A 57671-nucleotide genomic window follows, 5' to 3' on the forward strand; every position below is an offset into this window, starting at 1 on the left:
CACCGTGCCGAAAATCGCCGGGAAGATCCCGCCTTCGGTGTTCGCTTCACGCGGATCGTCGGAAAGGAATTCCCAGACCTTGCTGAAGTAGAAACCGATCTTGGTCATCGTGCCCATGGCATTCGGCTGATAGGCGTGAACCACTTTGCCCAGGCTGATTTCGATCTCTTTGCCGTTGGCATCGCGGGCAGTCAGCGCGTCGCGGTTGAACTGCGCATGCAGATCGCTCAGACGCGCTTCGATGTCCTGATAACGCGCGTTCAGCTCGGCACGCTCGGCGTCCATGTCCGCTTGCGCGGTGGCGTCGAGCTTGCCGTCCAGTTCCAGTTTGCGCCCGTGCAGACGGATGCGTTCCAGCCCTGCGTTGATCGCACCGATGTCGGTCTTTTCCAGCGATTTGAGTTGTGCAGCAAGGCCGTTCACACGGTTGATCCGCGCTTGCAGCTCAGGCCAGGCCGCTTCGCCTTCGGCGATCACCTTGCCGTCCTGTTTGACGTTGACCAGGTAGCCGTAGAAGTTGCCCCACTCGCGACGCTCGATCGCCATCAGTTCCGGCGGCGTGGTCTGCTTGGTCAGCCACTCGCCGACCACCCAGGTGAAGTCGTTGCCGTTCAGGTCACGGTTGCCGACCTTGATCAGCTCGCGGGTCATGAATTCCGGGCCCTGATCAGGCACCGGCAGGCCGGCGCTTTTCAGGCGTGCGCGCGGTACTTCTTCTTTCTGTACCACTTCGCCGATGACCAGATGATTGGCCTGGCCAGGTACGTCGTAGCTGGCGTGGATCAGGTCCGCCGGCCAGAAGTGACCCAGACCGCGCACGGCAATCACCGCCAGCAGGCCAATGGTCATGATGACCGCGATGGACACCGCGCCACCGCTGATCCAGACGCCCGGGGCGCCGCTCTTGAACCATCCATTCAGGGAGTTCTGTTTCACAGACTTCTACCTTTCTTAAAGCGACGAGTATTTCTTGCGCAGACGCTGACGAATCAGTTCTGCCAGGGTGTTCATGACGAAGGTGAACAACAGCAGCACCAGCGCCGAGAGGAACAGCACGCGGTAGTGGCTGCCGCCGACTTCCGACTCGGGCATTTCCACCGCGACGTTGGCGGCCAGGGTGCGCAGGCCTTCGAACAGGTTCATTTCCATGACCGGGGTGTTACCCGTGGCCATCAGCACGATCATGGTTTCGCCGACCGCACGGCCCATGCCGATCATCAGTGCGGAGAAGATGCCCGGGCTGGCGGTGAGGATCACCACGCGGGTCATGGTCTGCCACGGCGTGGCACCGAGCGCCAGGGAACCGAGGGTCAGGCCACGCGGCACACTGAACACGGCATCTTCGGCAATCGAGTAGATGTTCGGGATCACCGCAAAACCCATCGCCAGACCGACTACCAGAGCGTTGCGCTGGTCGTAGGTGATGCCCAGGTCGTGGGAGATCCACATGCGCATGTCACCGCCGAAGAACCAGTTCTCCATGTACGGACTCATGTACAGCGACAGCCAACCGACAAACAGGATCACCGGAATCAACAGCGCACTTTCCCAGCCATCCGGGACTTTCAGGCGGATCGACTCAGGCAGACGACTGAAGGTGAAGCCGGCGACCAGAATGCCGATCGGCAACAGCATCAGCAGGCTGAAGATGCCCGGCAGATGCCCTTCCACATACGGGGCGAGGAACAGACCGGCGAAGAAACCGAGGATTACCGTCGGCATCGCTTCCATCAGCTCGATCACCGGTTTGACCTTGCGGCGCATGCCCGGGGCCATGAAGTACGCGGTGTAGATCGCTGCGGCAACCGCCAGCGGCGCAGCCAGCAGCATGGCGTAGAACGCCGCCTTCAGGGTGCCGAAGGTCAGTGGCGACAGGCTCAGTTTCGGTTCGAAATCGGTGTTGGCGGCGGTCGATTGCCAGACGTATTTAGGTTCGTCGTAGTTCTCGTACCAGACCTTGCTCCACAACGCGCTCCACGACACTTCCGGGTGCGGGTTGTCGAGCAGCAGCGGTTGCAGCTTGCCGCCGGCCTCGACGATCACCCGGTTGGCGCGTGGCGACAGGCCGAACAGGCCCTGGCCTTCGGCAACCGGCTCGACCAGCAGGGTGCGGTGCGCGGTGCTGTGGAACACGCCGAGCTTGCCGCTGGCATCGAGGGCCACGAAGCCCTTGCGACGCTCTTCGGCGGTAATTTCAACAATCGGCGTGGTGCCCATCTGGAAGGTACGGATCTGCTTCAGGCGCAGCTCGCCATCGGTATCGCGAGCCATGAACCACTGGGCCAGGCCACCCTTGGAATCACCGATGATCAGCGAGATGCCGCCCACCAGTTGCGTGCTCGCGGTGACTTCGGCGTCAGCGTTTTCCAGCAGCTTGTAGCGACCGTTGAGGCTCTTGTCGCGCAAGCTGAACACGTCGGCCTGGGCACGCCCGTTGACCACGTACAGCCATTGCTGGCGCGGGTCGACGAAGATGTTTTTCACCGGTTCAGTCATCTGCGGCAGCTCGATACGCTTCTGCTCGTTGGTGACTTCGCCGGTCATCATGTTTTCTTCGCTGGTCAGCGCCAGCACATTGAGTTGCGAACCGGTAGAACCGACCAGCATCAGCGTCGAATCGGTGGCGTTGAGGCTGACGTGCTCCAGCGCACCGCCGCCCTCGTTCACCGCGATCGGCGCTTCGCCATACGGGTATTCGATGGCCGGGGTGATGGTTTTCTTGCCATCGGGGTAGCTGACTTTATAGGTGTGACGGAACACCAGCGCCTGGCCGTTGGACAGGCCCACGGCTACCAGCGGATGACCTGGCTGGTCTTCGCCAATGGAAGTTACGGTAGCGCCGGCAGGCACCGGCAGATCGACGCGCTTCAATTCAGCGCCACTGTCGATGTCGAAGAACAGCGCCTGGCCCTTGTCGGAAACGCGCATCGCCACCTGATTCTGCTCTTCGAGCGAAATCATCAGCGGCTTGCCGGCGTCCTGCATCCAGGCTGGGGTAATGGCATCTTTCGCGGTCAGACTGGCACCCTGGAACAACGGTGCAACGACGTAGGCGAGGAAGAAGAAGATCAGGGTGATGGCTGCCAGCACCGCCAGACCGCCAACGAGGACGTACCAACGGGTGAAGCGATCCTTGAGCGCGCGAATGCGGCGCTTGCGTTGCAGCTCAGGCGTATTGAAATCAATGCGCTTGGGAGGGGAAGTCGTAGTCATTGGGGAATTGGCCAGATCATTCATGCGCTCACCCTAGCGATCCTGTATGACAGAAAGATGACAGTGCAGTGACGCAGCAAATCCACCACCAGCGGGTACTGGAGGAGGATCAGAGAATTCGAAGAATCTGTGGGAGCGGGCTTGCTCGCGAAAGCGCTTATTCAGTCAACGAAGATGCCGAATCTGAAGGCCTCTTCGCGAGCAAGCCCGCTCCCACAGTGGAGTCCGAAGGGTATTTACTACGGACTCAGTTTGTTACTTTTTTGCGACTTCAGCGCCGCCTTCCTGCAGACCCAGGTCAGCCAGTGCTTTTGCAGCAACCTTGGCCGGCAGTGGGATGTAGCCGTCTTTCACCACAACTTCCTGGCCCTGTTTGGACAGAACCAGTTTCACGAACTCGGCTTCCAGCGGGGCCAGAGGCTTGTTCGGGGCCTTGTTCACGTAAACGTAGAGGAAGCGCGACAGCGGGTACTTGCCGTTCAGGGCGTTTTCTTCGGTGTCTTCGATGAAGTCAGTGCTGCCTTTCTTCGACAGAGCAACGGTCTTCACGCTGGCAGTCTTGTAGCCGATGCCCGAGTAACCGATGCCGTTCAGCGAGGAGCTGATCGACTGCACAACCGACGCCGAGCCTGGTTGTTCGTTGACGTTAGGTTTGTAGTCGCCTTTGCACAAGGCTTCTTCTTTGAAGTAGCCGTAGGTGCCGGATACCGAGTTACGACCGAACAGTTGCACTGGCTTGTTGGCCAGGTCGCCGGTCACACCCAGGTCGCCCCAGGTTTTCACGTCGGCTTTGGCGCCGCACAGACGGGTGGACGAGAAGATCGCGTCAACCTGTTCCATGGTCAGGTGCTGGATCGGGTTGTCCTTGTGCACGAACACCGCCAGGGCGTCCACGGCCACCGGGATAGCGGTTGGCTTGTAGCCGTATTTCTGTTCGAAGGCCGCCAGTTCGGTGTCCTTCATCTTGCGGCTCATCGGGCCGAGGTTGGAGGTGCCTTCAGTCAGCGCAGGTGGCGCGGTGGCGGAGCCAGCGGCCTGAATCTGGATGTTTACGTTCGGGTATTCTTTCTTGTAGTTCTCAGCCCACAGGGTCATGAGGTTGGCCAGAGTGTCGGAACCAACGCTGGACAAGTTGCCCGATACACCGGTGACCTTGGTGTAAGCCGGAATTGCCGGGTCAACGCCAGCGGCTACCGCGTGGGCAGTCGCAACGCCAGCAGCGACAAAAGTCATTGCCGCCATCAAACGCTTCAGTTTCATGCCTTACTCCTAGCAGATAGGGTGTGTTAAGTCGGGGCCAAGTATCAGCAGGCCGTGTGAACACTCTATGGCTGAAATATGACAATTGGATGAAAGGCCAGTATCGGGGTTTTGCAGGATGATTCGAAGATCTCAGAGAACAACACAGAACTAATGTGGGAGCGGGCTTGCTCGCGAAGAGGCCGTGTCAGCCTATTCATATGCAGACTGACACAACGCATTCGCGAGCAAGCCCGCTCCCACAGGTGAAAATTTTCAGCGCCCCTTTTTCCAGAGCCACGCCCCCACCAGAATCCCCATCGTGCACAGCACCGCCACATAGTAAGCCGGGCCCATCGCACTCTCTTTAAGCAGCAGGCTGACCACCATCGGCGTCAGGCCACCGAAGATCGCGTACGCCACGTTGTACGAGAACGACAATCCGCTGAAGCGCACCACCGGCGGGAATGCCTTGACCATCACGTACGGCACCGCACCGATGGTGCCGACCAGCAGACCGGTCAGCGCATACAGCGGGAACAGCCAGTTCGGGTGATCGGCGAGGCTGTGATAGAAGGTCCAGGAACTGATCAGCAAGCCCAGCGAACCAAAGACAAACACCCGGCCGGCGCCGAGACGGTCGGCCAGAGCACCGGAGATGATGCAACCGACGCTGAGGAACACGATCGCCAGGCTGTTGGATTGCAGCGCCACTGTCGCTGAGAAGTGATAGACCGTCTGCAGCACGGTCGGGGTCATCAGGATCACCACGACAATCCCGGCGGACAGCAGCCAGGTCAGCAGCATCGAGACCGCAATCGCCCCGCGATGGTCACGCAGTACCGCACGCAGCGGTACTTCTTCGGCGAGCGCCTTGCGCAGTTGCAGCTCGGCGAACACCGGGGTTTCATGCAGCCAGCGGCGCAGGTACACCGAGAACAGACCGAACACGCCTCCGAGCAGGAACGGGATCCGCCAGGCGTAATCGGCGACTTCCCCCGGGGTATAAATGCTGTTGATCGCCGTGGCGACCAATGAGCCGAGCAGGATGCCGGCGGTCAGGCCGCTGGTCAGGGTGCCGCAGGCGTAGCCGATGTGCTTTTGCGGCACGTGTTCGGAAACGAAGACCCACGCCCCCGGCACTTCCCCGCCAATCGCCGCGCCCTGGATAACTCGCATCAACAACAGCAGGATCGGCGCCCACATACCGATCTGCGCGTAGGTCGGCAGCAGGCCCATGATCAGGGTCGGCACGGCCATCATGAAAATGCTCAGGGTGAACATCTTCTTGCGCCCCAGCAGGTCGCCGAAGTGCGCCATGACGATGCCGCCCAGCGGCCGCGCAAGGTAACCGGCGGCGAAAATGCCGAAGGTCTGCATCAGGCGCAGCCACTCGGGCATGTCGGCCGGGAAGAACAGCTTGCCGACCACGGTGGCGAAGAACACGAAGATGATGAAATCGTAAAACTCCAGCGCACCGCCCAGGGCCGATAGCGACAGAGTCTTGTAGTCATTGCGGGTCAGGGGGCGTGCAGGTTGCTCGGGCTGCGCGAGGCTCGAAGGCGCTGTGGTCATGGCAAGGGCTTCTCTTATAGGCGGATCTACCGCCACAACAACGCTGGCTGTGGCTTGGGCAGGTTCGGCACCATAGCAAATTGTTCGAAAAAGCACATAGAGGCGCGTATTTGCCGGTCAAAATCAGAACCCGATGGTCGTCGCGGAGTCTACCGACCGATATACTCGCAACCTTGCTCCGGTTTGTAGGGGGTTGCTGTGCGAAAACGTCGTTGGCCCGACCTTTGAACGGGATCAGCCGGTTTCGCAGAGTTTCCCCTTTAGGCGCCTATGGAAAACGTGACGAACGCAGTATGTTCGGTGCTGAATCGTTTTTCCTGAAGACGGCTACCACCAGCAATACCAACGAAGAGTCACGGGTCAGAGGCACCCCCGGCATGATAGAGCTCGAACAAGAAGATCCGATCCCGCAAGGCGACCTGGCCTTGCAAATTACCGCACTCCCGCGCGAAACCAACGGCTTTGGCGATATTTTCGGCGGCTGGCTGGTGGCGCAGATGGATCTGGCGGGTACCGCAATGGCCAGCCGCGTGGCCGGTGGTCGCGTAGCCACTGTCGCCATCGACCGCATGGCCTTCCTGGTGCCGGTCGCGGTGGGCGCGCAATTGTCCTTTTATACCCAGACCCTGGAAATCGGCCGCAGCTCGATCCAGATGATGGTCGAAGTGTGGAGCGACGATCCGCTGTCCAGCGAGTGGCGTAAAGTGACCGAGGCGGTATTCGTCTTCGTCGCCATCGACGGCAGCGGTCGCACCCGCTCAGTGCCACCGCGCGCGCGTTAAACATCGCCGCGGTTTTGCGGTCGATAGTCGTCCCAAGTGTCTGATCGAGAGTTGCCCCATGAACACGCCCAACGTTGAAGCGGTGAAACTGGATGAACTGAACTGCTGGCGCATCCGCCACGGTCAGGCCGAAGTGCTGGTGGCCCAGCAAGGCGCGCACATCCTCAGTTATCAAATCGACGGCCAGCCGCCGATCATCTGGCTCAACGACAAGGCTGTGTTCAAGACCGGCAAGAGCATCCGTGCCGGTGTGCCGGTGTGCTGGCCGTGGTTCGGCAAGTTCGAACGCAACCCGCAGAGCGTGCAGGCCATGTATACCGGTGAGCAACCGGCACCCGCGCACGGTCTGGTGCGGGCGATGGATTGGGAGCTGGGCGGCATCGAATCAGAGGCTGACGGCGTCAAGGTTGAATTCAGGCTGCCCTACCCCGAAGGTGGCCTGCCGGGCTGGCCGCATCAGGTCGATCTGACCCTGACCCTGCATCTGAGTGATCAGTTGCACATCAGCCTGACCAGCCACAATCGGGGTGTCGAAACCGTCAGCATCAGCCAGGCGCTGCACACTTATTTCGCGGTCAGTGATGTGCGTAACGTGCACGTCGAGGGTGTTGAAGGGCTGAATTACATCGAGACTCTGGACAACTGGAACACCCACCGCCAGCAAGGCGAACTGCGCTTTACCGGGGAAACCGACCGCATCTACCTCGACGCGCCAGCGCAACTGAGCATCGTCGATCCGACCTGGGAACGACGCATCGTACTGAGCGCCAGCGGCTCACGCACGGCAGTGATCTGGAACCCGTGGATCGACCGCGCGGCAGCACTGGCCGACATGGACAACGATGGCTGGCAGCGCATGCTGTGCATCGAGACGGCGAATGTGATGGATGATGTGGTCACGCTGGGCTCGGGTGCGAGCCATACCATGGGCGTCAGCATCGGCAGCAAACCGCTCTGACCAACACCGCAATATCGATGTGGGTGAAAGCCTTTGTGGTGAGGGGATTTATCCCCGATGGCCTGCGGAGCAGGCCCCTGCCCCTGATTCAAAGCGGGGGTCGCTTCGCAACCCATCGGGGATAAATCCCCTCGCTACAATTGTTCAGATGTTAGAGATCAGACTCCTGCACCACCCGCACTTTGTCAGCTTCCAGCGCATACGCCGCATCGGCCAGGTCATTGCTGACCTTCTCGATCTTCAGCGTGCCGGTTACCCACAGCGGCGTGTAGATGTCATCCAGCTTCAAACCCTTGGGATAACGCACCAGCACCAGTTGATTCGGTGGTGGCGGTGGCACGTGGATGCAGGCGCCAGGGTACGGCACGAGGAAGAACAGCGTGCTGCGGCCCTTGGCGTCGGATTCCAGCGGCACCGGGTAGCCACCGATGCGGATGTGCTTGTCGTTCATCGACGCCACGGTCTTGGTCGAATACATCACCGCCGGCAGGCCTTTAGCCTGTTTCATCCCGCCCTTCTCGGTGAAGGTGCCGGTGGCTTCCGGGGAGTTGTGGTCGATTTCGGGCATGGCCTCGAGGGCTTTCTGGTCCGACTTGGGCATCAGTTCCAGCCAGTCGGTTTCCGGCAGTTCGCCGGCGTGGGCCAGACCGCTGCCCAGCAAAAGAAGAGTCAACAGAAGACGGCGCATGGAGGTGCTCGGTAAAAGATGCTCGGATAAAGGAAGGACGTTAAATCGCCGAGCATTCTAGCCCTCCCTGCCACGTTGGCAGAGAGGACTTGGTCGCTTGGATCAGTTCTTTTTGATCAGGCCGTAGATCACCAGCAGCACGATCGCGCCGACCAGTGCACCGATGAAGCCTGCGCCCTGACCTGCCTGATAGATACCCAGGGCCTGGCCGCCGTAAGTGGCCGCCAGCGAACCGCCGATACCGAGCAGGATGGTCATGATCCAGCCCATGCTGTCATCGCCCGGTTTGAGGAAGCGTGCCAGCAGGCCGACGATCAAGCCGATAAAGATGGTTCCGATAATTCCCATGGCATTTCCCTCTGATTTGGTAGATATGCCAAAGCCTAGTCAGACTTTGGCATCCTGCCATGAGAGAACGGCGGCTCCCGAAGGTTCCGCCGTTGCCACATGAAACTGTTTACTCGGCGATAAGCGCTTCGACCTTGACGATCTGTGCTTGCAGCGTGGCCATGTCGGCGCAGCGCAGGTTGGCGTGACCGACCTTGCGCCCGGCCTTGAAGGCTTTGCCGTAGTGGTGCAGATGGCAATCTTCGATGGCGATCACTTTCTCTACCGGCGGAACCACGCCGATGAAGTTGAGCATCGCGCTCTCGCCGACCTTGGCGGTCGAACCCAGCGGCAGGCCGGCCACGGCGCGCAGGTGGTTTTCGAACTGGCTGCACTCGGCGCCTTCGGTGGTCCAGTGCCCGGAGTTGTGCACGCGCGGGGCGATCTCGTTGGCCTTGAGGCCACCGTCGACTTCAAAGAACTCGAACGCCATCACGCCGACGTAATCCAGCTGCTTGAGCACACGGCTGGAGTAGTCTTCGGCCAACGCCTGCAGCGGGTGATCGGTGCTGGCCACCGACAGCTTGAGGATGCCGCTGTCGTGGGTGTTGTGCACCAGTGGATAGAACTTGGTTTCACCATCACGGGCACGCACGGCGATCAGCGAAACTTCGCCGGTGAACGGCACGAAGCCTTCCAGCAGGCAGGCAACGCTGCCCAGCTCGGCGAACGTACCCACCACGTCTTTCGGCTTGCGCAGGACTTTCTGACCCTTGCCGTCGTAACCCAGGGTGCGGGTTTTCAGCACGGCCGGCAGACCGATGGCAGCCACGGCGGCGTCCAGGTCGGCTTGCGATTGAATGTCGGCGAAGGCCGGGGTCGGGATGCCCAGCTCCTTGAACATGCTCTTCTCGAACCAGCGGTCGCGAGCGATGCGCAGGGCTTCGGCGCTCGGATAGACCGGGACGAATTGCGAGAGGAACGCCACGGTTTCGGCCGGGACGCTTTCGAACTCGAAGGTCACCAGATCGACTTCATCGGCCAATTGACGCAGGTGATCCTGATCGCCGTAATCGGCCCGCAGGTGTTCGCCCAGTGTCGCGGCGCAAGCGTCCGGCGCAGGGTCGAGGAAAGCGAAGTTCATGCCCAGCGGAGTGCCCGCCAGCGCCAACATGCGGCCCAACTGGCCGCCACCGATTACACCGATCTTCATCTCAACAACCTCAGGCAATACGTGGGTCTGGATTGTCCAGGACGCTGTCTGTCTGCTCGGCACGGAAGGTTTTCAGTACCGCGTGGAACTGTGGATGCTTGGCGCCGAGAATGCTCGCCGAGAGCAGCGCGGCGTTGATCGCGCCGGCCTTGCCGATGGCCAGGGTGGCAACCGGAATGCCCGCCGGCATCTGCACGATCGACAGCAGCGAATCGACGCCCGAGAGCATCGACGACTGCACCGGAACGCCCAGTACCGGCAGGTGGGTCTTGGCCGCACACATGCCTGGCAGGTGGGCTGCGCCACCGGCACCGGCGATGATCACCTCGATGCCGCGGCCCTCAGCCTCTTCGGCGTACTGGAACAGCAGATCCGGGGTGCGGTGGGCAGAAACCACCTTGACCTCGTACGGGATGCCGAGCTTTTCCAGCATATCGGCGGTGTGGCTAAGGGTGGACCAATCGGACTTGGAGCCCATGATCACGCCAACCAGTGCACTCATCGTCGCGCCTCTTCTCTCTGGGCGCCCGCAGGCGCGTCAAAAACAACAAGCCACGCAGGATTGCGTGGCTTGATTGTACGAAAAATGGCCGGACGTACCGGCCGAAGGCCGCGCAGTATACCGCAAAGAAAGCAATAAACAGCCCCCGAAACGACCATCTGTCAAATCAGCCAAAGGCCCGGTTTTATTGACTTGAAGGTCAGCGACAGAACACCGCAAATCCGCCCTGTGGGAGCGGGCTTGCTCGCGAAGGCGTCAGGTCAGATACATGAATCTCGACTGACACACCGTATTCGCGAGCAAGCCCGCTCCCACAATTGGATCTGCGATGGTTCAGGAAGCCTGTGCAGCGCCGCCTTCAAGCTTGCGCCACAGCAACCGCACGTTGGCCTTGCGCACCAGTGCGCAGCGATACAGGCGAATCTCCAGCGGCACGTGCCATTGCGGGCCGCCGCAGACAACAAGTTCGCCACGGGCCAGCTCTGCGCGCACACTCAACTGCGGCACCCAGGCGATGCCGAGCCCCTCCAGGGCCATGCTCTTGAGGCTGTCGGCCATGGCGGTTTCATAGATGGTGGTGAAACGCAGCTGACGCTGGCGCAACAAACCATTCACCGAACGCCCGAGAAACGCCCCGGCGCTGTACGCCAACAGCGGCACACTGGCCTCGCCTTCCAGATCGAACAGCGGTTTGCCATCGGCATCGGCTGCGCACACCGGGAGCATTTCAGTCTGGCCCAAGTGCAACGACGGGAAAATTTCCGGGTCCATCTGCATCGCCGCGTCCGGGTCGTAGAACGCCAACATCAGGTCGCAGCCACCCTCGCGCAGCGCATGCACCGCATCGCCGACGTTGGTCGCCACCAATCTCGTCGCTATGTTCAGCCCTTCGTTGCGCAGTTGTGCGATCCAGCGCGGAAAGAAGCCCAGTGCCAGCGAGTGCGCCGCCGCGACCTGGATCACTTCGCCCTGCCCGCCTTCGAGGTGATGCAGATGACGCAGCACTTCACCGAGCTGTTCGACCACGGTGCGCGCGGTCACCAGAAACAGCTGCCCGGCCGCCGTCAGCTCGATCGGCGTGCGCGAGCGGTTGACCAGTGTCAGCCCAAGCGCCGCTTCGAGGCTGCGGATCCGCCGACTGAACGCCGGCTGGGTCACGAAGCGTCGTTCGGCCGCCTGCGAGAAGCTGCGGGTGGCGGCCAGAGCACTGAAGTCCTCGAGCCATTTGCTTTCCAGATTCATCACGCCCTCCCGGGAACGCACCAAAACAGGTCACACGTCTGCCGCGCAGGCGGCGTCACACGGGCATTATGCCGAATGTGCATAGGCCAGTGTTTAACAGCATTGGCCCAAAAAATCCCACAAGCCTAGCATTCGCAGCGTTCCGGCACAGACCGGGTCCATATCGAGATGATTTCTATCATGTCCTCCGCTGCATCTTTCCGCACAGAAAACGACCTGCTTGGCGCCCTCGAAGTACCGGCTCAAGCGTATTACGGCATCCAGACCCTGCGAGCGGTGAACAACTTCCGTCTCTCCGGCGTTCCGATTTCGCATTACCCGAAACTGGTTGTCGGTCTGGCGATGGTCAAACAGGCCGCCGCTGACGCCAACCGTGAGTTGGGTCATCTGAGCGAAGCCAAGCACGCTGCCATCAGCGAAGCCTGTGCCCGATTGATCCGCGGTGATTTCCACGAAGAATTCGTGGTCGACATGATTCAAGGTGGCGCCGGTACGTCAACCAACATGAACGCCAACGAAGTGATCGCCAACATTGCGCTCGAAGCAATGGGTCACCAGAAAGGCGAGTACCAGTACCTGCACCCGAACGACGACGTCAACATGGCGCAGTCGACCAACGACGCCTACCCGACCGCGATCCGCCTGGGTCTGCTGCTGGGTCACGACGCGCTGCTGGCCAGCCTCGACAGCCTGATTCAGGCCTTCGCGGCCAAGGGCAAAGAATTCGATCACGTCCTGAAAATGGGCCGTACCCAGCTGCAAGACGCCGTACCGATGACTTTGGGTCAAGAATTCCGTGCCTTCGCCACCACCATGGGCGAAGACCTGGCCCGTCTGAAGACGCTGGCCCCGGAACTGCTGACTGAAGTGAACCTGGGCGGCACCGCGATCGGCACCGGCATCAACGCCGACCCGCGCTATCAAGCGCTGGCCGTACAACGCCTGGCACTGATCAGCGGTCAGCCGCTGGTGCCCGCCGCCGACCTGATCGAAGCTACCTCCGACATGGGCGCCTTCGTGCTGTTCTCCGGCATGCTCAAGCGCACCGCGGTCAAGCTGTCGAAGATCTGCAACGACCTGCGCCTGCTGTCCAGCGGCCCGCGCACCGGCATCAACGAAATCAACCTGCCAGCGCGTCAGCCAGGCAGCTCGATCATGCCCGGCAAGGTCAACCCGGTGATTCCGGAAGCCGTTAACCAGGTGGCCTTCCAGGTCATCGGTAACGATCTGGCGCTGACCATGGCAGCCGAAGGCGGCCAACTGCAGCTGAACGTGATGGAGCCGCTGATCGCGTTCAAGATCCTCGACTCGATCCGTCTGCTGCAACGCGCCATGGACATGCTGCGCGAGCACTGCATCGTCGGCATCACCGCCAACGAAGCCCGCTGCCGCGAACTGGTCGAACACTCGATCGGTCTGGTCACCGCGCTGAACCCGTACATCGGCTACAAAAACGCCACCCGCATCGCCCGTATCGCCCTTGAAAGCGGCCGCGGCGTGCTGGAACTGGTGCGCGAAGAAGGCCTGCTCGACGAAGCCATGCTCGCTGACATCCTGCGCCCGGAAAACATGATTGCCCCGCGTCTGGTTCCGCTCAAAGCCTGAGCCGACGCGTTACTTGTAGCACCGCTCACCAGGTCGAGGGACTAGACACCTCTCACCTTTTGAGGGCTTGGGGATCAGTCCCCAAGCCCTTTTTTTTAACTTTCCGACCCTGAGACCCGTATGTCTGGGGATTGCTCAATGTAGAGGTGAGCCCTTGTGGTGAGGGGATTCATCCCCGATGGGTCGCGAAGCGGCCCCAAAACCTGCAATCGCGATGTAACAAGTACACCGCATGCAATGATTTGCGACTGCTCCGCAGTCGATCGGGGATGAATCCCCTCGCTACAGGGTTTGCATCAACAGGAATGCAGTTCCCGCACAAGCCCGACGCCGGTAACGCCGGGTGTTTCAACGCTTCGTTTCGTCGCTTGCACCACGAGCGTGCAGACGGGCGCCGCACTGATCGGTATAGTGCCGCCCCTCTTCGCGTGAGCGGTCGTCGGTAACGAGGCCATAACCCATGCGAAACCCGAACTAATAACAAACCCGCGAAATGGATCCGGGACGAAACCTTCGCCTCACCTGTCGTGCCGCGCGCAAACCGGTGTAACGCGATGTTTCGGAACATCCAGCATTTGCTTAAACAAAAAACAGCGAGGAAAAATCCATGCTCGAAGTCATCAACGACTTCCTCTCAGGGAAAGTACTGATCGTGCTCATTGTCGGGCTCGGTAGCTACTTCACGATTCGCTCGCGTTTCGTTCAATTGCGGCACTTCTTCCACATGTTCGCGGTGTTCCGCGACAGCCTGAAAAGCAGCGGCGGGCAACTCAGTTCGTTCCAGGCCCTGATGCTCAGCCTTGCCGGCCGCGTCGGTGCAGGCAACATCGCCGGTGTCGGCATCGCCGTGACCCTCGGTGGTCCGGGTGCGGTGTTCTGGATGTGGGTGACCGCACTGGTTGGCATGTCCAGCAGCTTCTTCGAGTGCACCCTGGCGCAGGTCTACAAGCGCGCCGAAGGCGACGGCCTGTACCGTGGCGGCCCGGCCTACTACATCCAGCACGGCCTGAAGTTGAAAGGCATGGCAGTGGTGTTCTCGGTCCTGCTGCTGGTCACCTACGGCTTCGCCTTCATCGGCCTGCAGTCCTACACCGTGACCCACTCGCTGCAAAACGCCTTTGCCTTCGACCCAAGCCACACCGGGATCGTCCTGGCGGTGCTGCTGGCCATCACCTTCATCGGCGGCATCAAGCGCATCGCTGCAGTGTCCGACCTGCTGGTACCGGTCAAGACCCTGGCCTATATCGGCGTGACCCTGTACGTGATCGGCACCCAGATCGAACACGTGCCAGCGATGCTGGAAACCATCTTCAAGAGCGCCTTCGGTCTCGACCCGGCCTTCGGCGGCCTGCTCGGCAGCGCCATCGTCATGGGCGTGAAGCGTGGCGTGTTCGCCAACGAAGCGGGCCTGGGCAGTGCGCCGAACGTCGCCGCCGTGGCCTCGGTGAAACACCCGGGCGCCCAGGGCGTGGTTCAGGCCTTCAGCGTATTCCTCGACACTTTCGTGATCTGCACCTGCACCGCGCTGCTGATCCTGTTGTCGGGCTTCTACACCCCGGGCTTCGAAGGTGACGGCATCGTCCTGACCCAGAACTCGCTGGCCGCCGTGGTGGGTGACTGGGGCCGCATCTTCGTCAGCGTCGCGCTGTCGCTGTTCGTCTTCACCTGCATCCTCTACAACTACTACCTGGGCGAAAACAGCCTGCAGTTCCTCAGCCGCAACCGCGCGTTGCTGATGGTGTTCCGCGGTCTGGTCCTGGCGCTGGTGGTATGGGGTTCGATGCAGGATCTGTCGACCGTGTTCGCCTTCGCCGACATCACCATGACCTGCCTGGCCTTCGTCAACCTGATGGCCCTGGCCATGCTGTTCAAGGTCGGCATGCGCGTGATGCGCGACTACGACGAGCAGCGCCGCGCCGGCATCAAGCAGCCGGTGTTCGACTCCAGCAAATTTACCGATCTGGATCTGGACCTGAAGGCCTGGCCGACCGAGGCGCCAGCCGCCGGCAAGACCGCAGTCGAGCCACAAGGCGTGCCTGCAGCGCAACGCTGACAGGTGAATGACGGGCGCATCCCCTGCGCCCGTCAGTTATTGTGATGCAATACCTGTAGGAGTGAGCCTGCTCGCGATAGCTGTCTTTCAGCCAACATTAATGTTGAATGATGAACCGCTATCGCGAGCAGGCTCACTCCTACAATGTCATCTCTTGTGGAGACCCTCAGATGATTGCCAACACCTTCCCCGCCGCCCAACACGTCATGGTGCTCTACACCGGTGGCACCATCGGCATGCAGGCCAGTGCCAACGGTCTGGCCCCGGCGTCCGGTTTCGAAGCCCGCATGCGCGAGTACCTGCACAGCCAGCCCGAACTGGTGGTGCCGCAATGGCGCTTCCGGGAGATGTCGCCGCTGATCGACAGCGCCAACATGACTCCGGCCTACTGGCAGCAACTGCGCGAAGCGGTGGTCGATGCAGTGGACGTGCAAGGCTGCGACAGCGTACTGATCCTGCATGGCACCGACACCCTGGCCTACAGCGCTGCGGCGATGAGTTTCCAGTTGCTCGGCCTGCATGCCCGGGTGTGTTTCACCGGCTCGATGCTACCGGCCGGCGTCACCGACAGCGATGCCTGGGAAAACCTCGGTGGCGCGCTGGTTGCTCTGGGTCAGGGTCTGGCGCCGGGCGTGCACCTGTATTTCCATGGCGAGCTGCTGGCGCCGACCCGTTGCGCGAAAGTGCGCAGCTTCGGCCGGCATCCGTTCAAGCGCCTGGAGCGTCAGGGCGGCGGGGTGAAAGCGCCGTCGATTCCGGCCGCACTGAACTACAACCAGCCGAAACAACTGGCCAAGGTTGCTGTGCTGCCACTGTTCCCCGGCATCGGCGCCGAGGTGGTTGATGGCCTGCTGGCCAGCGGTATCAAAGGTCTGGTGCTGGAGTGCTACGGCAGCGGCACCGGACCGAGCGACAATCCCGAGTTCCTTGCCAGCCTCGGCCGCGCACGGGACAACGGTGTGGTGGTGGTTGCGGTCACGCAGTGCCATGAAGGCGGGGTCGAGCTGGATGTGTATGAAGCCGGCAGCCGTTTGCGCGGCGTTGGCGTGTTGTCCGGTGGCGGCATGACCCGAGAAGCGGCGTTCGGCAAGCTGCACGGCTTGCTCGGTGCGGGTCTGGACAACGCCGAAGTGCGGCGTCTGATCGAACTCGACCTGTGTGGCGAATTGCGCTGAGCCTGGTCCGGCGCCGGCGATAGTCCGACGCCCTACATATCTACCACCCACGCTGCATCGTGCCTCCCTAGCATGGAGCGATCCCGAGACTTGTCCTCGGGATCGCCTCCATCACCAGAACGCAGGGACGCACGATGAGTTCAGCAACCACAAGCTCCACCCGGCAGACGGCTGCCGGCACCAATCCCACCGAAGCCCTGATCACCCAATTGAGTGTCGGCCCCGACTTGCGCGACGTGGCCGCCGTGCTGTTGCGCGAACATTTGCGCAAGCTGTACCCCACGCTTGATCTGGAGCCGAGCATTACCATGATCGGCACGCCGCAATGGTCCATCGTCGACGAACAGATCGTTGCCGGAAATCCGACCTACCAGGCCTTGACCGAAATCCTCGCCGCCCAGGTCGTGCAGGGCACGCCGACGCTGTATATCGAAGGTGAACACTTTCTGACGCAACAACCGATCAGCGATCCGGCCGTCCACCTGCCGGTACGGATCGACGAAATCGCCAGCCTGCTCAACCTGCTGGCACCGGTCATGCTCACGGCGTTTCAGGAGCAACAGCTGGCGTACTGGAACAACGCCGACGACAGCAACGGCCCGCGTTGGCATACATTGTCGAACACCCTGCGCGAGATCTGGACCGTCAATCAGGTACAAGGCTGGAGCGAGAGTGACTGCGCAATGGCCCGCGCGCTGTATCGCACTGCCGGTCTGGCCGGCAGGAAAATCGATGACCAGAACAGCGCCTGCCTGATCGCCATTGATCTGATCGATGGCACAACCGTAAAGCATCTGAACGAAGTATCGATGGCCGTGCTGATCGGCACACAACAGGGAAAGACGGTCATCCTCGCCCATTCACTGCTCAAGGGTTATCAGAAGTTCGACTCTCTTGATGACCTGGGCAAATCCTTGCCTGCGCACGTGGGCAATCTTCAGCCGTACCAGCAGTTGAACTGGCGATTGCTGGAACCCTCGGGCAGCATCTTCGATTATCAGGCGTGTGCACTGGTCTCGATTCAGATCGATGTGATCGGCGCGCTGGATTTTTCTCCTGCCACACCTGCCCCGCTCGACAAGCCATTGTCCACGGCCACCCCCGAAGTCGACGCCACGGCGAAAAAGCCCGGCCCGCCATTGAGCTGGTTTCAGAATGCCTTACCTGACTGGCTCATTGCTGCATCACTGCCGGATCTGAACAACTATTCCCGGCACTTGAAGGATCTGGCTGCACTGCATAACCAGAACACCGGCAAGTCCTATCTGGATGGCATCCTGCCAATCAGCGAATACGCGTTGAGCGAAATGAACGCCTTGCATGCCGAGACCCTTCGCGAGCACGCCGATGCGCAGCGTACCGACCTTGAAACAGCCCTGGAGTCGATCCAGTTGCGGGTCAAAAGTCCGGTGATCTGGGGCACCTTTACTGTTCCGGGAAAAATCGAGACTTACAATTTCAGCGTCACCGATCTGGCCTTGCAGAATCTGATTGCAGTGCCGGTAGGCAACAAGACCCTGCACTCCACCCGTGGCAAGTCATTGCCGACATGGCTGACCGTAAGCTATCTGGAAGACCTGGTAACCCGCGCGGATATCGGTACGACCTACCCGGCGCTGATCAAGCGTCAGTTGGTCGACACCACGCCAGCTTCCGCCGGGCGACAAGCACTGTTCACTCAACACTTGCGCATCCAGTTGCCGCTGCTGGCCCTGCAATCGAAAATTCGCGGCAAGGCCGGTATCGACGCACGCGGTTACCGCTATGTCGTCGCGGTGCTGGATCCCGACAGCAACCATCGCATGGTCGAGGACCAGACCATCGTCATGCGGCCTCTGGCTTTCGTTCCTCAACGCAGAACAGACGGCAGCCATGACGAAGTCGCCAACATGTTCGTGATCGGTCCTGAGGACCCGAGCGCCGGGCCGTGCCTGCTGTATCGGCCGATGCTCGACCAGCCGTTGACCCAATACCCTTCCCCCAGCAACTTGCTGTACGCCATCCAGCAATCCGCCAGTCTGCGTGACTCGGTGCTCGCCTGGCTCCCGGACCGCGTGCGCAGCGACTACGCCAACTATGTGTTTCCAGGCACGTTGCCCTCCCCCTGGGCCGTCACCGAGTTTCTGGTGGATGCGGAAAAAATGAGGGTCATGAGTGGGCCGATCAGCCTCGGTAGAAAGACCGTGGAGGGCGATCTGCCAGGCGCTCTGTACAAAGCCAACGCGTCGGCGCTGGTCGAGCTGGCCGACCGCCAGTCGGTGTCAAATGCGGAAAGTCGCTGGGCCAGTTTCAAACAGGCCGGATGGACCCTGTTCAATGCCGTCTTGCCGTTCCTCGGACGCACGGTGGGTGTCGCGACGTGGATCTGGCAGGTGATGGAGCAACTGCAAGCCCTGAAGGAAGCCCGGGAGCAGGATGACTCTTCCGCGCAATGGTCAGCGTTCACCGAGGTGTTGCTCAATCTGGGGATGGCGATCACGTTGCACATCGCAGGTCGCTCCCGACCACGGCTGGCCCATGAGACAGCGGCACGCGAAACACCGAAAAACCCTGACCCCACGACCACTGAAATCACCGTGCAACAACTGGAAAAAAGTGCTCCCCATGAAACCGCTGACCTGCAGCAAACCCTGAATATCAGCGGCGCCGCGAATCGCACGCCCGCAAGTCTGGGCACCGTGCTGTCCCACTTCAAAATCCTTCGCCCGCAACGTCTGGGTAGCGCCAACACCACGCCAGGGCTCTATCGCAATCTCTACAGCTACAACAGCAAATGGTACGCCCCGGTGGGCCATGACTGGTTCGAGGTCGCGGTGGACGAAAACGGTACCGTCATGATCATCGATCCGCAGGATCCAACCCGTACCGGCCCAGCCCTGATCGGCAATCTGCGTGGCGATTGGTTCGTCGATACCCGACTGCGTCTGCGCGGTGGCGGCTCGGCCGGCCTGACACAGCTGGCTGAAGCACAACGCCGCATCGAAGCGGAAAAACTGCGCACCCGCCTGACCGCCTTCGAAAGCCGTAAAGCGGCAGCGCAAGGCGAGCTGGAACAGGTCCGCCAGGCAATGAACGCTGCCACCGCTCAGACCGCTGCGGCCCACCGCCAGCTCTTTCTACAGTCTCTGGACAGGCAACGCGTCGCTTATGCCCAGGCGTTGAGCGATCTCAAGGCGTTGCATGTATTCTCGCCAACGGCTGACTACCAACAGAGATCCCTGAGCTACCTGAAGGCGCAGCTCGAACTCATCCATGCAGGGATTCGCGAAGCGCTGACCCTGTTCACGCCGACATTGCGCAGCGTACTCAATCATCTCGAAGAACAGGCTGAACAGCCCCAGAACCGGCATATTGCCGAAACGCGGCAGATGCTTGAGCTCAATCTGGACATGATCACGCGTCTGGAGCAGATCCAGGCACAATTGGTGCAACTCAAAGAGTTCGAGAGAGACGGCTTGCGCTTGATTCAACTGACCCGCAAGGCACTCCCGGCGTACTCGATCGAGGATCTCAAGGCACTGCAGGTGACACTGGCGCGCAATGTCTGCCTGCCCGAACACTCGGTAGCGACCGCCGCGGATGCCTGGCTCAGTCTCGACCAGATTGTCGATACCGCCGATATCGCCGTTCAAGCGCTGCGCGACACCCTTGAGGAGCGCAGCGTTTCCCGGCTCGACGAACGCATCGACTGCCTCAACGATCTGATCGAACAATTCAACGTACTCGACGAGCGCCTGGCAGACTTCAAGTCCGCGTTCGCTGACAGTGTGCAAGAGGCACCGCTGACAAACCTTCGCCAACAGCTCGAGCAATTCAACCGCAGCGCCCGCCACAACCTGGTGCTGTTGCTCGAAGAGCGCGACACCCTGCGCAGCCGCCCGGCGCTCCCCGTGCAACCGCCAAGGCCGAAAAAGAAGTTCATCCGCACCCGCTACAACGGCGTGCTGATCGGCGAGCCGCGCCTGACGGCACAGGGCCTGGAAACCGACCTGGTCGACATCAAGTCACCGCTCACGGACAAGGTCATCTCGACCTTTCATCAAAAAACTCCCGGGGTGTGGGTCGAACGTATCAGCACTGCCTTGCCGACGCCGACGCCAGCGCTCGAAACCAGCCTGAACAAGGGGCAGGACCTGCTCGACGGCCTGCCGGCGTTCACCCTGCGCATGAACGAACTCATGAAGCAGGCCGGACGCTCGGCGGTCGGTATCGAGTACCTGTTTCACCAGCACGCCCTGCAACTGGAACACGTCAGCGCGGCCATTGAACAGGCCCTGACCGACAGCAACGCCACGGACAGCAGCCAGCGCTCGGCTGCGGTGCTGAACAAGGCGCTGAGCGATGCCGTCGACAGCCTATATCAGCAGGCCAAAACCGCCATGTCGATGATGACCAGGGCACAATCACCCACACCATCAGGTGTCGCCTGGCTTCAGACCAATGACAGCATCCGTATTGCAAAAACTGTCAGTCGACGCCGCCTCAAGGGCGGCAAGGCGCTCTACCTGGACGAATACAGCATCACTGACCAGACCACGCGCAAGGTGCTGTGGTACGCGCATTTTCTGTACTCCACCTCATGGGTGCCGGACAAGGCCTTCCTCTCTGCACGTTTGAAAACCCCCGCGGAGCGGCAACTGGGATCCGATGCCGACAGCACTCGCGGGTTGAGCCGGGCCGAACGGCTGGCGTACTACCGCAGCATGATCGGCGTGGAGCAGGCCCGACAGCTGTTTTTCAGCGCGAGCTAAGGCATACGCTGATGACCGTGCACGACGTCGCCCCTGCCTGTGGGCGTCGTGCACGGCACGCTACTTGCTGCCTCTTTTGCCAAAAACCAGCGGATGCCGCCTCATGCTCCACTCCCACCTCACGACGCTCAATGCCGTCTCACTGGTACTCAACACCTTCAAGACCGAAGGCCTGTCGAGCGAAGCGCTGCTGGCCGGCAGCGGCATCAGTGCGGCGGATCTGGCCCGTGCCGACACACGCATCACCACCAATCAGGAAATGCAGGTCTGCGCCAATGCGGTCGCGCTCAAGCATGACATCGGCCTGGAACTGGGCCGACGGATGCACGTTTCCTGCTACGGCATCCTCGGTTACGCCCTGCTCACCAGTGCCACCTTAGGTGACGCTTTGCGCCTGGCGATTCGCTATCCGGCGCTGCTGGGAACACTTTTCGAACTGAGCCTGGAAGACGACGGCGAGCGGGTCTGGTTCGTCGCCGCCGATTACCGCGAGAGCCCGTCGATGGCGGTGTTCAACGCGGAGTTCTGCCTGGTGTCATTGAAGGTCATCTGCGACGATTTGCTTGGGCATCCGCTGCCGCTACTGGCGACACGTTTTGAACATGCCGCGCCGGATTACCGCGACAGCTACGCTGAGCACTTCAACAGCCCTCTGCACTTCGGCGCCAAGGACAATGCTTTCGCCTTTGACCGGCGCTGGCTCGATCAGCCGTTGCCTTTGGCCGACAGCATCACCCACCAGGCCATGGCCGACCGCTGCCGCAAACAGAACATCGAGTTCACCGGACGTCAGGCGTGGCTGGGGCGGATTCGCCAGTTGCTCAGTGCCCAGCTCAATGCAGCACCGGGGCTGGAGGGGCTGGCCCAGCAAATGAAGTGCTCGCCGCGCACCTTGCGCCGCCATTTGAAGGACATGGGCAGCAGTTATCAGGAACTGCTCGACGAACTGCGCTTCGAGCGGGCCAAGCAGATGCTGTGTGAGGATCAACTGCCGATCTACCGCATCGCCGAGACCCTGGGCTTCAGCGAGACCGCGAGTTTCCGCCATGCGTTCGTGCGCTGGAGCGGGGTGGCGCCGAGCCAGTTTCGCCCTCATTGATGTTCCAATGTGGGAGCGGGCTTGCTCGCGAATTCGCAGTGTCAGTCGCGATCAATTTATCTGACATACCGTATTCGCGAGCAAGCCCGCTCCCACCGGGACGCATTTCATGCCTGAATCGAAGCAAGGCTGTACTGAAAAGAGGGGCGAATTGCGGTCAGAGTTTTTGGCCATATCGATCCCCTTTTGGCCTTTCCTGCCGTTCTCCGATTCGCCGCGCGCCGCAACACTGGGGGCAACCGAATCAGCCCCCCTGCGGAGAACAACAAATGCTGACGATCTACTCGGACGATCACCACCTGCACCACGGCCGCTGCGAACTCATCGACGGCCAGCTCAAGCCGTGTTTCGAAATGCCGTCGCGCGCCGACCACGTGCTGCAACGGGTACAGCACCAGAACCTCGGCCCGGTAGAAGCGCCAAAGGATTTTGGCCTCGAACCGATCGCGCGCATCCACAGCCGCGATTACCTCGACTTCTTCAAAGGTGCGTGGGCACGCTGGACCGAATTCAACACCGACGGCGACTTGCTGCCCTACACCTGGCCCGCACGCACTCTGCGGCAGATCAAACCGACCAGCCTGCACGGCCAGCTCGGCTACTACAGCTTCGACGGCGGCGCGCCGATCACCGCCGGCACCTGGCAAGCGGCGTACAGCGCAGCGCAGGTCGCCCTCACCGCCCAGGCCGAAATCCAGCGCGGCGCACACAGCGCCTTCGCCCTGTGCCGACCACCGGGACACCACGCTGCCAGCGACTTGATGGGCGGTTATTGCTACCTCAACAACGCCGCCATCGCCGCTCAGGCATTCCTCGATGCCGGCCACAAGAAGGTCGCGATCCTCGACGTCGACTACCACCACGGCAACGGCACCCAGTCGATTTTCTACGCGCGCAGCGACGTGCTGTTCACCTCGATCCACGGCCATCCGGAGGCCGAGTTTCCGTTCTTCCTCGGCTACGAAGATGAACGCGGTGAAGGCGCCGGTGAAGGTTTCAATTTCAACTATCCGCTGCCGGCCGGTTCCGGCTGGGATGTGTGGAGTGCGGCGCTGGAACAGGCCTGCAACGAGATCGACAGCTACGGTGCCGACATCATCGTCGTGTCGCTGGGCGTCGACACCTTCAAGGACGATCCGATCTCGCAGTTCAAGCTCGACAGCCCGGATTACCTGGCCATGGGCAAACGCATCGCCGCCCTCGGCAAGCCGACGCTGTTCGTCATGGAGGGTGGTTACGCGGTGGAGGAAATCGGTATCAACGCGGTAAACGTGCTCGAAGGGTTCGAACAATGAACCGACTCAAGCACTGCATTGCGCCAGCCCTGTGCGCCGCGCTGCTCAGCGTCGGCGCCCACGCCGAAGAACGCACCCTGCGCGTCTACAACTGGTTCGACTACATCACGCCCAAGGCGCTGGAAGACTTCAAGGCACAGAACACCCAGACCAGACTGGTCTACGACATCTTCGACACCAACGAAGCACTGGAAGCCAAGCTGCTGACCGGCAACTCCGGCTATGACGTGGTGGTGCCGTCCAACGTGTTCCTCGCCAAGCAGATTGAGGCCGGGGTGTTCCAGCCGCTGGATCGCAGCAAGCTGCCGAACTGGAATCACCTCGATCCGAAACTGATGAAGCTGATCGAAGCCAACGACCCGGGCAACAAATTCGCCGTGCCGTACATGTACGGCACCATCCTGATCGGCTTCAACCCGGCCAAGGTCAAAGCCGCGCTGGGCGATAACGCGCCGGTGGACAGCTGGGACCTGATCTTCAAGGAAGAGAATCTCAGCAAGCTCAAGCAGTGCGGCGTCGCCCTGCTCGATTCGCCGTCGGAGATCCTGCCGCTGGCGCTGCAACACCTGGGTCTGGATCCCAACAGCAAGAACCCGGCGGATTACGCCAAGGCCGAAGCGCTGCTGATGAAGATCAGGCCGTACATCACCTACTTCCACTCATCCAAGTACATGGCCGACATCGCCAACGGTGACATCTGCGTCGCGGTCGGTTATTCCGGCAGCTTCTCGCAAGCGGCCAACCGCGCCAAGGAAGCGAAGAACGGTGTAGTGGTCGACATGCGCCTGCCCAAGGAAGGCGCACCGATCTGGTTCGACATGCTCGCTATTCCCAAGGGCGCGAAGAACACCGAGGACGCCTACACCTTCATCAACTACCTGCTGCAACCGGCGGTGATCGCGCCGGTCAGCGACTTCGTCGGGTATCCGAACCCGAACAAGGACGCCACCCAACGGGTCGATCCGGCGATCCGCAACAACCCCAACCTGTACCCGACCGATGCGGCGATGGGCACGCTTTACACCCTGCAACCGCTGCCGCGGGATGCCGAGCGTGCACGCACCCGGGCCTGGACCAAGATCAAGTCCGGTACCTGAGCCGACGCTGACGACAAGACCCGCCGCCGTGCGGGTCTTTTTTTGCCTGCGATATTTATCTACCACCTTCGGTGCTCGGCCCGTCACTACCTTGCAACGCATCGCCCGCCGCCACTTTCGCGGTGCCTGCTGTTCTGACCAAGGATGTGACCATGCCAGAAACCTTCAACTCTCCCGCCGACCACAAGCTGCCGGATGATCAAGACGCCCTGCTCACCCAACTGATCGCCGGCCCCTCAATCAGGGAAGTCGCCACCCGCGCCCTGCAACCGGCACTGAAGACGCTATACCCCAAGTTACAGATCGACCCGCGACTGGCAATGGTGGTGACACCTGGCTGGACCTTGCGTGACCAGCGTGTCGTCCCCGGGCCGCGACACTTCGAATCGCTGACCGATGCGCTGGTGCGTCATGGCGTCGCCAACAAGCCAGTGACCTACCTGGATGGCGAGCACTACCTCACCTTGCATCCTGCTCACGAGACGCCGGTACAACTGCCCGTCAACATCGAGGCCATCGCCAGGCTGCTCAATGAACTGGCGCCGCTGCTGTTTGTTGCCTTCGAGGAACAACAGGTCGATTACTGGAACCAGTTCACCCGCGCCTCCGCCCCGCGCTGGCAGGGATTGTCCAGGTCCCTGCGCGAACTGTGGAACGTCGGGACGAACCCGGCGTGGGACGACGACCAGCGCGCCATGGCCCAGAGTCTTTTCGACCATCCGCAAAAAACTGCCCGCAGTACCGATGATCGCTATCAGTCCCGCGCCTGCCTGATCGATCTGGACACCACGCGCGATGGCACTTCCACTCACCTGCACGTCCTCGATATGGCCGTACTGATCGGCACGCTCGGCAGCCGCACGCTGATTCTCACCCACACCATCACTCGCGGTTTCCAGGCCTTCGATACCCTGCAGGAACTGGGTGCCTCACTGCAGAGCCAGACGGAGGGACCGCCGCCTGCAACCCTGCAATGGCGGCTGATCGAACCTGACGGTGACTACTTCGATCATCTGGCGTGCAATCTGATCGCCCTGCAGGCCGACGCGATTGGCGAGCTGGCAAACGAACCGGCGACAACCAACCTGACGCCCCACGTCAGCCGCGCGACCAACGAACTCGATCCCACGGACAAGCAGTCGTCTTCACGCTTCAACCTGGTCGAGCAAGCGTTGCCAGAGTGGATGGTCGACGCCTCGCCCAGCGACCTGACTGCCTACAGCCGTCATCTGATGGATCTGGCGCAGGTGCAAAGTCAGAACGCCGAGCAGTCCTTTGACGACGGTATCAAACCGATTCGCGAGTTCGCGCTGGAGCAACTGCAGGCGGCCCTGCTCAAGGAGCATCCCGAAGCCACTGAACTGAATCTGGCCGAGATTCGCATCGTGGTCGACAGCGTGGTGGTGTGGGGCAGTTTCACACCGTTGCTGGAGCCCGAACGCAGCACCTTCAGCCTGGTCGATCTGGCGTTGCAGAACCTGATTGCCTTGCCGCTGGGCAACAAGACCGTGAGCAATATCGGCAGCACTCCGGTGCCGGCATGGATGACGGCCGATTATCTGGAGAGATTGATCGTCAGTGTCGACATCGGCCAGACCTATCCTGCGCTGATCAGGCAAAAACTGCGCGATGACCCGCTGGAAAGCCTGCGACGGCAGAACCTGTTCACCAGCCGGCTGCGTGTCGAATTGCCGTTACTGGCGTTGCAGCAGAAGATTCGCGCGCAGGGCGGGGTCGACGAGGCGGGCTATCGCTATGTCGCGGCCGTGGTTCAGTTGCTGGACGCCAATCGCCGGGTGGACGGTCAGGAGATTGTCATTCGACCGCTGGCCTTCAATCCCGCGTGGCGCCCGGGGACGACCACCGATGAAGTGGCCAACATGTTCGTGATCGGGCCCCGACAGATGGACAAGGGACCCTGCCTGCTGTACCGGCCGCTGTCCGATCATGCCTTGCTCCAGTACCCGTCGCCGGCCAACCTGGTGTACGCCATCAAGCATTCACCGACATTGCGTCAGGCGGTTCTCGCCTGGTTGCCGGACAGTGCGCGCGCCAACTATGCCAATTACGTGTTCTGCGATGATCGCCCCTCGGTATGGTCGCTCTCACAACTGCTCGCCGATCCACTGACTTCCTTGCAGATGAGCGGCACGCTGACCTTGGGAACAGCAGTCATCGCTACCGATTACCTGGCTGTTCTGTTCAAGGCCAACGTCAGTGCAATGGTCGAACTGGCGAATCGGCAATCGGTGTCCAATAGCGAAAGTCGCTGGGAGAGCTTCAAGCATGCGAGCTGGATGATCCTCAGCGCCGCGCTGCCGTTTTTCGGTCGAACCGTCGGTACCGCCGCCTGGATCTGGCAAGTGCTGGACGATCTGCAACAAACCTTCGACGCCGCCGCCACAGGCGACACCGGGCAGCAGAAAACCGCGATGACCGATCTGTTGCTGACCCTGGCCATGGTGCTCGCCCATCACGCCAGCACCCGTAACGCGACGCCTCGGGACATCACTGAAAAGAAGCCGGTGACCGTCGAAACCGAGCCCATGGAGCCGGTGCCACCAACGCCGGTAAGCATCGTGCAACGCCCTGATGTGATCGGTGAGTATCCGGCGCAACACCAGACTTCGCTGATGACCGACACCGCCCTGAGCCTGACCCAAACCCTGGATCGCTTTGCCGTTACGCGCCCCGAAGCGCTCACCCCGCCCGCCAGCGACGCCGGCCTTTATCGACACCTTTATCGACATGCCAGCGGGTACTACGCACCCGTGGGTGAGCGCTGGTTCGAAGTGGCGGTCGCCGACACCGGTGAGGTATCGATCATCAATTCGCAGCGACAGCCCGGACATCAGGGCCCCGGGTTGATCCGCAATCGACGGGGCGAGTGGTTCGTCGACATTCGCCTGCGTCTGCGCGGTGGTGGTCTGTCGAGTCGGCGCAAAGCCAAACGACGGGAAAACAATGAACGCATCGCCGAACTCAAGAAACAACTGACCGAGTTCGATAACACGCGCGAGCAGGCCCGCACAGAGCTGACAGCCGCTCACACCGCCATGACCGCGGCCAGCGATGACACTCTGGTGGCGCAGCAGACTACGTTTCTTGCAGCACTTGAACGCCGCACCGGGGAATACGCGGCTCCCATCGACCAGCTGAAATCGCTGAACCTGCTTGAGACCGTACCCCATTTCCGCACCGCCATGACCGAGATGCTCGGTACCCAGTTGTTCTTCAACCAGACATGGCTCACTCAACGTGACCCCCTCTTCGCCAGAATCCTCAAGGAAACCCTGGTGCTGCTCGAGGCCGAGGAAACGGCTGCAGGCACCGGTGACCCCGTCACCTACCGCAGAATGTACGATTTGACCGAGGACATGATCAGCAAGATCGAGTTTGCCCAGTCACGTTTTCAGGAGTTGAGCCGACTGGGCAAACGTGCCGCTGAAGTCGCCAATACCTATCGCGCAAAGCTGCCTGTGTTCAGTCTCAATGATCTCAAGGCGCTTCAGGTGTCGCTGGCTCGCGACATCTGCCTGCAAGAGCAGGCTTCGCCAGCGCTGACTCAGGCGCAAGGCGATCTGGTACGCCTGCTCGACACAACCAACCTGGTGATTCAGACCTCCCAGGAACTGCTGCTCGACCAGACCAGCCTGGGGGCCAACGAGCGGATCGAAGGCCTCAACGGCATGCTCGAACAGTTTGCCGCCATCGATCAGTCGTTCGAGGATTTCGCCCTCAACCACAAGGATGTGCTGCTCGACGAGCCCTTCAGCCATACGCGTAAACGAATCAACGAGTTTCAGCACCAGACCGAAGAGCACCTGGCGCAATTGCTCCTCGAACACCGGCCGGTGGAGCCTCGGCCCGGTCCTTCAAGGCCAGCGCCAGCCTCACGTAAACGGATTATCAAAACCCGCTTCAAGGGCACAGTGGTCGGCGAGTTGCGTTCCTCGGCGCCAGGGCAACCGGTCCTGCTTGACGTGAAAGCGCCCATGACCGGGAACGTCATCGCCACTTTTCACGAGAAAACGCCCGGTGTCTGGGTCGAACGCATTCAGCCCGGACGGCGCCGCCCGCCTGCTCCGGTAGCGGATCTCGCCACCCAGATCAGCCAGGGCCAGGCGCTGCTCGATGGCGTAGAAAGCTTCATCCGGCAAACCGAAGCCCATGCCAAAAAACCCGGTCGGATTCCGGTGGAAATCGAAGAGCAGTTCCAGCGCAAGGCCGAACAGCTCGACGAAAGCGCGAAAAGCCTTGAACAGGCCCGGCTGCGGGCGAACAGCACCGAGGAGCCGCCAGCCCTGATCGGCCAATTGAACCAGGCGGGTGAACGCCTGTACGCCGAGGGCTACCGGATACGGGTCGAGATGACCAAGCAACAACCGCCAACCGCCGCCCGGGTCGAATGGTTATTGCACAAAAATGAGATCGACATTGTGTCTGGCGGTGCCCGGCGTCGCCTCAAAGGACCGCGCAGGGATTATCTGCAGGAGTACGAAATTCGCGAGCGGCGCACCGGCAAGACGTTGTGGTACGCGCACTTCCATTACAACAGCCCCGATGCACCGGCCGACGCCTTCACCGCCGCCCATTTGAAACTGCAGGAGCAACGGCGGATGGCCGGCGCCTTCGACCTGGACTCAACCACCAGCAGCCCGCAAATCATCGCTATCTATCGCAGCGCGATCGGCCCGCAGCTGGCGCGTTCGCTGTTTTTCTCATAAGCCCCAAACGTCAAAAAGGACAATGACAATGACTGAGCATTCAGCGAACACCGAAACCCATGCATTGCTGCAAAAGAGCCAGATCGTCCATCAGACCAGTCGCGGGCCCACAGTCGATGAAGTCGCCAGCGCAGTGCTGCGCCAGGCGCTCGAAGCGCTGTATCCACAACGCAAGATCGATCCCGAGCAGGCCATGATCGGCACGCCACAATGGCAATGGCTGAACGCGGAACGAGTGGCCCTGCCGACCCGATTTGAATCACTGACAGAGGCACTCGTCCGGCAATTTTTCAACGGCTCCAGCGCCAACTATCTGGAGGGTGAACACTTTCTGACCTTGAACCACCAGGCCACGCCAGTGGTGCATATGGATGTCGATATCGAGGCCATTGCCGATCTGCTCAACGATTATTCGCCCCTGTTGTTTGTCGCCTTCGCCGAGCGACAGCTGGATTACTGGAACAGCACCCGACGCCAATTGCCGCGCTGGCAAGAACTCTCCGATGCCCTGCGCGAAGCCCTGAACGTCCATCACGCCGAGGGCTGGGACGATGAACAGTGCCTGGTCGCCCGGGCGATTTCGCGGCGCCCGGACAAACAGGAGCGCCAGCGTCACGACATAACACTGTCGGACATCCGCGTGTGCCTGATCGACATCGACTCGGTCGATGCTCAAGGCGCTGCCCGGCACCTGATTCTGGGCGGCGCCGTGGTGATTTTCGGACGCTATGGCCTGCGCGATCTGGTCATGATGTACACCGTGGAAGATGGTTACGAGACATTCGACTCTCTACAGCAACTGGGTGAATCACTGCCGCAGCGTATCGAACTGTTGCCGGCCGGACAGAATCTGCAGTGGCAGTTGTTCGAACCCGAGGGCAATTTTTTCGACCACATGGCGTGGGTCCTGATTGCCAACCAACTCGATGCCATCCGGGCAATCACCCGACAAAGTCTCGACGAGGAAAGCGAGGACGGCTCCTCCCTTCTGCCCCTGATCGAGCAAGCCAGCGAACCGCAGAAAAACACCCTCATCGACCTAGATGATTCGATACCCGACTGGTTGCTCGACGCTTCGGCTTCCGAGCTCGATCAATACAGCCAATCGATCAATGCGCTGGGCCAGTTGTACCGGCAGGCAGACAAGGCGCTGTTGCCAATCCCGCCGATCGATACCTATGCACGCAATTGCATGCGTGAGGCGATCATTGCCGATCAGCCATCGGCGGCCAGGCTGCCTTTGGACAAATTGCAAATCCGCATCACCAACAGCTTCGAATCGGGAGGCGTGACACTGCCCGATCCGCATGACACCCATATCGAAACCCTGGGCGAGTACGCCTTGCAAAACCGCACGCCGTATCTGGCGACTCTGCAATTCGACCCGCCACAAGCGCTGCCGCAGTGGCTGACTGTCGCCTACCTGACGAAGATGGCAAACAAGATCGACATGGGTGAGGTCTACCCCGGCTTGATCAGGGACAGGCTGATCAACGATCCGCTGCAGGCCCCCCTGCAGCAGCGTTTTTACCTCCGCCAGTTGCACGCACTGCTGCCGCTGATTGCACTGGAATCCAAGCTGCGTCGCCTCGGCGGCGTGGATGAGCAGGGTTATCGCTGTGTCCAGGAGTGGCTCAAACCGATACCCGGTCATCCACACACTGTGGTCATTCGCCCGCTGACGTTTATCCATGCCGGGGAGACTGTTGGCGATGTTGTCACCAACATGTTCATCATTGCCCCGCGTCTGCCTGGAGCCGGGCCATGCCTGCTGTATCGTCCGTTGCTTGAGCAGCCATTGCTGCAATTCCCCTCAACGCAAAACCTGCTGTACGCCGTCCATCAGCCAGGCGAACTGAGAGATTCGGTGCTGGCGTGGCTGGCGGATTCCCAAACCAGCTTCAAATATGCCCAATACACCTTCCCCATCGGTCTGCCCAGTCCGTGGCTGGGCGCGCAATTGCTCGCCGAGCCCTGGACCAGCGTCAAGTGGGCCGGGCCGGTCGGGCTTGCCTCCACGGCGCTGACTGGCGACGTGTTCCCGGTGCTGTTCAAGACCCATGCACTGGCGATGGCCGAACTCGCCGACCGACAGTCGTTGTCCAATGCGCAACGCCGCTGGGCCTTGCTGCGAGACAGCGGGTGGGCGTTGTTCAACGTTGCCGCGAACTTTCTCTGCGGCCCGGCAGGCGCGGCGATCTGGGTCTGGCAAAGCATCAGCGAAATCGATCAGGTCGTGGATGCCCACAATCGTGGCGATACCCACGCCCAGTGGAGCGCGGTTGCCGATATGTTGCTGAACCTGGGCATGATCCTGGCCCATCATGCGGCCACCCAACGCACAACCGGCCCCCGCACAGCGTTACGCAGCGAAGGCGCAAGCGATATCGAAAGCGAAGGGCTGCCCCGGATCCAGACCGCCCCTGCACAAACGCCTGTCCCGCCCACGGTTACACACGTCACCACGCTGTTGAGTGACCCACTCCCGGCCAGCCATTACTCCTCGCTTGAGGCCTACGGCTCGGTGCCCCGTCGCTCGCCCGGTGCCTTGGCAACGTTTCTGAATACTCTGGCCGTGCCGGCTCCCGACCTCACGGCAGCCGCGGTGGAAACCCTGCTGCGCGGCAAGGCGACCTTGTATCGCCTCGCTAACAGCACCTATGCGCAGGCGGGCGACCGCTGGTTCCGCGTGATTGAAAACGATGACCAGCAGGTGCAAATCGTTGATCCGCAAACGCCGTCAAAAACCGGTCCGCTGCTGATTCACAACCAGCAAGGCCAATGGTTCGTGGATACCCGACTGCGTCTGCGCGGGGGCGCCGGGGGCACCAGCCTGCAAAGTCAGCTCAAGGCCCAGCGCAAGGAAAAAGAAATCCAGAGGAACCAGCTCGGTACGGCTCTGCAAGCATTCAGAAATCAGGAAGCCGTCGGCAACGCTGCTCTGGAGCAAGCCCAGTTAGCCATGCTTGGCGCCTCCGGACAAGCCCACGAAGAGGCGACCCGGCGTTACCTTGACCAAGTCGAAAAGCTGATCGGGGATTACGACGAGGCCTTGAAAATACTCGGCCAATGGCGCCTCAAAGGGGGGAGCGATGGCTATTTCGTCGAATTGCAGCGCATGACCACTTTGCTGCAAAAAAACCTCAGCCTCTGGTTCGTTCTCAAACGCAACGCTTACGCAGTATTGACCCGTAAATTGGCTCAACACACGGTCATCGATACACCGCAAGCGCTGCAAAGTTACAACGAGGAATTGCACCAGGCTCTGGCTTTGAGCCAGGACATGATCGCCCGCCTGCAGCTGTCCCGTACCTCCTTGGAAACTCTCGACACCATCGGCAGTGCAGGCATGACCACCGCGCAACGCTTGCGCCAACTGCTCCCGGCGTTTAACCAGTGGGATCTGAAATCCAATGCCATCGGCATGTCTCACGAGTTGTGCATGCAGGAAACAGCCACCGAAGCGGCGCGGGAAGCCACCGGTTGGCTGATAATCGAAGCCGCCACCGCCACACACCGCCATGCCGCCCTGATCAGGAAACCCGACAACGGCGACAGCACTGCGCTGCGCATTGATCGTCTGAGCCGACTGATCGATGTCTATGTCGATGCCGATCAGCGTCTGGGGGACTTGCCAGGCGAATACCCGGGCATGGTGGTTGCGGCGGAACTGACACGGATGAGGAGCTTGCTCGGCGAATTCAGACAACTGGCGCAGGAGCAACTGAGCGAACTGCTGCCGGAAACCGGAGCCCGCAGCACGCCGGCCACACCGGGCCCCTCTGTCGCAGGACCGTCCCGACCGGTTGGCAAGGTCACCAAGAGCCGGCCTCGTGACCCTGCGCCCGCCAGACCCGCAGCCGCCAGCGAATCACCTCTGGAAGAAATGCTTCCCGTCAGACCCTCCGCCTCCCCGACGACGCAGGTGGGCGACATCGAGTTCATTGCCGATGCCCTGACCCAGAATGAGCGAGTGCAGGCGTTCATTGACCGGACCCGGCGTGACGCTCTGAGGCCCAACCGCATACCGGCAGACATGCAGGATCTGTTCGATCAGCAGGCTCGGCGACTGGAACAGATTGCTGTCAGCGTCGAACAGGCGCAGGCCCGCATTGTCGCCGCCGGTGGCACGCGGTTGCCGGTGGGCAACTTGAGTGCGGAACTCAACAGTGCTGCGGTCCGGTTACGCGCTCAAGGCATCGCCGTGCGCGCCAGTCTGCTCAAGGATCGCCAGCCTCGACAAGCCTATTTGCACTGGTTGCTGGACAATCAACAGGTCCGGATCGTCAGGAACGCCCTGGGCCGGATCAAGACCAAAAAGCGCCAGGATTATTTTCAGGAGTATCAGATACTCGACAGTACCCAGCATGATCAGCCGTTATGGCTCGCGCATTTTCACTACGACTCGCCCGAAGCCGCGCCGGAACAATTCACCGCGGCGCACTTGAAAGTCGCCGATGCGCATTTGAAGACCCTCAGCGCAGAGCGTCGAGAAGCCCTGACAAACCTGACGCCAATTGATTACGTGCTGCGCCGGATTGGCGATCCGAGCCTGTTCCTGCAACTCGAAGCACAACCGTGATACCGCTGTCGGGCGCATTGATCTGCGCCCGCTTCAGAGGGTGTGCCACACGGTTCGCAAACGCTCGAGCGCCGCTTCGATTGCGCGCTCAGGCACCGCGGCAAAGCCCAGCACCAGTCCGGCGCGCTGGTCGACCGGGGTCGTGGAATCAGGCAGCCAATAACTGCTCAGACCATTGATCTCGACGTCGACGCTACGCGCCAGTTCGATCAGTTGGCTTTCACGCGCCACACTGGCGACCGGCACGGTCAGGTGCAGCCCGGCGGCAACGCCGGGCAACTGGCCGACGCCCGCAATATTCTGCGGCCAGCCGCCGAGCAAGACATTGCGTCGGCTCAGCGCCGCGCGGCGCATGCGTCGGATGTGCCGCTGGAAATGCCCGGCGGCCATGAACTCGGCCATCACCGCCTGGGTACTGACTTCGGAGTGACGCACATCCACCGCACGCCTTTGCGCAAATGCCTCCACCAACCCCGGCGGCAACACCAGATACCCCAGGCGCAACGCCGGGAACGCGACCTTGCCGAACGTGCCGACATACAGCACTCGCCCCTGTCGATCGAGGGCAGCCAAAGGCGCCAGAGGAGCGCCGCTGTAACGATACTCGCCATCGTAATCATCCTCGACGATCCAGCCCTGCGTGCGCTCGGCCCACGCCAGCAATTCGAGGCGACGGGCCAGACTCATTACCACCCCCGTGGGGTACTGGTGGGATGGCGTGACATAGGTCAGGCGACAATCGGTCAGTCCTGCCAGTTGCTGGCAGTCGATTCCCTCGCTGTCCACCGCCACCCCATGCAGCCGGGCACCGGCCACGGCGAAGGCATGACCGGCCGCTCGATACCCGGGATTTTCAATCGCTACGCCGTCGCCCGGCGCTACCAGCAACTGTGCACAAAGGCTTATGCCCTGCTGTGCGCCACTGGTGATCACAATTTGCTCAGCCGTGCACTGCATGCCCCGTGAGCTGCGCAAATAGGCCGCGATCATCCCGCGCAACCGCGCATCGCCCGCCGGATCGCCATAACACAACTGCTGCAAATCCGGCTTGCGCCAGAAAGCCGCGTTCAGCTTGGCCCAGACGTCAAACGGGAACAGATCGAAGGCTGGAACGCCGACCCGAAAAGCACGCGGCGGACCACTGGGTGGCAGGGCCAGATGATTGTTTTCAACCCGCCGCAATGCGTCGCTGTGGATAACTTTACTGGATGGAACCACAGGTAAATCCAGCCAATTTGTGGATAAGGCTGTGGGTAAGCCTGTTGAAAAGCCTGTGGATACTTTTGTGGATAGTTTTTTTGTGGGCAATGCGCTTTGCAGCAATTGCGCGACATACGTGCCGTCTCCGACCCGGCCTTCGATGAAGCCTTCGGCGTACAACTGATCGTAGGCGCGCACCACGCTGTTGCGGGAAATCGCCAACGCCGTCGCCAGATCACGGCTGGCCGGCAGCCGTGTGCCACTGGCCAAGCGCCCGTCCAGCACGCGCAGACGTAGCGCCTGATAGAGCTGGCGGCTCAAACCCTGACGGCGGTCGAGCTCGATACCGGCCGGATTAAACGGCATGGACAGCGTGGGCGATTCGGGCATGACAATGGACCTATGAAATTGGTCATCAATGGCTCTTACAACAGACCAATAGCCTGCCTAGGATGCAGGCATTCGCCAAGGAAAATCTCTCCATGTACACGCCCCGCGCCTTTGCCATCGACGAACTGTCGCAACTGCACGAACTGATCCTCGCCACTCGCCTCGCGATTCTGGTGAGCCACGGTGAAAACGGCCTTCAAGCCAGCCACGTGCCAGTGCTGCTGCACCGCGAACAGGGTCCGAACGGCACGCTGTACGGGCACCTGGCCAAAGCCAATCCGCAATGGAAAGACCTGCGCGACGGCGCTGAAGCGATGCTGATTTTTGCCGGCCCCGACGCCTACGTCAGCCCGGGGTTTTACCCGAGCAAGGCCGAGCACGGCAAAGTCGTGCCGACCTGGAACTACGTCGCCGTGCACGCCTACGGCCACGCCGAAACCTTCAGCGACGGCGGGCGCCTGCTCGACATCGTCAGCACGCTGACTGATCGCCATGAAGCCGGTCGCGCACAACCGTGGAAGGTCGACGATGCGCCGGCCGACTACATCGACGGCATGCTCAAGGCCATCGTCGGTTTCGCCATTCCCATCGACCGCCTCGAAGGCAAGCGCAAGCTCAGCCAGAACCGCAGCGCCGAAGACATTGCCGGCGTGCGCGAAGGCCTGGCTGCCAGCCCCGACATCGCCGACCGAACCCTCGCCCACTTGATGCGTTAAGGAAATCAGCATGAGTCAGATCCAGATCCGCCCGGTGACCGCCGGTGATCACGCCGCCTGGTTGCCGCTGTGGCAGACCTACCTGCGCTTCTACAATACCGAGTTGCCGGACGCCGTCACGCAGAGCACCTGGCAGCGTTTCCTCGACCCGAGCGAACCAACCCACGCCGCCCTCGCCTGGGCCGACGGTAAAGCAGTGGGCATGGTGCATTTCATCTATCACCGCTCCAATTGGAGCATCGAAAACTCCTGCTACTTGCAGGATCTGTTGGTGGCACCGGAGACTCGTGGCACCGGCGTCGGTCGCTTGCTGATCGAACACGTCTACGCCACTGCCAAGGCCGACGGTTGCTGCAAAGTGCATTGGCTGACCCACGAAACCAATGCCACCGCGATTCAGCTCTACGAGCGCATCGCCGAGCGCCCGGGATTCATCCAGTTTCGCAAAGCCATTTAAGGAGCCGCGTACATGACCACTGCACTTGCCGACTGGAAAGGCGTCCCCGCCCCCACCGCCACCTTGCTCGAAGGCCGCTTCATCCGCCTGGAACGCCTCGACCCGGCGCGCCACGGCGACGAGTTGTTCAACGCCCTCGAAGGCCCCGGCGCCGACCCGAAGCTGTGGGATTACTTGCCCTATGGGCCGTTCCCCGAGCGCAGCGTTTTCAATGACTGGTTGAACAACCATGCGGCCAGCAGCGATCCGTATTTCTTCAGCGTGATTGACCGCGTCACGGGCGAGGTGCAAGGCATTCTGAGCCTGATGTCGATCGTCCCGGCGCAGGGGCGCATCGAGATCGGCCACGTCACCTTCGGTGCGCCGATGCAACGTTCACCGAAGAGTACCGAAGCGGTTTACCTGTTGGCCAAATACGCCTTCGAACAGGGCTATCGTCGCCTGGAGTGGAAGTGCAACAACGGCAACGCCCGCTCCAAATACGCCGCCGAACGTCTGGGTTTCAGCTTCGAAGGCGTGTTCCGTCAGCACATGGTGGTCAAGGGCCAGAACCGCGATACCGCGTGGTATTCGATTGTGGATTCGGAGTGGCCGGCGATTGCGGCAGGGTTCGAGCAGTGGTTGAGCGATGCCAACCAGACGCCGACCGGGCAGCTCAAAGGGTTGGTCGAGTGCCGTAGTTAAATCGTCAAAGCAAAAGATCGCAGCCTGCGGCAGCTCCTACAGGGTGAACGTCAATCCCATGTAGGAGCTGCCGCAGGCTGCGATCTTTTGATCTGTTGTTTACCCCAACTTTTGCGCCAGCACCGCGATGTGTTCCGGCCCGATCCCGCAGCAACCGCCCAAATGGCTGGCGCCCCGCTGCTGCCAATCCTTCGCCCAGTGCAGATACCCCGGCGGATCCAGATCGTCGCGCAACGGGTCGAGGCCGTCGTTGGCGGTCGCCTCTTTCGGTTGCGGTGGAAACGCGTTGGCATACGCGCCGATGTGAATCTGCACACCCAGGCGTTCGAAGGTATCGCGCGCCGCATCAATCGCCGCACCGATCACTTCCGGCTGGCTGCAGTTGAACAGCAGCGTCTCGACGCCCAATTCCGCCGCCACCGCCGCTGCTTCGGCCACCGGTTCGCCGGAACGCAGACGCGGCACCTCGTCGGTGTCTTCATCCTTCAAAGTAAACGACAGCCAGAACGGTTTGCCGTCCTGCGGCAGACCGGCGCGAATGGAACGCGCCTCGATGATCGAGCTCTGGGTTTCCGCCAGCCACAGGTCGACATGTGGCGCCAGGCCGGTCACCAGTGGCGTCAGCAATTCGTTCACCCGCGCCGCTTCGAACAGATCCGGGCGATAGGAGCCGAACAGCGGCGGCAACGAACCGGCCACTCGCACCGCTTTGCCCGAGGCCTGCACCGCACGCTGTGCCAGCTCTCCGGCCAACGCCGCCAGTGCCTGACCTTCAGCGGCAAACCGCGCCTCGCCAATATGAAACGGCACGACCGCATAACTGTTGCTGGTGATCACATTGGCGCCGCTGGCGATGTAGGCGGCGTGCACCGCTTCGACCGCTTGCGGTGCTTCGATCAGGGCCAGCGCCGACCACTCGGGCTGCCGAAACGGCGCCCCGGCGCGTTGCAACTCACGGCCCATGCCGCCATCGAGAATTACCGTGCTTGCTGTGCCCATATGCTTTTCGCTCATATGCTTATGAAAATTACTCACTACCAGAGTAGTTCTTATAACTATTTAATACGCACCATTCGGTTAATAACAACCCCTTTTTTTCAGGTGTCGACTGTGAAACTTCAACCGCTACTGGCCCTGGGCCTGACGATTCTTGCCGCGTCCACTCAAGCCTTCGGCGGCGCCACACTTGATCGCGTCGAACAGAAAAAACAACTGGTCGGCGTGCTGATGGAAAGCTACCCACCCTTTTCGTTTCTCAATGAGCAGAATCAGCTCGACGGCTTCGACGTGGACGTCGCCAAAGCCGTTGCGGACAAGCTGGGGGTCAAGCTGCGCCTCGAAACACCCTCCTGGGACGTGATCGCTGCCGGCCGCTGGAGCGGGCGCTATGACATCTGCATCTGCTCCATGACTCCGAGCAAAGCCCGCGCCGAAGTGTTCGATTTCCCGGTCGAGTACTACGCCTCGCCCGCCGTGATCGTGGTCAACGCCAAGGACGATCGCATCCACGGCGCCAAAGACTTGAGCGGCAAGAAAGTCGGCCTGACCAGCGCCTCCAGCTACGAAAGCTATCTGAACAAGAATCTGGTCATCGAAGGCGCCGAAGACACGCGTCTGGAGTACCCGTTCGAGGATGTGCAGATCGCTCCGTACGATACCGACAACGTCGCCTTCCAGGATCTGGGCCTGGGCGCCGGTGTGCGCCTGGATGCCATCCTCACCAACTTGGTGACCGCGCAGCCGCGCCTGAATCAGGATCAGCGTTTCAAACTGGCGGGCGCGCCGCTGTACTCGGAACCGAACTCGGTGGCCATCGAAAAGGGTGATGCCGAGTGGGACGCCAAAGTGCGCGAGGTGTTCGCGCAACTCAAGCAGGACGGCACGCTGAGCAAGCTGTCGCAGAAATGGATCGGCGCCGATATCAGCCAATGACTGCCTTCCCGACACCTCCACAGCCGCCGCAACCGGTGGCTGAATCGCGCCTGCAACGGCTGTTCGGTTTCCGCACGCGCCTGTACCTGACCTGGGCGGCGATGTTCAGCCTGTTCGCCGGGTTTTTCCTCAGCTTCGATCTGAAGCTCTCGATCATCCTCGACAAGCTGCCGAATCTGCTCGGCGTGCACCTGGCGCCCAACGGCTTTCTGCAGGGCGCGGCACTGACCCTGTTTCTCTGCGCCTGCGCGATCGTCGCCTCATCCTTGCTGGGCTTCGTCACCGCTCTGGCGCGTCTGTCGAAAAGCGCCGTGGCGTTCGGGATCGCCAGTTTCTACACCTCGTTCTTTCGCGGCACGCCGCTGCTGATCCAGATCCTGTTGATCTACCTCGGCCTGCCGCAACTGGGCGTGGTGCCCGGCGCGGTGGTGGCGGGGATCATTGCCCTGTCACTCAACTACGGCGCCTACCTCAGCGAGATTTTCCGCGCCGGTATCCTCGGCGTGCCCTACGGCCAACGCGAAGCTTCGCTGGCGCTGGGCATGCGCGAGAGCGTGATCTTCTGGCGCATCACCCTGCCCCAGGCGATGCGCACGATTATTCCGCCGACCACCAACCAGTTCATCTCGATGCTCAAGGACTCGTCACTGATCTCGGTGATGGGCGTCTGGGAAGTGATGTTTCTGGCGCAGTCCTACGGCCGCTCGAGCTACCGCTACATCGAGATGCTGACCACGGCGGCGATCATTTACTGGCTGATGTCGATCGGTCTGGAGCTGATCCAGGCGCGCATGGAGCGGTATTACGGCAAGGCTTATGTGCGGCGTAGCTGAGCGGCTCCGCCGACAGACTTCCACCACGGGAGGATCGAGCAGTGGCAGATGAATTTCTGATCATTACAAGCGGCTAATGGCACCGTAACTTGTAGGAAACGACAACGCGGCGCCACGACGCAATCCGCCAATCCGTGTCGAGCCGCTCTTTTCCGAAGATCAAACAGACGCAGCCCGCAGCACCGAGCGATCCGGCTGACATCGGCGCCTGCCGGCTCCAACTTAGAGTTTGGCCTCCTTCCACGAGAGGCTGAACTCGATGCCCGTTCAATTCCACTTTCGACCAAAACACCTGACATTAGCCATTGCTTTGGCCATGGGATGTGCCGATCTGTCCATCGCCCAGGACGCACCGCCCGACACTCAAGGCATCTCTGCCGCCTCCCCTGAAACATTCAAATCAGCGATCACCGCTTTCGCTAATCATCCGGAAACCGTCCAGCTGAAGGTCAGCAAAGCCTATCCGGCACAGGAGGGTGTGGCGCTGGCGCTTGATGAGCGCAATGACCTTGTCACCGTGCAATCTCGGGGCAGCTTCGCCGGCCTGGTCGACGGTGGCGGGGGCGACAACCTGCTGCAACTCGACGCGAACAGGAAAGGCGTGCTGGGTGAAACCCGTAACTTCAGTGGGCTGGAGGTCAGGCGCGGGAGCTGGACCCGCAGCGGACCGGGTGATTTCAGCCTCGGTGTACTGGTTCATCCAAAGGCATTGCTGGTCAATGAAGGGCAAATTCTGGGTACGGCAGTGACCGAGGGCATCTTGATCAACAAAGGGGCGATCAATGGCGGCGCCACTGTCGCGTCTGGCGGCGACCTGACCAACCAGGGCCTGATTGACGGCATGGTGGAGGTTCAGGAAAACGGCCATATAGCCGGGAATGGTGCGGTTAATCATTTGAACGTGTACGGACGCATGACCGTCGACGATGTCTACGGCGCACCCAAGGTCGCGGGAGATCTGCGCCTGACCCGTTCTGCCGTGCTGTCCTATGCCGTGGATGCTTCCGGCAACAGTCAGACGGTGGTCGTAAAGGGAACCGCTCATTTGGGTGACGCCACCCTGAAACTCGTCACCGCCGGCGACTACCCGCAAAGCAGTCAGCACACCATTCTGGAAGCGGGAAAGATTGAGGGGCAGTTTGGCACCGTTGAAAACGATCTGGCATACATGACTCCGACGCTGCACTACGAAGCACAACGAGTGGGCTTGCTCTATGCCCGTAACGATGTGCCGCTCGAAAACCTTGCGACCACGCAGAATAGTCAGGCACTCGCCCAGAGCATTGACGAGACACCCTCCCCCCATCAGCAACCTCAGCAACCTCAGCAACCTCAGCAACCTCAGCAACCTCAGCAACCTCAGCAACCTCAGCAACCTGAAGAGCCTGAGCCCTCCGGGGAGTCTGCGATAGCCCTTGGCTCATCCGCTGCTACCAGCCAGGCGGTCACATCCCTGCTGGGGGCCAGCAAGGCAACTGCCAGCGTGGCCCTTGAGCAACTCGCCGCTGGCAGCAACGCCAACCTTGCCAAAGCCACCCTGAACAGCGTCAACCCAATCAGAGCAAGCATCCTCTCGGCGATGTATCAACTGGGAGACAACGCAGGTGCAAAAAGCCTGGGTAGTGCGCCGCGTCCAGTTGCTGGTGGTGCCGGTTCCGGGCGAGTCTGGCTGCAAGCTCTGGGACATGGCGGTAAGGTCGATCGTGATTACGACAGTGCCCTCAAACACTCCACCCACGGTTTGGTGCTGGGGGCCGACTGGCAATTCGACGAACAGTGGCATGTCGGCCTGATGGGGGCGAAAGCGCAAACCCGGCTCAATGCCCAACAGTTCGACGGTGATCTCGACAGCTGGCACCTCGGCGCCTACGCGCTGCGTCAGGACGGCCCGTTTGCCCTGCGCCTGGGGGCTTCGTACGGCAGTCATGACGGCAGTGGCAAACGTCGCGTTGCCTTCAATGGTTTCAGTGATCGCCTCAAGAGCAGCTATGACGCCAGCACCCAGCAGGTGTTTGCCGAAGTCGGCTACAACCTGGGACGTGGCAACGTCAGCTTCGAACCGTTCGCCAGCGTCGGTTATCAACGCTACCAGCGTGATGGTTACACCGAGAAAGGTGGCGATGCGGCGCTCAAGGTTCAGGGTCAGACCCAGGCGAATCCGAGCAGCACCTTCGGCCTGCGCCTGGCGAACACCAGTCACCTGTCCAATGGCATGCAGTTGACGCCACGTCTCAGCGCCAGCGTGAAACATACCTACGGCGAGCTCGATAACGAAACGCGCCAGCAACTGGTCAAGGGTGGCAGAAGCTTTGAAGTCGCCGGGGCCGAGATGGATCGCAACAGCTTCACGCTGGACGCCGGTCTGGATCTGACCCTGTCCGCCCGTAACACTCTGGGCGTTGGGCTCACTGGCGAGGCCGGTAGCGACAGCCGCAGTTACGGCGTGATGGGCCAGTGGCGCATGGCGTTCTGACACAAAGCGACGTGTAGCTGTCGCAGGCTCGGGCCTGCGGCAGCCCCTACAAAGAACAGCATATTGCAGGCGAAAAAAAAGGGGAGCACATGCCCCCCCGAGGTTTAAAGCGTTGGATCGCGGCAGTTATCTCAGCCTTCGATCTCGATCAGGATTTCGCCAGGATTCACCCGGTCGCCCTTAGCCACATGGATGGCGGTGACCTTGCCGGCAATCGCTGCCTGAACTTCGGTTTCCATCTTCATCGCTTCGGTGATCAGCACCGCCTGACCGGCCTTGACGGTGTCGCCCTCCTTGACCAGCACATCGACGATGTTGCCCGGCATGGTGGTGCTGACGTGGCCCGGTGCCGATGCCTGCTTGCGTTTGCTGCTGCCACCGCCGACGAATTCGTTGAGCGGTTCGAACACCACTTCTTCCGGCATGCCGTCGATGGACAGGTAGAAGTGACGCTTGCCTTCGGCCTTCACACCAACACCGGTGATATCGACCCGGTAGGTTTCGCCGTGGACGTCGATGACGAACTCGGTCGGCACGCCTTCGCCGCCCGCCTTCGCCACACCACCGGCCTCAGGGATCGGCAGCAGCACTTCCGGAACCAGGGTGCCGGCGGCACGCTCTTCGAGGAACTTGCGGCCGATGTCCGGGAACATCGCGAAAGTCAGCACGTCTTCTTCGGACTTGGCCAGCGCTCCAATGTCAGCACGCAGCTTGGTCATCTCCGGCTTGAGCAGATCGGCCGGACGTACGTCGATCACCTCTTCGCTGCCGATGGCCTGACGGCGCAGCTTCTCGTTAACCACGCCCGGCGCCTTGCCGTAGCCGCCTTGCAGGTACAGCTTCACTTCGTTGGTGATGGTCTTGTAGCGCTCACCGGCCAGCACGTTGAAGAACGCCTGGGTGCCGACGATCTGCGAAGTCGGCGTCACCAGTGGCGGGAAACCGAGGTCTTCCCGTACACGCGGGATTTCCGCCAGCACTTCGGCCATGCGGTTCAGTGCGCCCTGCTCTTTCAGCTGGTTGGCGAGGTTGGAGATCATCCCGCCGGGTACCTGGTTGACTTGCACACGGGTATCGACGGCGGTGAACTCGCTTTCGAACTGGTGGTACTTCTTGCGCACGGCGTAGAAGTACAGACCGATCTCCTGCAGCAGTTCCAGGTTCAGACCGGTGTCGTACTCGGTGCCTTTAAGCGCAGCAACCATCGACTCGGTGCCTGGATGGCTGGTGCCCGAGGCGAAGCTGGAGATCGCGGTATCAATGTGATCGGCACCGTTTTCGATGGCTTTCAATTGGCACATCGCCGCCAGACCAGCCGTGTCATGCGAGTGGATGAACACTGGCAGCGACTGCTCGGCTTTCAGTGCGCGAACCAGTTCGCCGGTGGCGTATGGCGTGAGCAGACCGGCCATGTCCTTGATCGCCACCGAGTCGCAACCCATGGCTTCCATCTGCTTGGCTTGCGCCACAAACGCGTCGATGGTGTGCACCGGGCTGGTGGTGTAAGCGATGGTGCCCTGGGCGTGTTTGCCAGCAGCCTTCACCGCTTCGATGGCCACGCGCAGGTTACGCACGTCGTTCATCGCGTCGAAGATGCGGAAAACGTCGATGCCGTTGACCGCAGCCTTGGCAACGAAAGCTTTGACCACGTCGTCGCTGTAGTGGCGATAGCCGAGCAGGTTCTGCCCACGCAGGAGCATTTGCAGACGAGTGTTGGGCAGCGCGGCGCGCAGTTGGCGCAGACGCTCCCACGGGTCTTCTTTCAGAAAGCGCACGCAGGCGTCGAACGTCGCACCGCCCCAGCACTCCAGCGACCAGTAGCCGACCTTATCGAGCTTGTCACAGATCGGCAGCATGTCTTCAGTGCGCATGCGGGTGGCGAGCAGCGATTGGTGAGCGTCGCGCAGGATGGTGTCGGTTACGAAAATTTTCTTGGACATTGTTGTATTCCTCACAGGCCTGCGTGGGCGGCGATGGCGGCGGCGATGGCCAGGGCCAGCTCTTCGGGTTTGCGCTTGATCGAGTAGTTGGTCAGTTCAGGATGGCTTTCCACGAAGCTGGTATTGAACTGGCCGCTACGGAATTCCGGGTTGCGCAGGATTTCCTGGTAGTACGCGGCGGTGGTTTTCACGCCTTGCAGACGCATGTCGTCCAGCGCCCGCAGGCCACGGTCCATCGCCTCTTCCCAGGTCAACGCCCAGACCACCAGTTTCAGGCACATCGAGTCGTAGAACGGCGGAATGGTGTAACCGGTGTAGATCGCCGTGTCGGTGCGCACGCCCGGGCCGCCGGGGGCGTAGTAGCGGGTGATCTTGCCGAAACTCGGCAGGAAGTTGTTTTTCGGATCCTCAGCGTTGATGCGGAACTGCAACGCGAAACCACGGTGCTGGATGTCTTCCTGCTTCACCGACAGCGGCAGGCCGGAGGCGATGCGGATCTGCTCACGAACGATGTCGATCCCGGTGATTTCTTCGGTGATGGTGTGCTCCACCTGCACCCGGGTGTTCATCTCCATGAAGTACACCTCGCCCTCGGCGAGCAAAAACTCCACGGTACCGGCGTTCTCGTAGCCCACAGCCTTGGCCGCACGCACCGACAGGTCGCCGATGTAGGCGCGCTGTTCCGGGGTCAGTTGCGGGCTCGGGGCAATCTCGATCAGCTTCTGGTTGCGGCGCTGGATCGAGCAGTCGCGCTCGAACAGGTGCACCACATTGCCGAAGCTGTCACCGAGGATCTGCGCTTCGATGTGCTTGGGATTGACGATACATTTTTCCAGGAACACTTCTGCCGAACCGAAGGCCTTGGTCGCTTCGGAGATCACCCGAGGGAAGTTCTGTTCGAGTTCTTCGCGGCTGTTGCAGCGACGAATGCCGCGCCCGCCACCACCGGAGGTGGCCTTGAGCATCACCGGGTAACCGATTCGGTCGCCCTCGGTCAGGGCTTCTTCGATACCCGACACGTTGCCTTCGGTGCCCGGGGTGACCGGCACACCGGCCTTGATCATGCTGCGCCGGGCTTCGGTCTTGTCGCCCATGCGGCGAATGACTTCTGCCGACGGGCCGATGAATTTGATTCCACGTTCGGCGCAGATGTCTGCCAACTCGGCATTTTCCGAGAGAAAGCCGTAACCGGGGTGCAATGCATCGCAACCGGTTTCCACCGCCAGGTTCACCAGCTTGCGCGGGTTGAGGTAGCCGGCCAGTGGCTCGGCACCGATGCTGTGGGCTTCGTCCGCACGCTTCACATGCAGGGCATGGCGATCGGCGTCAGAAAAAATCGCTACCGAGCGAATGCCCATCTCGGCGCAGGCTCGCACAATTCGTACGGCAATCTCACCACGGTTGGCGATCAGGATCTTTTTTATCACTTGGAAATTCCCTTGAGCCGGTGGCACCACGACCTGCTAGACCCAGGTCGACGCGTGACTAAATGTTTCAATTTAGTCGCAGCCCCACACTAGCCCTCACAAGGGATTAACAAAAATGAATAAAAATTGGGTCAGGCATAAGCAAAGACTTATAGTTAAACCATCAGCCTGCCGTCAGAGCCCATAAAAAATGCGTAAGTCCTTGATGCGTATGACATTACGCCAATTGCAGATCTTCAACGAAGTGTGTGATTTACGGTCCTACAGCCGCGCAGCCGATGAAATGTCTCTGACACAACCGGCCGTCAGCCTACAGATTCGTCAGCTGGAAGAGCTGATCGGGCAACCATTATTCGATTATGTCGGCAAAAAACTCTACATGACCGAGGCCGCCGAAGCCCTGCAGCGTGCCAGCCGGGACATCTTCGGGCGCCTGGAAAACCTCGACATGCAGCTGTCGGACATGCAGGGCTCGCTGCAGGGGCAGCTGAAACTGGCGGTGGAATCCAGCGCTAAATACTTCGTGCCGCATCTGTTCGCCGCGTTCAAGCGCCAGCACCCGGAAGTGAACCTGCAACTGACCGTGGTCAACCGAGGCCAGGTGATTCGCCGCCTCTCGGACAATCGCGATGATCTGGTGATCATGTCGATGGTGCCGCAGGACATGGGCCTGGAATTTCTGCCGTTTCTCAACAATCCGATTGTTGCCGTGGCGCGCCCGGACCATCCGTTGGCACACATGGGACCGCTGCGTTTGCAGGATCTTGAACCTTACACGCTGCTGATCCGCGAACCCGGTTCGGGTACGCGGCTGGCCTGTGAAGAGTATTTCAAGGAGAAACGCGTGCACTTCACCCAGACCCAGGAAGTGGCCTCGGCTGAAGCCCAGCGCGAATGCGTAGTGGCGGGTCTGGGCCTGGCGCTGTTGACGCGCCACGCCCTGAACCTGGAGCTGGCGACCGGCGGCCTGGTCGAGCTGCCGGTCGAAGAGTTGCCGCTGTTTCGCAGCTGGTGCCTGGTGCAAGCCAAGGCCAAACGCCTGTCACCGGTGGCGCACGCCTTCCTGGCGTTTATCCGCAGCGAACGGGTGCAGATCAGCGCGCTGGTTGAACGCTTCGACGGGAAGCTGCGGGCGCTGCCTGCCAGTAGTTGAGTTCGATGTCCTCGGGAAAATCGCTGATTTCGCTTTGAAGCTGACGAAGTTCGAAGCGATCTTCGATCGCGCGACGGAATTCCATGCGGCGCTGGTCTTCCTGCTGACGACGGGTTTTCGCGGCGCTGTTGCGTTCTTCGTAGGGCTGAGCCATTTCGAGTCTCCCAGGCGAGTACGGGAGTTTCACGATAGGCGGGACGGATGACGGTTTGGCTGCGCAGGGATGACAGTGCGATGAAACTTTGCCGATTGCGGTGCTATTGAGGACGCTTTCGCGAGCAAGCCCGCTCCCACATTTGATCTCGATATGACACAAAATCTGTGGTCACCAGAGATCCCCTGTGGGAGCGGGCTTGCTCGCGAATAAGGTCGGAACGACCTTGCTTTAATCGTCCAGAGCTTTCACGGCCTTGGGGGATAGCCGCAAGCTGCGCAGGCTGCGCTTCACGCTCTTCAGGTGATTGACCAGACTTGGCCCGCGCGCCATGGCCACGCCCATGGCCAGCACGTCGATCACCACCAGATGGGCGATGCGCGAGGTCAGCGGCGTATAGATTTCGGTGTCTTCATGCACATCGATCGCCAGGTTGACGGTCGACAGCTCGGCCAGCGGTGTCTGGCTCGGGCACAAGGTGATCAGCGAAGCGCCGCTCTCGCGAACGAGGTTGGCGGTGATCAGCAGATCCTTGGAGCGCCCGGACTGGGAAATGCAGATCGCCACGTCGGTCGGCTTCAAGGTCACTGCAGACATCGCCTGCATGTGCGGGTCGGAATACGCCGCCGCCGTCAGCAGCAGACGGAAGAACTTGTGCTGCGCATCCGCCGCCACCGCGCCGGACGCACCAAAGCCATAGAACTCGACACGCTGCGCCTGGGACATCAGCGTCACCGCGCGCTGCAATTCCACCGGATCGAGCTTCTCGCGAACCTCCATCAGGGTGTGCAGGGTGGTGTCGAAAATCTTCAGGCTGTAGTCGGCGACCGAGTCGTCTTCGTGAATCGCGAACTGGCCGAAGCTGGCCCCGGCGGCCAGGCTCTGCGCCAGTTTCAGCTTGAGGTCCTGAAAGCCGGAACAGCCAATGGCCCGGCAGAAACGCACGATGGTCGGCTCGCTGATGCCGACACTGTGGGCCAGATCGGCCATGGAACTGTGCATCACCGCCGCGGGGTCAAGCAGCACGTGGTCGGCGACCTTGAGCTCCGACTTGCGTAACAGGTGACGTGACTGGGCGATGTGTTGCAGCAGATTCAAGGGGCTGGACTCTTCTTATGGGCAAGGATGTAGCACGCTTGTAGTTATACTACATGAATTGGCTTTTTGCCTGCTCAATGCGTAACTCCATGTCCCCGTATCAGGCGCGATGGAGTGCATGTAGCCCTTAAAGCGGATTTCCCTGTTCGCGTAAAAGCCCAGCCAGACGCTCAGCCTCCACCGGGCGACTGATCAGATACCCCTGCACTTCGTCGCAGCGTTCAGCACGTAAAAATTCCAGCTGTTCTTGCCGCTCGACGCCTTCAGCCACCACTTTCAACGACAGCCCGTGCGCCATGGCAATGATCGCCCGGGTGATCGCGGCATCCTCGCTGCCCTGCCCCAGTCCGCGAATGAACGCCTGATCGATCTTCACGTAATCCACCGGAATTCGTTTCAGGTAACTCAGCGACGAATAGCCGGTGCCGAAGTCATCGATCGCCAGCTTCACCCCCAGATCACGCAACTGCTGGAAGGTCGCGATGATGTGTTCGACACTGTCGAGCAACTGGCTCTCGGTGAGTTCCAGTTCGAGGTAGTGCGGCGCCAGCCCGGTTTCTTCCAGCACCTGGCGCACCAGGCTGACCAGTTTGCCCTGACGCAGTTGATGCACCGACAGGTTCACCGATACCCGAATCGGCTCCAGCCCCTGACGCTGCCACTCGCACGCCTGCCAGCAGGCCTGGCGCAGTACAAATTCGCCGATCGGCCCGATCAGTCCGGTTTCCTCGGCCAGACCGATGAAGTCCCCCGGCGGCACCCGGCCCATGCTTGGATGATCCCAACGCACCAGCGCTTCCGCCGCATTCAGGCGCCCGGTTTGCAGGCACAGCTTCGGCTGGTAGAACACCTTGAGCTGCTTGTCTTCGATGGCTTTGCGCAGTTGGTTTTCCAGTTGCAGGCGCTCAAGGGTACTGGCCTGCAGGCTGTCGGTGTAGAACTGGAAATTGTTGCCGCCCAGATGCTTGGCGTGTTGCATGGCCATGTTCGACTGACTGACCAGCGCAGAGATTTCCCGGGCGTTGTCCGGCAGCATGCTGATGCCCATCGAGGCACTGACCACCAGTTCATGCCCTTCGACCGTCAACGGCAGGCGCAGCTTGCTCGACAGCCGCGTGGCGACCCGCGCCAGGCTCGACAGGTTGCCGTAGGCATCGAACAGCACGGCAAATTCATCACCGGACAGTCGGGCGATGGTGTCGGCCTCCGGCAAGGCGTTGACCAGACGTCGGGCCATTTTTTGCAACAGCTGATCCGCCACCTCGTGGCCGAGGCTGTCGTTGAGCAACTTGAAGCGATCGAGATTGATGTGCAGCAGCGCCAGACTGCGGCGCCCGCCCTGACGCACGCGCTGATGGGCTTCGTGCAGGCGTTCGCGGAACAGCGAGCGGTTGGCCAGCCCGGTCAGCTCATCGTAATGCGTCAAGAAGCGCATGCGCTCTTCGGATTCGCGCCGCGCCGATAGATCGGCGAAGAAGCCGACGATATGGCTGACATTTCCTCGACTGTCGCGCACCGCGTTGAGTTGCAGCCACTGCGGATACAGCTCGCCGTTCTTGCGGGTTTCCACCAGTTCGCCCTGCCAACTGCCGTGCTGCTCCAGCGCGTGGCGGATCGCGACGTAGTGCCGCCGCGCATCACGACTGCATGGCAGTTCGACGACGTTGCGCCCGAGCATGTCTTCGATGTCATAACCGGTGACGCGGCTGAACGCCTGATTGATCGCGATCAGCGCGTAGTTCGGGTCGAGAATGACGATGCCTTCGCTGGCCGCTTCGAACACCGTGGCCGCCAGTCGCTGCTGTTCTTCGAGGCTTTTGCTCGCGCTGATGTCGCGCCGGGTGCCGACCATGCGGATCACCCGCCCACTGTCACTGCGCTCCACGGCGCGACCGCGGTCTTCGATCCACACCCAATGACCGTCGCCGTGACGTACGCGGTATTCGATCTGATAGTCCTCGGTGCGCCCTTTCAGGTGTTCGATCAGCGCCTGCTTGAGCCCTGGCACATCCTCCGGGTGCAGGCGTGGCTTGAGGTCGCGCAGGATCGCCGTGACGTATTCAGGCGCGAGGCCGAACAACTCCTGAATCTGCGTGTGATGGACTTCGTCGGTCTGCAGGTTCCAGTCCCACAGCCCCAGCTCACTGGCCTTCAACGCCAGGGCCAGCCGGGCTTCGCTTTTGCTCAGCGCCTGATTGGCCACGTCCAGTTCGCGGCTGCGCTGGGCCACGCGATCTTCCAGCTCAATCTGCGCCTCACGCAATTGGCCCTCGGCACAGCGCCGCTGTTCGATCTCCTTGGCCAGCGCCTGATTGAGCTGCTCGCTGCGATTCTGCGCTTGCTGCAGGTGTTCGATCAGGTGCTGATTCTGAAACCGTCGCAGCAAGCCACGATCAATCAGCCGATTGACCTGCCAGGCGACCACGCTCAGCGAACCGAGCAGAATCAGCCCGAGCCAGCCCCAACCGCGCGCCTGCTCATCACCGCCCCAGAACAGGTAGCCGATCGCCGGCAGCAGGCACGGCAAGGTAAAGGACAGAAACGCCGGCAGGCTGACGGCGTAGGCAACGCTGGCCGATAACGTCGCGGCACCGATCAGGCCGAACACCCAGGCTTGCTGCATGAAGTTGTCGGCAGGCACCAGGGCGATGCCGGCGCCGGCCAGGGTCAGACCGGTCATGGTCGAGCCGAGCAGGAACATGCGAAACCAGATCGGCTGGGCCTGGCGATCCGGGATCGCCGAATCGAACGCCGCGACCTGAATCACCCGCAGCGCCACCAGCGACAACAACCAGACCAGCCAGATGCTGACCACGAAATAGCGCTGCGGGCTCCAGAGCAAAGCCGCGCAGACCAGACCATTGAGTAACATGAACATCGTCGGCAGCAGCGAGCCCTGATACAGCAGGCGCGTGCGTTCGACCGCCATTTCGACGGCGTAATGCTTGCGGATGACCCGGGGTTCCACAGAGGGGCCCGACAGGTCTGAGCTGAGGGTCTTGTGCAATGTTGTTGTTCTTATAAGAGTGAGCATGGGCCCGAAACGTGGACGGAGCATACACAAGCCAACCCCGTTGCCAAACTGCTCCAGATCATAATTTGCCGGAAACTTTCCGCCGTCCGATCACCGGCAAAACCCGCAGAGTGAGGCGGGCCGAAGCCTGTAGCCAGTGACCGACCGGTCGTCATCGGCGGCACTTTCATCGGCTAATGCAAAGCTCGGTTTGCCCGGGCCTGCGGCGCACCCTAGAATGCCCCGATGCGCGATGATCTCTCCCTTCTGCTGAACTCCCTCAACGATGCCCAACGCCAGGCCGTAGCAGCCCCCGTTGGCCGTCAGTTGGTCCTGGCCGGTGCCGGTTCCGGTAAAACCCGAGTGCTGGTGCACCGTATCGCCTGGTTGATCCAGGTCGAAAACGCCTCGCCCCACTCCATTCTGTCGGTGACCTTCACCAACAAGGCCGCTGCCGAGATGCGTCATCGCATCGAGCAGTTGCTGGGTATCAACCCGGCCGGGATGTGGGTCGGCACCTTCCACGGCCTGGCGCACCGCTTGCTGCGGGCGCACTGGCAGGAAGCCGGGTTGAGCCAGACGTTCCAGATTCTCGACAGCGACGACCAGCAGCGGCTGGTCAAGCGGGTGATCCGCGAGCTGGGGCTGGACGAACAACGCTGGCCGGCCCGTCAGGCCCAGTGGTTCATCAACGGGCAGAAAGACGAAGGTCTGCGTCCGCAACACATTCAGGCCAGCGGCGACTTGTACCTGGCGACCATGCGCGGCATTTACGAAGCTTACGAGGCGGCCTGCCAGCGCGCCGGCGTCATCGACTTCTCCGAACTGCTGCTGCGCGCCCTCGACCTGTGGCGCGATCACCCGGGCCTGCTGGCGCACTATCAGAAGCGCTTCCGTCATATCCTCGTCGACGAGTTCCAGGACACCAACGCCGTGCAGTACGCCTGGTTGCGCCTACTGGGCAAGGGCGGCGACAGCCTGATGGTGGTCGGCGACGACGACCAGTCGATCTACGGCTGGCGCGGGGCGAAAATCGAGAACATTCATCAGTACTCCTCCGACTTCCCGGATTCGGTGACCATTCGTCTGGAGCAGAACTACCGCTCCACCGCCGGCATCCTCAAGGCGGCCAACGCCCTGATCGCGAACAACACCGGGCGCCTCGGCAAAGAGCTGTGGACCGACGGTGGCGACGGTGAAGCGATTAACCTGTACGCCGCGTTCAACGAACACGACGAAGCACGCTACGTTGTCGAAACCATCGAAAGCGCGCTGAAAACCGGCTTGGCCCGTAGCGATATCGCAATTCTCTACCGCTCCAATGCCCAATCGCGCGTTCTCGAAGAAGCCTTGCTGCGCGAACGCATTCCGTACCGCATCTATGGTGGCCAGCGCTTCTTCGAACGCGCGGAAATCAAGAACGCCATGGCCTACCTGCGTTTACTTGAAGGCCGTGGCAACGACGCCGCACTGGAGCGGGTGATCAACGTCCCGGCCCGCGGCATTGGCGAAAAAACCGTCGAAGCGATCCGCGACCATGCACGTCACAGCGATGTGTCGATGTGGGAAGCGATGCGCCAACTGGTCGCCAATAAAGGCCTGACCGGTCGTGCTGCCGGCGCCTTGGGTGCGTTTATCGAGCTGATCGAGAACCTTGCCGCCAAGTGCATGGAGATGCCGCTGCATCTGATGACCCAGACCGTCATTGAGCAATCGGGGCTGATCGCCTATCACGAAGCGGAAAAAGGCGAGAAAGGCCAGGCCCGGGTGGAAAACCTTGAGGAACTGGTCAGCGCCGCGCGCAACTTCGAAAACACCGAAGATGACGAAGAGCTGACGCCACTGGCGGCGTTCCTCGGCCACGCGTCGCTGGAAGCCGGCGACACTCAAGCCGACGAGCACGAAGACAGCATTCAGCTGATGACCCTGCACAGCGCCAAAGGCCTGGAATTCCCTTACGTGTTCCTGGTGGGCATGGAAGAAGGCCTGTTCCCGCACAAGATGAGCCTGGAAGAACCGGGTCGTCTGGAAGAAGAGCGCCGCCTGGCCTATGTGGGCATCACCCGTGCCATGCAGAATCTGGTGATGACCTATGCTGAAACCCGACGCCTGTACGGCAGTGAAACCTACAACAAGGTCTCGCGTTTCGTCCGTGAAGTGCCGAAGGGGCTGATTCAGGAAGTGCGCCTGTCGAACAGTGTCAGCCGACCATTCGGCGGCAACCAGTCGATGAGCGGCAGCAACCTGTTCAGCGGTAGCGAGATCCCGGAAACCGGCTTCAGCCTCGGTCAGGCCGTGCGCCATTCGATCTTCGGCGACGGCGTGATCCTCAACTTCGAAGGTTCCGGCGCGCAGGCGCGGGTGCAGGTGAACTTCAGCGAAGGCAGCAAGTGGCTGATGCTGGGGTACGCGAAGCTGGAAGCCATTTAACGCCTTGCTCGATTGCTTCTGTAGGAGTGAGCCTGCTCGCGATAGCGATTTATCATTCAATATATTTATTGTCTGACACGCCCTCATCGCGAGCAGGCTCACTCCTACAAGGCTTTGTGTCGGCTCATCTTTAAGGATATTTCCATGGGCTCAGGCTTCTTTTCTTCCTGGACATTCTGGGCCTTGCTCTCGGCGACTTTCGCCGCGCTGACGGCGATCTTCGCCAAGATCGGCATCGAAAACGTCAATTCCGACTTCGCTACCCTGCTGCGCACCATCGTGGTCCTCGTCAGCCTGGCCTTGATTTTGTACGCAACGGGCCAATATCAGTCACTGGGATCAATTTCCGCCAAGAGCTATCTGTTCCTGCTGTTGTCCGGTCTGGGTACCGGCGCATCGTGGCTGTGCTACTTCCGCGCGCTGAAAGTCGGCCCAGCCTCGCTGGTCGCGCCAGTGGACAAGCTCAGCGTGGTACTGGTGGCGGTGCTCGGCGTGATCCTGCTGGGCGAGAAACTCGACCTGCGCCAATGGGGCGGCATCGGCCTGATCACCGCCGGTGTGGTAATGCTGGCGTTGCGTCGATAAGCAGGTTTCCCGCTGAACCTATCCCATTTTCCTACAGACAAAAGTACATGGCCTTATTGCTTCGATGGAGCTGAACCTAAGCTGTCAGGCAAAAGCCCGAAACACTCTCTCGCTAGCCAGTAACACTTCAGCTGTGCAACATGGCGCGCGTGTCTCCACAAACGGGAATTCCCTTTATGAAACGTTTTCTTAGCATCGCCATGGCGTTGTGCATCGGCCTGACGATGAGCCTCGACGCCAACGCCAAGCGCTTTGGTGGTGGCAAAAGCGCCGGCGCTGCGCCGACGCACCAGACCAGCCAGATGGCTCCTTCTTCCCCAGGCATGGGCGGCGCAGCAGCGACCGCTGGTGCAGCCGGCGCTGCCGGTGCCGCGGCCAAGGCTGGCGGCGCGTCTAAATGGCTCGGCCCTCTGGCCGGTATCGCCGCCGGTGGCCTGCTCGCGTCCATGTTCATGGGCGGCGGCTTCCAGGGCATGCAGATCTTCGACATCCTGATCATGGCCGTGATCGCGTTCGTGATCTTCCGCTTCATCGCTGCGCGTCGACGCAAGCAGCAGGAGCACCTGGCTCCGGCCGGCGCGCCGATGCAGCGTGAAGTGTTCGAGCAGAAGCCTGCCGCCATGGGTTCGATCTTCGGTGGTTCGGCCGCGCCGGTTGCCGCTCGTCCGGTGATCAACGCACCGGCCTGGTTCAACGAGCAGAACTTCCTTGCCGCTGCGCGCAGCCACTTCCAGTCGCTGCAGCAGCACTGGGACGCCAACGAAATGGACAAGATTGCTGAGTTCGTGACCCCGCAAATGCTCGACTTCCTCAAGCGTGAGCGTGCGGACCTGGGCGACGGCTTCCAGTCGACCTACATCGACAACTTGCAGGTACAGCTGGACGGCGTGGATGATCGTGCCGACAAGACCATCGCCACCCTGACCTTCAGCGGTGTGTCGAAGACCTCGCGTTTCGACCAGGGCGAAGTGTTCAGCGAAAGCTGGAACATGGAACGTCCACAGGGCGAAAACCAGCCTTGGCTGGTGGCCGGTATCCGCCAGAACGGCTGATCCCCTGCGCGTTACGCATGTGGTAATAAAAACCCCGGCCTCGGCCGGGGTTTTCTATTTCGCAGTTGCATCTATAGCGAGCTACTGTATAAACCGGCCCATATAAACCGCGCCATTCAAGCAAGAGGATCCCGGACGTGGAAGAAATCATCGAACAACTGCGCGAAGCCAACGAACCCGTACCGGTTCCCCTGGAGTTGCCCGACGAAGACCAATTGGTGGAAATCGAAGAAGAACTCTTCATCAACATCCCGTTCGTCTTCAAAGAGTTTCTGCTGACCGTCAGCGACGTGGTGTACGGCAGCCTCGAGCCGGTGACCGTCACCGACCCGCAATCACACACTTACCTGCCGGATGTCGCGGCCAACGCCTGGGATGCTGGCGTACCGCGCGACCTGATCCCGATCTGCCAGGACGGCGACAACTACTACTGCGTCGAAGAAGACGGCACCGTGGTGCTGTGGTCCGGCGAAGAAGAGCTGATCACCGAAGAGTCCTGGGAATCGGTGTGGCATTGGGCGCGGGATGTCTGGCTGGAGAGCTGATTAGCCGGATGCCCGGGCCGGTCAGTGCCCCGACGACTCCTTGTGGTTGTCGAGGGTTTCCAGCAGGGCCACCTGCATCCGCGTGTGCACGCGGATGAACCAGCGCCAGAGCAGCGCCGCCACGGCGGCCGCGACCACGGCGACCAGCACCAGCAACTTGTTGGTCGGCAGGATACTGGCCGACAAGGCTGCCAACAGCAGGAAGATCACCAGCAGCGAGAGGATCGGGATCACTTCGGAGATCACCCGACGTACTCGCTGCGTGTGCCGCCCGGCCATCTCCGGCTTCACGCCCATCTCCGCCAGCAGCATCGACAGCGCCTTGAGCTTGCGATACGCCGCAATCAGGAACGGCAGCGACAGCAGCAGTGCCCCGCCCCAGATCAACGCCTTCTGCCAGCTCGGATCAGCGATCCAGTCCTGCATCCACACCGACAACCGTCCGGCGAAGAACGCGCCGCTGAAGAAGATCGCGATCACCAGCGCCAGATTGACCCCGACCTGCAACAGGATCCGCCGGATCATCGCCGCCAGCATCGCGCCCTCGCCTTGCGGTTGAATGCTGCGCAGCCATTCGCCATACATGCCGAACACCCGGCCCAGACGCTTGGGCACTGCCGCCGAGAGCTTGATCGACAGCGGATCGGCCGCACGGATCAGATACGGCGTCAGCAGCGTGGTGATCACCGACACCGCCACCGCGACGGGATACAGAAAGTTGCTGGTGACCTGCAGCGTCATCCCGAGCGCGGCGATGATGAAGGAAAATTCGCCAATCTGTGACAGCCCCATCCCCACACGCAGTGAGGTGCGTCCGTCATTGCCGGCGATAAACGCCCCGAGGCCGCAGGACAACATCTTGCCGAGCACCACCGCCACGGTAATGACTGCAATCGGCCACGCGTATTGCAGCAGGATCATAGGATCGAGCATCAGGCCGATGGCGACGAAGAAGATTGCACTGAACAGGTCGCGAACCGGCTCGATCAGCCGTTCGATCTTCAGCAACTGCCGCGACTCGGCCATGATCGCGCCGATCAGGAAGGCGCCGAGCACCATGCTGTATTCGAGCTTGACCACCAGCAGGCAGAAGCCGAAACACAAGCCCAGCACGGTAATCAGCAGCATCTCGTTGCTTTCGAATTTGGCGACATACGCCAGCAGACGCGGTACCAGCAAAATGCCGACCACCAGCGCGACGATCATGAACAGCGACAGTTTGCCGACCGTGGAGAACACTTCGCCGGAGCTGACCGTGCCGCTGACCGCGATGCTCGACAGCAAGGCGATGATGCCAATGCCGAGGATGTCCTCGACGATCAGTACGCCGAAGATCAGCTGCGCAAAGCGCTCGTTTTTCATCTTCAGGTCGTTGAGCGCCTTGACGATGATGGTGGTTGAGGAGATGGCGAGGATCGCGCCGAGGAACAGCGAGTCCATGGTGTTCCAGTCGAACCAGCGGCCGA

General features: G+C 61.1%; 39 protein-coding genes (2 of these 39 only partly in view). 22 read left to right on the forward strand and 17 right to left on the reverse strand.

What is annotated here, in order from left to right:
• The 4 genes from pstA to E4T63_RS27940 all read right to left on the reverse strand — a co-directional run.
• Positions 1–936, reverse strand: the 5' portion of a protein-coding gene (gene pstA / locus E4T63_RS27920; RefSeq protein WP_007962288.1) for a phosphate ABC transporter permease PstA. The gene continues 735 nt to the left of window position 1, outside the view; 936 of the gene's 1671 nt are visible here — the first part of the coding sequence; the start codon lies at positions 934–936; its stop codon lies off the left edge, out of view.
• 15 nt (positions 937–951) lie between these two features.
• Entirely contained in the window at positions 952–2985 is a 2034-nt protein-coding gene (locus tag E4T63_RS27925; protein ID WP_193774904.1) for an ABC transporter permease subunit, read from the reverse strand.
• Between the two features lie 483 nt (positions 2986–3468).
• Positions 3469–4473 (reverse strand): phosphate ABC transporter substrate-binding protein PstS, encoded by a 1005-nt coding sequence (locus E4T63_RS27935; RefSeq protein WP_086792482.1) that lies wholly within the window; start codon positions 4471–4473, stop codon positions 3469–3471.
• Between the two features lie 255 nt (positions 4474–4728).
• Entirely contained in the window at positions 4729–6027 is a 1299-nt protein-coding gene (locus tag E4T63_RS27940) for an MFS transporter (protein ID WP_135296858.1), read from the reverse strand.
• 377 nt (positions 6028–6404) lie between these two features.
• On the opposite strand from E4T63_RS27940, the gene E4T63_RS27945 reads away from it, so the two are divergent.
• Together E4T63_RS27945 and E4T63_RS27950 are read left to right on the forward strand one after the other, a co-directional pair.
• The gene (locus tag E4T63_RS27945; RefSeq protein ID WP_003229628.1) at positions 6405–6809 is read left to right on the forward strand and encodes an acyl-CoA thioesterase; all 405 of its coding nucleotides are present in this window, start codon (positions 6405–6407) and stop codon (positions 6807–6809) included.
• Between the two features lie 58 nt (positions 6810–6867).
• Positions 6868–7767: a D-hexose-6-phosphate mutarotase gene (locus E4T63_RS27950; protein ID WP_135296859.1), complete on the forward strand. Its 900-nt coding sequence runs from the start codon at positions 6868–6870 to the stop codon at positions 7765–7767.
• Between the two features lie 151 nt (positions 7768–7918).
• Here the strand turns inward: E4T63_RS27950 and E4T63_RS27955 are convergent, their stop codons facing one another.
• The 5 genes from E4T63_RS27955 to E4T63_RS27975 all read right to left on the reverse strand — a co-directional run bounded on the left by E4T63_RS27955 (position 7919) and on the right by E4T63_RS27975 (position 11739).
• Positions 7919–8455, reverse strand: a complete 537-nt coding sequence (locus E4T63_RS27955; protein ID WP_027610367.1) for a DUF3299 domain-containing protein — start codon at positions 8453–8455, stop codon at positions 7919–7921.
• A gap of 102 nt (positions 8456–8557) precedes the next feature.
• Positions 8558–8803 (reverse strand): GlsB/YeaQ/YmgE family stress response membrane protein, encoded by a 246-nt coding sequence (locus tag E4T63_RS27960; protein WP_003229635.1) that lies wholly within the window; start codon positions 8801–8803, stop codon positions 8558–8560.
• 109 nt (positions 8804–8912) lie between these two features.
• Entirely contained in the window at positions 8913–9995 is a 1083-nt protein-coding gene (locus E4T63_RS27965) for a 5-(carboxyamino)imidazole ribonucleotide synthase (protein ID WP_135296860.1), read from the reverse strand.
• A 10-nt stretch (positions 9996–10005) separates the two neighbouring features.
• Entirely contained in the window at positions 10006–10497 is a 492-nt protein-coding gene (gene purE, locus E4T63_RS27970; protein ID WP_003229641.1) for a 5-(carboxyamino)imidazole ribonucleotide mutase, read from the reverse strand.
• A gap of 333 nt (positions 10498–10830) precedes the next feature.
• Positions 10831–11739: a LysR substrate-binding domain-containing protein gene (locus E4T63_RS27975; protein ID WP_096795416.1), complete on the reverse strand. Its 909-nt coding sequence runs from the start codon at positions 11737–11739 to the stop codon at positions 10831–10833.
• A gap of 180 nt (positions 11740–11919) precedes the next feature.
• Between E4T63_RS27975 and aspA the strand changes: the two genes are divergently transcribed.
• The 9 genes from aspA to E4T63_RS28020 all read left to right on the forward strand — a co-directional run bounded on the left by aspA (position 11920) and on the right by E4T63_RS28020 (position 34123).
• Positions 11920–13344 (forward strand): aspartate ammonia-lyase, encoded by a 1425-nt coding sequence (gene aspA / locus E4T63_RS27980; protein WP_027610364.1) that lies wholly within the window; start codon positions 11920–11922, stop codon positions 13342–13344.
• A 607-nt stretch (positions 13345–13951) separates the two neighbouring features.
• Positions 13952–15397 carry an alanine/glycine:cation symporter family protein gene (locus E4T63_RS27985; RefSeq protein ID WP_135296861.1) on the forward strand — a complete coding sequence of 482 codons (1446 nt, stop codon included), beginning with the start codon at positions 13952–13954 and terminating at the stop codon, positions 15395–15397.
• A gap of 170 nt (positions 15398–15567) precedes the next feature.
• Positions 15568–16572 carry an asparaginase gene (locus E4T63_RS27990; RefSeq protein WP_134785021.1) on the forward strand — a complete coding sequence of 335 codons (1005 nt, stop codon included), beginning with the start codon at positions 15568–15570 and terminating at the stop codon, positions 16570–16572.
• 134 nt (positions 16573–16706) lie between these two features.
• On the forward strand, positions 16707–21323 hold the full coding sequence (locus E4T63_RS27995) for a hypothetical protein (RefSeq protein ID WP_135296862.1): 4617 nt from the start codon (positions 16707–16709) through the stop codon (positions 21321–21323).
• A gap of 103 nt (positions 21324–21426) precedes the next feature.
• The gene (locus E4T63_RS28000) at positions 21427–22422 is read left to right on the forward strand and encodes an AraC family transcriptional regulator (RefSeq protein WP_027610360.1); all 996 of its coding nucleotides are present in this window, start codon (positions 21427–21429) and stop codon (positions 22420–22422) included.
• A 269-nt stretch (positions 22423–22691) separates the two neighbouring features.
• Positions 22692–23717, forward strand: coding sequence for a histone deacetylase family protein (locus E4T63_RS28005; RefSeq protein WP_135296863.1), 1026 nt, complete (start codon positions 22692–22694; stop codon positions 23715–23717).
• Positions 23714–24814, forward strand: coding sequence for a polyamine ABC transporter substrate-binding protein (locus E4T63_RS28010; protein WP_135296864.1), 1101 nt, complete (start codon positions 23714–23716; stop codon positions 24812–24814). The genes E4T63_RS28005 and E4T63_RS28010 overlap by 4 nt, the downstream gene beginning before the upstream one ends.
• Before the next feature lie 152 nt (positions 24815–24966).
• Complete coding sequence (locus tag E4T63_RS28015; RefSeq protein WP_135296865.1) at positions 24967–29541, forward strand: DUF6543 domain-containing protein; 4575 nt, start codon at positions 24967–24969, stop codon at positions 29539–29541.
• 28 nt (positions 29542–29569) lie between these two features.
• A complete protein-coding gene (locus tag E4T63_RS28020) occupies positions 29570–34123 on the forward strand; it encodes a hypothetical protein (RefSeq protein ID WP_135296866.1) in 4554 nt (1517 codons plus the stop codon).
• Between the two features lie 33 nt (positions 34124–34156).
• Here E4T63_RS28020 and E4T63_RS28025 read toward each other — a convergent pair whose 3' ends face one another.
• Positions 34157–35713 (reverse strand): PLP-dependent aminotransferase family protein, encoded by a 1557-nt coding sequence (locus E4T63_RS28025; protein ID WP_098966345.1) that lies wholly within the window; start codon positions 35711–35713, stop codon positions 34157–34159.
• 92 nt (positions 35714–35805) lie between these two features.
• Between E4T63_RS28025 and E4T63_RS28030 the strand changes: the two genes are divergently transcribed.
• The 3 genes from E4T63_RS28030 to E4T63_RS28040 are packed head-to-tail and all read left to right on the forward strand — an operon-like array spanning position 35806 to position 37570.
• On the forward strand, positions 35806–36429 hold the full coding sequence (locus tag E4T63_RS28030) for an FMN-binding negative transcriptional regulator (RefSeq protein ID WP_027610354.1): 624 nt from the start codon (positions 35806–35808) through the stop codon (positions 36427–36429).
• 10 nt (positions 36430–36439) lie between these two features.
• Positions 36440–36886 carry a GNAT family N-acetyltransferase gene (locus E4T63_RS28035; protein ID WP_135296867.1) on the forward strand — a complete coding sequence of 149 codons (447 nt, stop codon included), beginning with the start codon at positions 36440–36442 and terminating at the stop codon, positions 36884–36886.
• 12 nt (positions 36887–36898) lie between these two features.
• Positions 36899–37570, forward strand: coding sequence for a GNAT family N-acetyltransferase (locus E4T63_RS28040; RefSeq protein ID WP_098966349.1), 672 nt, complete (start codon positions 36899–36901; stop codon positions 37568–37570).
• A 99-nt stretch (positions 37571–37669) separates the two neighbouring features.
• Here E4T63_RS28040 and E4T63_RS28045 read toward each other — a convergent pair whose 3' ends face one another.
• A complete protein-coding gene (locus tag E4T63_RS28045) occupies positions 37670–38569 on the reverse strand; it encodes a homocysteine S-methyltransferase family protein (protein ID WP_027610351.1) in 900 nt (299 codons plus the stop codon).
• Positions 38570–38680: 111 nt separating this feature from the next.
• Here E4T63_RS28045 and E4T63_RS28050 point away from each other — a divergent pair, with 111 nt between their 5' ends.
• The 3 genes from E4T63_RS28050 (at position 38681) to E4T63_RS28060 (ending at position 42808) form a co-directional block, all read left to right on the forward strand.
• Positions 38681–39502 (forward strand): ABC transporter substrate-binding protein, encoded by an 822-nt coding sequence (locus E4T63_RS28050; protein ID WP_027610350.1) that lies wholly within the window; start codon positions 38681–38683, stop codon positions 39500–39502.
• Positions 39499–40335 (forward strand): amino acid ABC transporter permease, encoded by an 837-nt coding sequence (locus E4T63_RS28055; RefSeq protein ID WP_135296868.1) that lies wholly within the window; start codon positions 39499–39501, stop codon positions 40333–40335. The genes E4T63_RS28050 and E4T63_RS28055 overlap by 4 nt, the downstream gene beginning before the upstream one ends.
• 259 nt (positions 40336–40594) lie before the next feature.
• Positions 40595–42808 (forward strand): autotransporter outer membrane beta-barrel domain-containing protein, encoded by a 2214-nt coding sequence (locus E4T63_RS28060; protein ID WP_135296869.1) that lies wholly within the window; start codon positions 40595–40597, stop codon positions 42806–42808.
• 131 nt (positions 42809–42939) lie between these two features.
• Here the strand turns inward: E4T63_RS28060 and oadA are convergent, their stop codons facing one another.
• Together oadA and E4T63_RS28070 are read right to left on the reverse strand one after the other, a co-directional pair.
• Entirely contained in the window at positions 42940–44748 is a 1809-nt protein-coding gene (gene oadA, locus E4T63_RS28065; RefSeq protein ID WP_007962245.1) for a sodium-extruding oxaloacetate decarboxylase subunit alpha, read from the reverse strand.
• A gap of 11 nt (positions 44749–44759) precedes the next feature.
• Positions 44760–46175 (reverse strand): acetyl-CoA carboxylase biotin carboxylase subunit, encoded by a 1416-nt coding sequence (locus E4T63_RS28070; RefSeq protein ID WP_027610345.1) that lies wholly within the window; start codon positions 46173–46175, stop codon positions 44760–44762.
• 190 nt (positions 46176–46365) lie between these two features.
• Between E4T63_RS28070 and E4T63_RS28075 the strand changes: the two genes are divergently transcribed.
• Positions 46366–47328, forward strand: a complete 963-nt coding sequence (locus E4T63_RS28075) for a LysR family transcriptional regulator (protein ID WP_027610344.1) — start codon at positions 46366–46368, stop codon at positions 47326–47328.
• Here the strand turns inward: E4T63_RS28075 and E4T63_RS28080 are convergent.
• From E4T63_RS28080 to E4T63_RS28095, 3 genes are all read right to left on the reverse strand, one after another.
• A complete protein-coding gene (locus E4T63_RS28080) occupies positions 47270–47482 on the reverse strand; it encodes a PA3496 family putative envelope integrity protein (protein ID WP_027610343.1) in 213 nt (70 codons plus the stop codon). The genes E4T63_RS28075 and E4T63_RS28080 overlap by 59 nt on opposite strands.
• A gap of 231 nt (positions 47483–47713) precedes the next feature.
• Entirely contained in the window at positions 47714–48580 is an 867-nt protein-coding gene (gene hexR, locus E4T63_RS28090; protein ID WP_007962240.1) for a transcriptional regulator HexR, read from the reverse strand.
• A 127-nt stretch (positions 48581–48707) separates the two neighbouring features.
• On the reverse strand, positions 48708–51638 hold the full coding sequence (locus E4T63_RS28095) for a GGDEF domain-containing phosphodiesterase (protein ID WP_209318220.1): 2931 nt from the start codon (positions 51636–51638) through the stop codon (positions 48708–48710).
• 201 nt (positions 51639–51839) lie between these two features.
• Here E4T63_RS28095 and uvrD point away from each other — a divergent pair, with 201 nt between their 5' ends.
• The 4 genes from uvrD (at position 51840) to E4T63_RS28115 (ending at position 56205) form a co-directional block, all read left to right on the forward strand.
• Positions 51840–54023, forward strand: a complete 2184-nt coding sequence (uvrD, locus tag E4T63_RS28100) for a DNA helicase II (protein ID WP_098966360.1) — start codon at positions 51840–51842, stop codon at positions 54021–54023.
• A gap of 144 nt (positions 54024–54167) precedes the next feature.
• Positions 54168–54608, forward strand: coding sequence for an EamA family transporter (locus E4T63_RS28105; protein WP_027610340.1), 441 nt, complete (start codon positions 54168–54170; stop codon positions 54606–54608).
• A 176-nt stretch (positions 54609–54784) separates the two neighbouring features.
• On the forward strand, positions 54785–55660 hold the full coding sequence (locus E4T63_RS28110; protein WP_007962237.1) for a Tim44 domain-containing protein: 876 nt from the start codon (positions 54785–54787) through the stop codon (positions 55658–55660).
• Positions 55661–55797: 137 nt separating this feature from the next.
• Positions 55798–56205 (forward strand): SMI1/KNR4 family protein, encoded by a 408-nt coding sequence (locus tag E4T63_RS28115; protein WP_024164487.1) that lies wholly within the window; start codon positions 55798–55800, stop codon positions 56203–56205.
• A gap of 21 nt (positions 56206–56226) precedes the next feature.
• Here E4T63_RS28115 and E4T63_RS28120 read toward each other — a convergent pair whose 3' ends face one another.
• A protein-coding gene (locus E4T63_RS28120) for a cation:proton antiporter (protein WP_007960872.1) crosses the window boundary here: on the reverse strand, positions 56227–57671 show its 3' portion. The gene runs 319 nt beyond the window's last position; 1445 of the gene's 1764 nt are visible here — the last part of the coding sequence; its start codon lies beyond the right edge, outside the window; it ends in the stop codon at positions 56227–56229.

It is taken from the genome of Pseudomonas fluorescens, from assembly GCF_004683905.1.
In the GTDB taxonomy this organism is placed as follows: Bacteria; Pseudomonadota; Gammaproteobacteria; order Pseudomonadales; family Pseudomonadaceae; genus Aquipseudomonas; species Aquipseudomonas putida_A.

Coding starts and splice junctions, on each gene's coding strand:
- E4T63_RS28055 (WP_135296868.1), top strand. CDS start 39,499: ATGACTGCCTTCCCGACACCTCCACAGCCGCCGCAACCGGTGGCTGAA.
- E4T63_RS28105 (WP_027610340.1), top strand. CDS start 54,168: ATGGGCTCAGGCTTCTTTTCTTCCTGGACATTCTGGGCCTTGCTCTCG.
- E4T63_RS27955 (WP_027610367.1), bottom strand. CDS start 8,455: ATGCGCCGTCTTCTGTTGACTCTTCTTTTGCTGGGCAGCGGTCTGGCC.
- aspA (WP_027610364.1), top strand. CDS start 11,920: ATGTCCTCCGCTGCATCTTTCCGCACAGAAAACGACCTGCTTGGCGCC.
- E4T63_RS28015 (WP_135296865.1), top strand. CDS start 24,967: ATGCCAGAAACCTTCAACTCTCCCGCCGACCACAAGCTGCCGGATGAT.
- E4T63_RS27995 (WP_135296862.1), top strand. CDS start 16,707: ATGAGTTCAGCAACCACAAGCTCCACCCGGCAGACGGCTGCCGGCACC.
- E4T63_RS27990 (WP_134785021.1), top strand. CDS start 15,568: ATGATTGCCAACACCTTCCCCGCCGCCCAACACGTCATGGTGCTCTAC.
- E4T63_RS28035 (WP_135296867.1), top strand. CDS start 36,440: ATGAGTCAGATCCAGATCCGCCCGGTGACCGCCGGTGATCACGCCGCC.
- E4T63_RS27935 (WP_086792482.1), bottom strand. CDS start 4,473: ATGAAACTGAAGCGTTTGATGGCGGCAATGACTTTTGTCGCTGCTGGC.
- E4T63_RS28110 (WP_007962237.1), top strand. CDS start 54,785: ATGAAACGTTTTCTTAGCATCGCCATGGCGTTGTGCATCGGCCTGACG.
- E4T63_RS27950 (WP_135296859.1), top strand. CDS start 6,868: ATGAACACGCCCAACGTTGAAGCGGTGAAACTGGATGAACTGAACTGC.
- E4T63_RS28010 (WP_135296864.1), top strand. CDS start 23,714: ATGAACCGACTCAAGCACTGCATTGCGCCAGCCCTGTGCGCCGCGCTG.
- E4T63_RS27975 (WP_096795416.1), bottom strand. CDS start 11,739: ATGAATCTGGAAAGCAAATGGCTCGAGGACTTCAGTGCTCTGGCCGCC.
- E4T63_RS28025 (WP_098966345.1), bottom strand. CDS start 35,713: ATGCCCGAATCGCCCACGCTGTCCATGCCGTTTAATCCGGCCGGTATC.
- E4T63_RS27940 (WP_135296858.1), bottom strand. CDS start 6,027: ATGACCACAGCGCCTTCGAGCCTCGCGCAGCCCGAGCAACCTGCACGC.
- E4T63_RS27945 (WP_003229628.1), top strand. CDS start 6,405: ATGATAGAGCTCGAACAAGAAGATCCGATCCCGCAAGGCGACCTGGCC.
- E4T63_RS28000 (WP_027610360.1), top strand. CDS start 21,427: ATGCTCCACTCCCACCTCACGACGCTCAATGCCGTCTCACTGGTACTC.
- E4T63_RS27985 (WP_135296861.1), top strand. CDS start 13,952: ATGCTCGAAGTCATCAACGACTTCCTCTCAGGGAAAGTACTGATCGTG.
- E4T63_RS28080 (WP_027610343.1), bottom strand. CDS start 47,482: ATGGCTCAGCCCTACGAAGAACGCAACAGCGCCGCGAAAACCCGTCGT.
- oadA (WP_007962245.1), bottom strand. CDS start 44,748: ATGTCCAAGAAAATTTTCGTAACCGACACCATCCTGCGCGACGCTCAC.
- E4T63_RS28095 (WP_209318220.1), bottom strand. CDS start 51,638: ATGCTCCGTCCACGTTTCGGGCCCATGCTCACTCTTATAAGAACAACA.
- E4T63_RS28020 (WP_135296866.1), top strand. CDS start 29,570: ATGACTGAGCATTCAGCGAACACCGAAACCCATGCATTGCTGCAAAAG.
- purE (WP_003229641.1), bottom strand. CDS start 10,497: ATGAGTGCACTGGTTGGCGTGATCATGGGCTCCAAGTCCGATTGGTCC.
- E4T63_RS28060 (WP_135296869.1), top strand. CDS start 40,595: ATGCCCGTTCAATTCCACTTTCGACCAAAACACCTGACATTAGCCATT.
- E4T63_RS28030 (WP_027610354.1), top strand. CDS start 35,806: ATGTACACGCCCCGCGCCTTTGCCATCGACGAACTGTCGCAACTGCAC.
- E4T63_RS27965 (WP_135296860.1), bottom strand. CDS start 9,995: ATGAAGATCGGTGTAATCGGTGGCGGCCAGTTGGGCCGCATGTTGGCG.
- uvrD (WP_098966360.1), top strand. CDS start 51,840: ATGCGCGATGATCTCTCCCTTCTGCTGAACTCCCTCAACGATGCCCAA.
- E4T63_RS27925 (WP_193774904.1), bottom strand. CDS start 2,985: ATGCAGGACGCCGGCAAGCCGCTGATGATTTCGCTCGAAGAGCAGAAT.
- E4T63_RS28040 (WP_098966349.1), top strand. CDS start 36,899: ATGACCACTGCACTTGCCGACTGGAAAGGCGTCCCCGCCCCCACCGCC.
- E4T63_RS27960 (WP_003229635.1), bottom strand. CDS start 8,803: ATGGGAATTATCGGAACCATCTTTATCGGCTTGATCGTCGGCCTGCTG.
- E4T63_RS28075 (WP_027610344.1), top strand. CDS start 46,366: ATGCGTAAGTCCTTGATGCGTATGACATTACGCCAATTGCAGATCTTC.
- E4T63_RS28045 (WP_027610351.1), bottom strand. CDS start 38,569: ATGGGCACAGCAAGCACGGTAATTCTCGATGGCGGCATGGGCCGTGAG.
- E4T63_RS28005 (WP_135296863.1), top strand. CDS start 22,692: ATGCTGACGATCTACTCGGACGATCACCACCTGCACCACGGCCGCTGC.